Annotated in this window: 50 protein-coding genes (1 of these 50 running past the window's edge); 16 read left to right on the forward strand and 34 right to left on the reverse strand. The window is 60.4% G+C overall.

Annotation, left to right across the window (positions count from 1 at the left end; genetic code table 11):
* Positions 1-408 (reverse strand): HipA N-terminal domain-containing protein (locus ACSSVY_RS11250; RefSeq protein WP_454269651.1); only part of this gene is annotated, 408 nt, incomplete at its 3' end.
* Positions 401-703: a helix-turn-helix transcriptional regulator gene (locus tag ACSSVY_RS11255; RefSeq protein ID WP_454269652.1), complete on the reverse strand. Its 303-nt coding sequence runs from the start codon at positions 701-703 to the stop codon at positions 401-403. The genes ACSSVY_RS11255 and ACSSVY_RS11250, both read right to left, overlap by 8 nt.
* A 497-nt stretch (positions 704-1200) precedes the next feature.
* Here ACSSVY_RS11255 and ACSSVY_RS11260 point away from each other — a divergent pair, with 497 nt between their 5' ends.
* Positions 1201-2610, forward strand: coding sequence for a DUF6880 family protein (locus ACSSVY_RS11260; RefSeq protein ID WP_454269653.1), 1410 nt, complete (start codon positions 1201-1203; stop codon positions 2608-2610).
* A gap of 73 nt (positions 2611-2683) precedes the next feature.
* Here the strand turns inward: ACSSVY_RS11260 and ACSSVY_RS11265 are convergent, their stop codons facing one another.
* The 7 genes from ACSSVY_RS11265 to hemA all read right to left on the reverse strand — a co-directional run bounded on the left by ACSSVY_RS11265 (position 2684) and on the right by hemA (position 10988).
* Positions 2684-3985, reverse strand: a complete 1302-nt coding sequence (locus tag ACSSVY_RS11265; RefSeq protein ID WP_454269654.1) for a type II toxin-antitoxin system HipA family toxin — start codon at positions 3983-3985, stop codon at positions 2684-2686.
* A gap of 1 nt (position 3986) precedes the next feature.
* Positions 3987-4238 (reverse strand): helix-turn-helix transcriptional regulator, encoded by a 252-nt coding sequence (locus ACSSVY_RS11270; protein ID WP_454269655.1) that lies wholly within the window; start codon positions 4236-4238, stop codon positions 3987-3989.
* Positions 4239-4417: 179 nt separating this feature from the next.
* Positions 4418-5281 carry a hypothetical protein gene (locus tag ACSSVY_RS11275; protein ID WP_454269656.1) on the reverse strand — a complete coding sequence of 288 codons (864 nt, stop codon included), beginning with the start codon at positions 5279-5281 and terminating at the stop codon, positions 4418-4420.
* Between the two features lie 514 nt (positions 5282-5795).
* On the reverse strand, positions 5796-7070 hold the full coding sequence (gene eno, locus ACSSVY_RS11280) for a phosphopyruvate hydratase (RefSeq protein WP_454269657.1): 1275 nt from the start codon (positions 7068-7070) through the stop codon (positions 5796-5798).
* A 99-nt stretch (positions 7071-7169) separates the two neighbouring features.
* Positions 7170-8297 carry a flavodoxin-dependent (E)-4-hydroxy-3-methylbut-2-enyl-diphosphate synthase gene (ispG, locus tag ACSSVY_RS11285; RefSeq protein ID WP_454269658.1) on the reverse strand — a complete coding sequence of 376 codons (1128 nt, stop codon included), beginning with the start codon at positions 8295-8297 and terminating at the stop codon, positions 7170-7172.
* Positions 8298-8388: 91 nt separating this feature from the next.
* Positions 8389-9642 carry a helix-turn-helix domain-containing protein gene (locus ACSSVY_RS11290; protein ID WP_454269659.1) on the reverse strand — a complete coding sequence of 418 codons (1254 nt, stop codon included), beginning with the start codon at positions 9640-9642 and terminating at the stop codon, positions 8389-8391.
* A gap of 116 nt (positions 9643-9758) precedes the next feature.
* Positions 9759-10988 carry a 5-aminolevulinate synthase gene (hemA, locus tag ACSSVY_RS11295; protein WP_454269951.1) on the reverse strand — a complete coding sequence of 410 codons (1230 nt, stop codon included), beginning with the start codon at positions 10986-10988 and terminating at the stop codon, positions 9759-9761.
* A gap of 232 nt (positions 10989-11220) precedes the next feature.
* Here hemA and ACSSVY_RS11300 point away from each other — a divergent pair, with 232 nt between their 5' ends.
* Entirely contained in the window at positions 11221-12609 is a 1389-nt protein-coding gene (locus tag ACSSVY_RS11300; RefSeq protein ID WP_454269660.1) for a M20/M25/M40 family metallo-hydrolase, read from the forward strand.
* 98 nt (positions 12610-12707) lie between these two features.
* Here the strand turns inward: ACSSVY_RS11300 and ACSSVY_RS11305 are convergent, their stop codons facing one another.
* From ACSSVY_RS11305 to ACSSVY_RS11315, 3 genes are all read right to left on the reverse strand, one after another.
* Positions 12708-13907, reverse strand: coding sequence for a DegT/DnrJ/EryC1/StrS family aminotransferase (locus ACSSVY_RS11305; protein ID WP_454269661.1), 1200 nt, complete (start codon positions 13905-13907; stop codon positions 12708-12710).
* Between the two features lie 90 nt (positions 13908-13997).
* Positions 13998-14663 (reverse strand): HAD-IA family hydrolase, encoded by a 666-nt coding sequence (locus tag ACSSVY_RS11310; protein ID WP_454269662.1) that lies wholly within the window; start codon positions 14661-14663, stop codon positions 13998-14000.
* A 75-nt stretch (positions 14664-14738) separates the two neighbouring features.
* Positions 14739-15179: a hypothetical protein gene (locus ACSSVY_RS11315; protein ID WP_454269663.1), complete on the reverse strand. Its 441-nt coding sequence runs from the start codon at positions 15177-15179 to the stop codon at positions 14739-14741.
* A gap of 85 nt (positions 15180-15264) precedes the next feature.
* Between ACSSVY_RS11315 and moaA the strand changes: the two genes are divergently transcribed.
* Entirely contained in the window at positions 15265-16272 is a 1008-nt protein-coding gene (moaA, locus tag ACSSVY_RS11320) for a GTP 3',8-cyclase MoaA (RefSeq protein WP_454269664.1), read from the forward strand.
* Positions 16273-16336: 64 nt separating this feature from the next.
* Here the strand turns inward: moaA and ACSSVY_RS11325 are convergent, their stop codons facing one another.
* Complete coding sequence (locus ACSSVY_RS11325; RefSeq protein ID WP_454269665.1) at positions 16337-17056, reverse strand: DUF1223 domain-containing protein; 720 nt, start codon at positions 17054-17056, stop codon at positions 16337-16339.
* A 247-nt stretch (positions 17057-17303) separates the two neighbouring features.
* Here ACSSVY_RS11325 and acnA point away from each other — a divergent pair, with 247 nt between their 5' ends.
* A complete protein-coding gene (gene acnA / locus ACSSVY_RS11330) occupies positions 17304-20054 on the forward strand; it encodes an aconitate hydratase AcnA (RefSeq protein ID WP_454269666.1) in 2751 nt (916 codons plus the stop codon).
* A gap of 202 nt (positions 20055-20256) precedes the next feature.
* The gene (locus tag ACSSVY_RS11335; RefSeq protein WP_454269667.1) at positions 20257-20403 is read left to right on the forward strand and encodes a hypothetical protein; all 147 of its coding nucleotides are present in this window, start codon (positions 20257-20259) and stop codon (positions 20401-20403) included.
* A 55-nt stretch (positions 20404-20458) separates the two neighbouring features.
* Here the strand turns inward: ACSSVY_RS11335 and ACSSVY_RS11340 are convergent, their stop codons facing one another.
* Genes ACSSVY_RS11340 through yajC form a run of 9 tightly spaced genes read right to left on the reverse strand, consistent with a single transcriptional unit; the run spans position 20459 to position 27293 of the window.
* Positions 20459-20992, reverse strand: a complete 534-nt coding sequence (locus ACSSVY_RS11340) for a DsbE family thiol:disulfide interchange protein (RefSeq protein WP_454269668.1) — start codon at positions 20990-20992, stop codon at positions 20459-20461.
* Positions 20985-21143: a heme exporter protein CcmD gene (ccmD, locus tag ACSSVY_RS11345; RefSeq protein WP_454269669.1), complete on the reverse strand. Its 159-nt coding sequence runs from the start codon at positions 21141-21143 to the stop codon at positions 20985-20987. The genes ACSSVY_RS11340 and ccmD overlap by 8 nt, the downstream gene beginning before the upstream one ends.
* Positions 21140-21880 carry a heme ABC transporter permease gene (locus ACSSVY_RS11350; protein WP_454269670.1) on the reverse strand — a complete coding sequence of 247 codons (741 nt, stop codon included), beginning with the start codon at positions 21878-21880 and terminating at the stop codon, positions 21140-21142. Before ACSSVY_RS11350 ends, ccmD begins: the two co-directional genes overlap by 4 nt.
* 16 nt (positions 21881-21896) lie before the next feature.
* Positions 21897-22553, reverse strand: a complete 657-nt coding sequence (gene ccmB, locus ACSSVY_RS11355; RefSeq protein WP_454269671.1) for a heme exporter protein CcmB — start codon at positions 22551-22553, stop codon at positions 21897-21899.
* Positions 22550-23167: a heme ABC exporter ATP-binding protein CcmA gene (ccmA, locus tag ACSSVY_RS11360; protein ID WP_454269672.1), complete on the reverse strand. Its 618-nt coding sequence runs from the start codon at positions 23165-23167 to the stop codon at positions 22550-22552. The genes ccmB and ccmA overlap by 4 nt, the downstream gene beginning before the upstream one ends.
* 56 nt (positions 23168-23223) lie before the next feature.
* Positions 23224-23577 carry an Mth938-like domain-containing protein gene (locus ACSSVY_RS11365; RefSeq protein WP_454269673.1) on the reverse strand — a complete coding sequence of 118 codons (354 nt, stop codon included), beginning with the start codon at positions 23575-23577 and terminating at the stop codon, positions 23224-23226.
* A gap of 3 nt (positions 23578-23580) precedes the next feature.
* The gene (locus tag ACSSVY_RS11370; RefSeq protein WP_454269674.1) at positions 23581-24342 is read right to left on the reverse strand and encodes a TSUP family transporter; all 762 of its coding nucleotides are present in this window, start codon (positions 24340-24342) and stop codon (positions 23581-23583) included.
* Positions 24335-26971, reverse strand: coding sequence for a protein translocase subunit SecD (gene secD / locus ACSSVY_RS11375; RefSeq protein WP_454269675.1), 2637 nt, complete (start codon positions 26969-26971; stop codon positions 24335-24337). Before secD ends, ACSSVY_RS11370 begins: the two co-directional genes overlap by 8 nt.
* Before the next feature lie 40 nt (positions 26972-27011).
* The gene (gene yajC, locus ACSSVY_RS11380; RefSeq protein WP_009819170.1) at positions 27012-27293 is read right to left on the reverse strand and encodes a preprotein translocase subunit YajC; all 282 of its coding nucleotides are present in this window, start codon (positions 27291-27293) and stop codon (positions 27012-27014) included.
* Between the two features lie 160 nt (positions 27294-27453).
* Between yajC and serS the strand changes: the two genes are divergently transcribed.
* Positions 27454-28746, forward strand: a complete 1293-nt coding sequence (serS, locus tag ACSSVY_RS11385; protein WP_454269676.1) for a serine--tRNA ligase — start codon at positions 27454-27456, stop codon at positions 28744-28746.
* A 280-nt stretch (positions 28747-29026) separates the two neighbouring features.
* Here serS and ACSSVY_RS11390 read toward each other — a convergent pair whose 3' ends face one another.
* From ACSSVY_RS11390 to ACSSVY_RS11410, 5 genes are all read right to left on the reverse strand, one after another.
* Positions 29027-29362 (reverse strand): hypothetical protein, encoded by a 336-nt coding sequence (locus ACSSVY_RS11390; protein ID WP_439526779.1) that lies wholly within the window; start codon positions 29360-29362, stop codon positions 29027-29029.
* Positions 29363-29506: 144 nt separating this feature from the next.
* Positions 29507-30520, reverse strand: a complete 1014-nt coding sequence (locus ACSSVY_RS11395; RefSeq protein WP_454269677.1) for a fatty acid desaturase — start codon at positions 30518-30520, stop codon at positions 29507-29509.
* A 123-nt stretch (positions 30521-30643) separates the two neighbouring features.
* A complete protein-coding gene (der, locus tag ACSSVY_RS11400; protein WP_454269678.1) occupies positions 30644-32107 on the reverse strand; it encodes a ribosome biogenesis GTPase Der in 1464 nt (487 codons plus the stop codon).
* 48 nt (positions 32108-32155) lie between these two features.
* A complete protein-coding gene (locus tag ACSSVY_RS11405) occupies positions 32156-33499 on the reverse strand; it encodes an outer membrane protein assembly factor BamB family protein (protein WP_454269679.1) in 1344 nt (447 codons plus the stop codon).
* 48 nt (positions 33500-33547) lie between these two features.
* Entirely contained in the window at positions 33548-34237 is a 690-nt protein-coding gene (locus tag ACSSVY_RS11410; RefSeq protein ID WP_454269680.1) for a tetratricopeptide repeat protein, read from the reverse strand.
* 202 nt (positions 34238-34439) lie between these two features.
* Between ACSSVY_RS11410 and ACSSVY_RS11415 the strand changes: the two genes are divergently transcribed.
* The 3 genes from ACSSVY_RS11415 to ACSSVY_RS11425 all read left to right on the forward strand — a co-directional run bounded on the left by ACSSVY_RS11415 (position 34440) and on the right by ACSSVY_RS11425 (position 39831).
* Positions 34440-35666, forward strand: a complete 1227-nt coding sequence (locus tag ACSSVY_RS11415; RefSeq protein ID WP_454269681.1) for an efflux RND transporter periplasmic adaptor subunit — start codon at positions 34440-34442, stop codon at positions 35664-35666.
* Complete coding sequence (locus ACSSVY_RS11420; RefSeq protein ID WP_454269682.1) at positions 35663-39454, forward strand: efflux RND transporter permease subunit; 3792 nt, start codon at positions 35663-35665, stop codon at positions 39452-39454. The genes ACSSVY_RS11415 and ACSSVY_RS11420 overlap by 4 nt, the downstream gene beginning before the upstream one ends.
* 206 nt (positions 39455-39660) lie before the next feature.
* Positions 39661-39831, forward strand: coding sequence for a VPEID-CTERM sorting domain-containing protein (locus tag ACSSVY_RS11425; protein ID WP_454269683.1), 171 nt, complete (start codon positions 39661-39663; stop codon positions 39829-39831).
* Between the two features lie 10 nt (positions 39832-39841).
* On the opposite strand, the gene xrtE is transcribed toward ACSSVY_RS11425, so the two are convergent.
* The 6 genes from xrtE to fdhF all read right to left on the reverse strand — a co-directional run bounded on the left by xrtE (position 39842) and on the right by fdhF (position 47447).
* The gene (xrtE, locus tag ACSSVY_RS11430) at positions 39842-41446 is read right to left on the reverse strand and encodes an exosortase E/protease, VPEID-CTERM system (RefSeq protein ID WP_454269684.1); all 1605 of its coding nucleotides are present in this window, start codon (positions 41444-41446) and stop codon (positions 39842-39844) included.
* 66 nt (positions 41447-41512) lie between these two features.
* Positions 41513-42178 (reverse strand): alpha/beta hydrolase, encoded by a 666-nt coding sequence (locus ACSSVY_RS11435; protein WP_454269685.1) that lies wholly within the window; start codon positions 42176-42178, stop codon positions 41513-41515.
* Entirely contained in the window at positions 42175-42804 is a 630-nt protein-coding gene (locus ACSSVY_RS11440; RefSeq protein WP_454269686.1) for a DNA-3-methyladenine glycosylase family protein, read from the reverse strand. Before ACSSVY_RS11440 ends, ACSSVY_RS11435 begins: the two co-directional genes overlap by 4 nt.
* Positions 42801-43529, reverse strand: coding sequence for a cobalt-precorrin-6A reductase (locus tag ACSSVY_RS11445; protein WP_454269687.1), 729 nt, complete (start codon positions 43527-43529; stop codon positions 42801-42803). The genes ACSSVY_RS11440 and ACSSVY_RS11445 overlap by 4 nt, the downstream gene beginning before the upstream one ends.
* Complete coding sequence (locus ACSSVY_RS11450) at positions 43526-44575, reverse strand: cobalt-precorrin-5B (C(1))-methyltransferase (protein ID WP_454269688.1); 1050 nt, start codon at positions 44573-44575, stop codon at positions 43526-43528. Before ACSSVY_RS11450 ends, ACSSVY_RS11445 begins: the two co-directional genes overlap by 4 nt.
* Before the next feature lie 97 nt (positions 44576-44672).
* Positions 44673-47447, reverse strand: coding sequence for a formate dehydrogenase subunit alpha (gene fdhF / locus ACSSVY_RS11455; protein ID WP_454269689.1), 2775 nt, complete (start codon positions 47445-47447; stop codon positions 44673-44675).
* Between the two features lie 270 nt (positions 47448-47717).
* On the opposite strand from fdhF, the gene ACSSVY_RS11460 reads away from it, so the two are divergent.
* Genes ACSSVY_RS11460 through ACSSVY_RS11480 form a run of 5 tightly spaced genes read left to right on the forward strand, consistent with a single transcriptional unit; the run spans position 47718 to position 51472 of the window.
* Positions 47718-48368, forward strand: coding sequence for a histidine phosphatase family protein (locus tag ACSSVY_RS11460; RefSeq protein WP_454269690.1), 651 nt, complete (start codon positions 47718-47720; stop codon positions 48366-48368).
* 18 nt (positions 48369-48386) lie between these two features.
* Complete coding sequence (locus ACSSVY_RS11465) at positions 48387-49001, forward strand: glutathione S-transferase family protein (RefSeq protein WP_454269691.1); 615 nt, start codon at positions 48387-48389, stop codon at positions 48999-49001.
* Between the two features lie 9 nt (positions 49002-49010).
* Complete coding sequence (locus ACSSVY_RS11470; RefSeq protein WP_454269692.1) at positions 49011-50066, forward strand: saccharopine dehydrogenase; 1056 nt, start codon at positions 49011-49013, stop codon at positions 50064-50066.
* Entirely contained in the window at positions 50067-50315 is a 249-nt protein-coding gene (locus tag ACSSVY_RS11475) for a SemiSWEET family sugar transporter (RefSeq protein WP_296636715.1), read from the forward strand.
* A gap of 14 nt (positions 50316-50329) precedes the next feature.
* On the forward strand, positions 50330-51472 hold the full coding sequence (locus ACSSVY_RS11480; RefSeq protein WP_454269693.1) for a saccharopine dehydrogenase family protein: 1143 nt from the start codon (positions 50330-50332) through the stop codon (positions 51470-51472).
* Positions 51473-51567: 95 nt separating this feature from the next.
* On the opposite strand, the gene ACSSVY_RS11485 is transcribed toward ACSSVY_RS11480, so the two are convergent.
* Positions 51568-53907 (reverse strand): ATP-dependent helicase, encoded by a 2340-nt coding sequence (locus ACSSVY_RS11485; protein ID WP_454269694.1) that lies wholly within the window; start codon positions 53905-53907, stop codon positions 51568-51570.
* Between the two features lie 109 nt (positions 53908-54016).
* On the opposite strand from ACSSVY_RS11485, the gene ACSSVY_RS11490 reads away from it, so the two are divergent.
* Both ACSSVY_RS11490 and pyc read left to right on the forward strand, forming a co-directional pair.
* Positions 54017-55156, forward strand: a complete 1140-nt coding sequence (locus tag ACSSVY_RS11490) for an alpha-hydroxy acid oxidase (protein ID WP_454269695.1) — start codon at positions 54017-54019, stop codon at positions 55154-55156.
* Positions 55157-55308: 152 nt separating this feature from the next.
* A protein-coding gene (pyc, locus tag ACSSVY_RS11495; RefSeq protein WP_454269696.1) for a pyruvate carboxylase crosses the window boundary here: on the forward strand, positions 55309-57671 show its 5' portion. It continues 1078 nt past the right edge of the window; only the first 2363 of its 3441 coding nucleotides appear in the window; the start codon lies at positions 55309-55311; its stop codon lies off the right edge, out of view.

Consider the following 57671-nt stretch of genomic DNA (forward strand, 5'->3'; position numbering starts at 1 on the left):
CGGGACCGGCTGGTCCCACAAAACTCGTCCCGGTTCTTCATCCAGGAAGATGGCAAACATGCAAAAGACTGCGCGGCTCGGTACAACTTCGCGCAGGTAGTCGGTTTCTTGCAGCACTCTCGGACGTCGCCCTTCGGCCTCTGCCATGCGCCCCTCATAGCGCCGCATCACCGTTCGCCCCCAGGTATCGGGGGCAGAATCCCCAAGCGGCGCAAGCATGTCCTGTCCTGCCTCAGGCACGAATTGCCCCGCAACGAGAGGCATGTCCGGCGAAAGCCCAAAGGCATTTTCGTCGGCAAGCCAATCGTCATGATAGGTGAAGGACACCCGCTCTCGGCCGCGCCCCGCTGTGCGGTGAAGCGTGCCGACCCGTTTCAACCCCTGCCAGTCGATCCAGACCTCAACCATTTTTCAATCTCGCACGCTGCGGGAGGTCATCCAGGGCCATCTGCTCACCAACCGGATCGTTGAGGTCCCCCCAGCCTTTCAGAAGGCCGAGCGCCTGCAGTACTGCCACGTAGGTGCCAATCTTAACTGCGGGGTTCCCGCTTTCGATCTTGGCGATGGTCTGCCGCGTTGTGCCAGCGCGCTGCGCGACAATCTCAGCGGTCAGTTTGCGACGCAGTCGCGCAACACGAATGTTTTCCCCAAGTGTCACGAGCTCCTTACGGGCCGCCCTGGGTATTTTGATCGAAACCGCCATAATGATACCTCCAAGCGACACTAAGTGCTTAAATGTTACGCTGAGATATCATTAATGTCAATTTCCTCCGTTTAGCTCCGCAACCCAACGCCGCCACTCGAGTCACACCTTATGTTACCTCAATACGACATTGAGGGCATTAAGGTTACCAATAGGAAACACAGCCCGGGCACTCCATTGCACTGCAGGCTCACATAGCCACACAAATGCAATGCGTGCACTCGAGCTGAAAGGAAACGGCGTGAGATCACTCAGGTTCGCCAAGCATGAGATTTATCCGCTGCCGAGCCACAAACGTGACACCGATCTGGAAGCAAGGCTTGTCGAAAGAGATCGTTTTAACAGTCTTCAGACCCCATACGGCGTTCACCATGGAAAACCTGCTTACGAAATTCTCAATTAGAAGCTATCAATTGACGCGAATTATTCTGAGGATAACCGCACCCTACACGCGTCTGGAAAGGCCGGTTAGCTCGCAAAATGAAGTGACCTGATCCATGGCTCGAAAACCCTCTCTTTCCATCGAAATACTGTCCGAGTTGCCCGCTCAAAAACTTGCCCAACTGGTGCTGGATGAGGCCGAACGCAACGCGGGCTTTCGCCGTCAGGTCAAAGCGGCACTCGCCGCGAAATCCGGGCCGGAAGGCATTGCGAAGCTGATCGACCGACGGCTTTCGGGTCTGGAACGCGCAAAAAGCTTCATTGAATGGGACAAGGCCCGCGCCTTTCGCGATGATCTGCAAAGCCTGACCGACACAATCGAGGCCGAGCTTGCACCGGCCGCTCCGGATATGGCGATGGACCGTTTCATACGGTTCATTGCCACACATGAGCGCCTGTTCGAACGGGTCGATGACTCATCAGGCCATGTTCAGGATGTCTACTATCTGGCTATCATAAGCGCTGGAAAATTGACGGCACAGCTGAGCGCCCATGAGGCTGCATTGCTGCCTGATAGAATTATGGCACGCCTTGGCGAAACCACGCACGGCTATCTGGCTGATCTGACCAAGGCCATCGCGCCACATCTGCCGCAATCTACGCTGGCGCAATGGGATGCTGACCTCGACGCAGCGATTGCAAAGCGCAAACTTGAAGAGGCCAAGCTTTCGACGGATCGCTGGCATTATTCCATGACCTCTCAGTGGTCAGAAATGCGCCAAACAATTGCTGAGGCACGCGGTGATATTGACCTGATGATTACCCTAGAAAGCGCCAAAAAGCCACATATGCAGGATGTTCAGGGTATGGCTGTGCGTTTGCTGGCTGCTGGTCGCGCCGATGAAGCTCTGGAATGGGTGCGCAAACCTGGATCACACGTCAAAGGACAGGATGACGCGCTGTCCCCCCAAAGAGTCCAAATCGAAGCGTCTATTTTGGAAGCATTGGGTGACAAATCAGCAGCTCAAGCACTGCGCTGGCAGTGCTTTGAGAGCCGACTATCAGCCGACATCCTGCGCGATTATCTGAAAAACTTACCTGACTTTGATGACATTGAAGCCGAGACAAACGCTTTGCAGTATGGCCTGTCTCATCAGGTCCCGGAATTAGCTTTGCGGTTTTATCTCGATTGGCCACGCCTTGACCTCGCCGCGCAGGTCATCCTTCAGTATCACGCTCACTGGGATGGAGGCCTCTGGCACAGCTTGCCCAAAACTGCAGAAACGCTGGAACATGAGCATCAGGCGGCGGCAACGATCCTCTATCGCGCGCTTCTGGACGATATCCTCAAGGCGGCGCGATCCAAGGCATATGGGCATGGGGCGAAGTATTTGGCAAAACTTGCCCTGCTGGCCGAGGCTGCTGATCCCTTCCTTCCGGAAGGCGTCATGGAACATGAAGCTTATATGGCTGAGCTTCGAAAAAACCATGGTAGAAAATCTGGTTTTTGGGGGCGAATTGGGTAGACGGGGAGCCTCATCCAAGGCGGTTTGATCATGGTTAGCGTCGAATTTTTGGGCGCAGCCATGCCGTGTAGCATCAGCTCAATAGGTGCAACCTAGCCTTCAGCGCGCCGTCGATCGAAGCAAGCAACGCCCCCGGAAAACCATCCGGAAGCCGATTGAACGTGGCCTCAACGATCGCGTGCGTGGTCTCCTGCAGCTCTTCGAACAGGCTCTGCACGACTGTGCGGGATAAGCCGGATTGCACGCCGGTCTCCACGATGTGGCGGCCCAGGATGTTCGCCACTTTGTAGTGGTTCGAGTTGCCGAAATTCATAGCGAGCTTGAAGTATTTCCGCTCGATCTGCCGGGCGTCGACGGTCGGTTGCACCGTCAAAACGTCGTACAGTGGCGTCATGTGAAAACGCCCTCCGGGCAAAAGACTGACGCTGAAGTTCTTACCATGCCCGTCTGTCGCGCCCAGCAGCCAGAACAGGACATTCGCTTTGAAAAAATCGTACCGATCTTTGTTGGGATCATCACTCCCCAACAATAGATCCATGATATCTGAGATTCCTGGGCCGCCCTCGTTCTGGTACTTCTGGGTAGGCACAATGGATAGTGCTTGGCAGCAGTCCTCCTGCGGCAAACGGATCAAGCGGCCATCAGACGTCCAGCGCCGATCAAAACGCTCAACCACCAAGGCTTTCTTGTCGCCAAACTGAGCCATTTCGACATTCGCAGCCCTAAGCCCAAACGCTTCCATCAGCTTCAGGCACAAGTATTCGTTTTCAACGCTGTCGGACAGGTCCATGCCGTTGGGCAGTCTGCCAATTTGCGGCTTGATGATGTGCGTGGTTGGTGTCGTGCCGGTTGGCTCAATCCACTGGCCGTCTTTACGAAGCAGAGCCGTTTTTTCCTGCGCGCCAGCGACAGAAATGCGGAAGTCATTCTCGCGGCGTATACCCAGTGGCGCGAGGTCGAGGTCGCTCAATATGGCCCCGATCTGCACCTCGTCAACGGGTTCTCCAGTCAACTCGGACATTGGCTGGGGCTCTTGCCCATCAGGCAGAAACTGCAGCGCACCAATGCAATCGCGCCCGATTTGTGAAAGCAAGCTGAAGGCATCGACACCTTCGGCTCCGACACGTTCCGCGACTCTTCGACGGATGAGGTCACTGTCGGGCAACAGGTTGTCAAAGACGGCCATCACTGGTGCGCCGCTGTAGCGGTTTTCCCGCAATGGCAACGATAGCGACACCGGCATGCGGTGCTCCCATTCGAGCCAGTCTCGTGCATAGGCGAAACTGACGCCGCCCGAGGGCTCACGCACCAATTGACCCACGAGCCGCGCGTTCAGGAAAACGTTCAGCGGTATGTAGCTGCGCTTGCGGCCCATGTCAGAAAATGTCCTCTAGCCCGTCTGATGTGCCTTTGCTGCGCTCGGCCACCGTAATTTCGAGCTCCAAGGCCGCGATCAAATCAAATACCGTTTCCAGCTTGGTGCCACCACTGCCGTTCTCGATTTTGGAAATTGTCTCTTGCCAGACACCGCTCATCGAGGCGAGTTCCTTCTGGGTAAGGTTCTTTGCCTTTCGAGCTTCGCGAATTGCGTGGCCCAAGTTTTTTGATGTACGAACGAGGTGCTTCATTGCGGTTCTCCTGCCGCCACATATGACCCCTAAGTCATAAATTGTCAATATGATCTCTGCGCCATAAAGGGCAAGTATGATCTAAGCATCATATACGAAACCTCATCATCAGCCTTATCTCAAGAAACAATGCCGTTTCTGAGATAAGGAAAGGCATATCTCAAATTGCACAACGACACTCACGCCTGCAGCCCCGCAGCGCGCACCTGCTCAGGCGACACCAGCTTTACCGCGACCAGATCCTTAATCTGTCGATTGGTGATATGACGGCACATAGGATGGCGCTCATGGATCCAGCTGGCGAGCCGACAACGGCCCTTGGCTTCAGCCTCTCGCGCCTTCTCGCGGTCGGCTTGGATCTGGGCAAGCCCCTTCTCCCATCGGCGCATCTTGAACCAGTTGTCTGAGAAACAGACCTTGCTGCGCGTGTAGCCGTCGCTTTCCTTCGCATAGGCCTTGACCGCCTGCAGCAGATCATCGGGCTTTACCCCGGCTTTCACGGCGGCTGCGATCAAGCGCAGGCTGGTTCGCCGGTCTCGGATCCTGTCCTCGGGATAGGCCGCCAGGATCTTCTCAGATTCAAGATCTTCAACCTCCTCCGCCGCCTCGCGCCTGCGCGTAGGTGGTTTATGGATGGTTTTAGGATGGTTTGGGGTCCACCGTGAACCCCGTACCCCGTTCACCGTGGACCCCGTACCGGGTTCAGGCTGGACGGGGTTCACAGTGACCCCCGTCTCAATGTCGGGCTCTGCCGTGGGTTCCAGCGCGGCCACGCGCTCCAGAACGATGCGGTAAATGACCGTGTAGCCATTCTTGCACTGCCGCCGCCCGGTCTCGATCAGAATGCCTTCACGCAGAAAGTCGATGATGGTGCGCTTCACCGTGCTCTCGCTGAGCTCTGTGTGGCGCTGGATCGTCCCCTTGGAACACCAGATGCCCGAACCGTCATCGCTCGCCTTGTCGGCCAGAAACATGATGATCTGCTTGCGCGCGGCGCTGCCAAAGCGGCGCTCGGCGCATTCGTTTGCGATGCGCCAGCTCATGATCTCACCGCCAATTGGGTTGAGGTCAGACCGGAAATGCCGTAGGCATTGGGACGGAAATATTCTTCTATGCCGTTGAGGTGGGTGGCCGCCCCCTCAGCGGTTTTTCTTTGCCTTTTCGCCAGAGGAAAAGCCGGTGAAAAACCGTTTACTTGGGCCTCGTAACCTATTGAAAAGTGACCCTGAACGAAACAAGTCCGTTTACAATTTTTCCCTTTGAAATCAACAAAATTTTCCGGATTGCAAATCCGTGAACAGGAGTTCGATTCTCCTACTCGCCTCCATTGGCCCCCTCTTCATGAGTGCCCCATAGCGGTGCCGTCGGCAGGATCAGGCCCAGATAGTCCGGCACGGCTGGTTCGACGCCATGACCTCTGGCCGTTGAGGTAGAGACCCGGCACGCCTCCAAAAGACCGCTCCGAGACGCCCGCGCAGCCCTGTCTTGGCGTGCCGCGCGTTCAGGATCAAGCCACCAGAGGGGCGGGCACGGCATCCAAAGATGCCGCGCGACCGCTTACTTCAGGATGCTTCGTCCGGCGTAAATCGCGGTCTCGCCCAGCATTTCCTCAATGCGGATCAGCTGGTTGTATTTCGCCAGACGGTCCGACCGCGCCAGACTGCCGGTCTTGATCTGCCCGCAATTGGTGGCCACGGCCAGATCGGCAATGGTGGCATCCTCGGTTTCGCCCGAGCGGTGCGACATCACATTGGTCATGCGCGCGCGATGCGCCATATCGACCGCTTGCAGCGTCTCGGTGAGCGTTCCGATCTGGTTGACCTTCACCAGCATCGAATTGGCGCACCCGCGCTCGATCCCCATCGCCAGACGTTCCGGGTTGGTGACGAACAGATCATCGCCCACCAGTTGCACCTTGTCGCCCAGCGCCTCGGTCAGCGCGCGCCAGCCCTCCCAATCGTCCTCGGCCATGCCGTCCTCGATCGAGATGATCGGATAATCCGCCACCAGAGCTTGCAGATAGGCAACATTCTCGGCGCTTGTCAGGCTCAGACCCTCGCCGGAAATTTCATATTTTCCACCTTTGTAATATTCGGTCGCCGCACAATCGAGCCCAAGGTAAATCTCCTCACCGGGGCGATAGCCCGCCTTCTCGATCGACTTCAGAATGAAATCCAGCGCATCGCGCGTCGAGGACAGATTAGGGGCAAAGCCGCCCTCATCGCCCACGCCGGTTGCCAGACCCGCCGCCGACAGTTCCTTTTTCAGCGTGTGAAACACCTCCGACCCCATGCGCACGGCATCACGGATATTTTCCGCCGCCACCGGCAGGATCATGAATTCCTGAATGTCGATGGGGTTGTCGGCATGCTCGCCGCCGTTGATGATGTTCATCATCGGCACCGGCAGCACGCGGGCTGAGGTGCCACCGACATAGCGATAGAGCGGTTGGCCGGAAAAATCCGCCGCCGCCTTGGCACAGGCCAGGCTCACACCCAGAATGGCATTGGCCCCAAGCCGTGCCTTGTTGGGCGTGCCATCCAGCTCGATCATCGCCATGTCGAGCGAGACCTGCTCAGTCGCATCCATACCCGCCAGCGCCTCGGCAATCTCGCCATTGACGGCGGCCACCGCCTCCAGCACGCCCTTGCCCATGTAGCGCGTCTTGTCGCCATCGCGCCGCTCGACCGCCTCATGCGCGCCCGTGGACGCCCCCGACGGCACCGCCGCGCGGCCCATGGTGCCATCCTCCAGCGTCACATCGACCTCAACTGTGGGATTGCCCCGGCTGTCCAGAATTTCGCGGGCGTGAATGTCGATGATGCTGCTCATGGGCGGGACTCCTCTGCGTGAACGAACTCGCGCCTGCCTTAGCAAGTTTTCCGCGCTTTGCAAACGCGGCGCAGAACGTGCAGCCGCAGCAAGACCGCGCTACTCCGCCGCCTGCGCCGCTGTCTCCGCCTCGATCTCCGCCGCGCGCCGTTCGACCTGCTCGACGATGTGGTCGATCATCTGCGCATTGTCCATCCGGTGGCTCTGCTTGCCCGCGAGATAAACCATGCCATTGCCCGCCCCGCCTCCGGTAAAGCCGACATCGGTCATCAGCGCTTCGCCGGGGCCATTGACCACACAGCCGATGATGCTCAGGCTCATCGGCGTCTTGATATGCTCCAGCCGCTTTTCCAGCGCCTCGACCGTCTTGATCACATCAAACCCCTGCCGCGCACAGGACGGGCAGGAGATGATATTGATCCCCCGATGCCGCAGGCCCAGCGATTTCAGGATGTCATAGCCCACCTTGACCTCTTCCACCGGATCGGCGCTCAGGCTCACCCGGATCGTATCGCCAATCCCCATCCACAAGAGATTGCCCAGACCAATCGCGCTCTTGATCGTGCCCGACATGAGGCCGCCTGCCTCGGTGATGCCGAGGTGAATCGGCGCATCGGTGGCCTCGGCCAATTGCTGATAGGCGGCGGCGGCCATGAAGACATCCGACGCTTTCACGCTGATCTTGAATTCGTGGAAATCATTGTCTTGCAGAATGCGGATATGCTCCAAGCCGGACTCGACCATCGCATCGGGACAGGGCTCGCCGTATTTGTCGAGAAGATGCTTTTCCAGCGACCCGGCATTGACGCCGATCCGCATCGAACAGCCATGATCCCGCGCCGCCGCAATCACCTCGCGCACGCGGCGCGCGTCGCCGATATTGCCCGGATTGATCCGCAAACAGGCGGCCCCCGCCTCGGCGGCCTCGATCCCGCGCTTATAGTGGAAATGAATATCTGCCACGATCGGCACCGGGCTTTCGCGCACGATATCCTTGAGCGCCTTGGCACTCGCCTCATCGGGCACCGAGACCCGCACGATATCCGCCCCTGCCTCGGCCGCCGCCTGCACCTGTGCCACCGTGCCCGCCACATCGGTCGTGAGGGTGTTGGTCATGGTCTGAACCGTAATGGGCGCATCGCCGCCCACGGGCACGTTGCCCACCATGATCTGACGGGATTTACGGCGATAGATATTGCGCCACGGGCGGATATGGTTGAGCGACATCGCGTCTTGCCCCGTTTCATCTGAGGGTGACTGTTCCCCCTAGATAATACGACAAGGGGGGTCGGGGCAATCGTGCGACGCTGATTGCCGCTTATTGCAGCGGTGCAGCCTCTGGCGCGATCTGCGCTTCTGCGACGTAGCGCATCAGATCCTGATCCGCCTCGATATTGGCCAGCGCATAGCGCCCGGTCAATTCTTCCGCAGTCAAGGCCAGACCAGAGGTCACAGCGCCCCGCTCTCCTGCGGGGCCGTAATGCGCGCCGTTCACCGCGAAATAAACAGCTCCCGATTCGCCCACCCGCAAGGTCGGCGGCTCTTCTGTCGCAGGCACCGCATAGGTGTCGCCCGCGTTCAGAATACCCTCAAAGATCACACTGCCATCGGCGGCCCGCACCCGCACCCAAGCCGGGCGCACGGCGACCATTTGCACGGCCGCCATCGTATCGGCCACAACCTGTGGACGGTTCGGGCCGGGGAGCTCATCGCCAAGCGGTTCAAACCCTTGCGCCTCATTCAGCGCAAGCGCGATACCGCTGTCACGATCCGCATTCGGTGCAACCGGACTCAGCGTCCCCACGTCGCGCGGGTCAAGCGTGGAAATCGGCGCATCCCGCGCCACCATCACCGGCACATCCAGCGCCTTGGGGCGATAGAGGCGGCTCAACCGTTCATCGCGTGGCGGCTGAAACACACCCGATGCGGCATCCTCGCCGGGGATTACATCACCCGGGATCACAGTGGCGCCGCTCAGCGGGTCAAGATCGGCCAGGACCACCGGCGTATTTTCGACTGGGGCCAGTTGCACCTGTTGCACCTGACGCAACACGCTCCACCCGCCATAGCCAATAGCCCCGATCAACGCGACCAGCACCAGAGCAGATCCAATCGCCCCCGGCTCGATGCGTGACAAAAAGCTTTCTGAGGCCGGCAGAAACGGGGTATTGGGTGACATCAGCGGATCTTGCAGCGCCGCCTTGCGTTGCTTGGCCGGACCCGGCTTGCGGATCGAAGACGCCTCCGCAGACATGCCATGAGCAATGGAAAAGCCGGATTCAAGACAAAATGTCTTGAACGCCTGATCCGGGTCCATACCAAGATAGCGCGCGTAGGACCGAACGTAGCCGGGAATGAAACCGGGGGTATCAAAGGCCGAGGGATCGCAATTCTCGATCGCAGCCACGTAATTGGCCTTGATCCGCAACTCACGTTCCACATCCAACAGGGATTTTCCGAGCGTCGCGCGCTCACCGCGCATCAGATCGCCAAGGCGCAAATCAAAAGCGTCAAAGCCACGGGCCTCAACCTCTTCCACGTCGGCCTTTCGCGAAAATCGCCGCCCAATCATGCGGGTCCCTGCCTCTCGAGTCTTTTGCCCAACTGCCCGAATGTCCCGATTCGAACTCAGAACTTTTCTTCATCAGACGGTAACACAAGGCAAGGTATAATGCACGCGCAGAGAGACTAGCCGGCCAATTCGGCGCGATTCAGCGCACAATGACTCCACAACTCATCCATCGCACGCACCAACGCATCCATCTCCTTGGGCCCATGCACCGGAGAGGGCGTAAAGCGCAGCCGTTCGGTGCCACGCGGCACGGTCGGAAAGTTGATCGGCTGCACATAAATGCCGTAACCTTCCAGAAGCATATCGCTCAACTTCTTGGTGTGGACCGGGTCTCCCACGATCACAGGAACGATATGGCTACCATGGTCGATCATCGGGAGCCCCATGCCCTTGAGCCGCGTCTTGAGGATGGTCGCCTGCGTCTGATGCTGCACGCGCAGCTTTTGCCCCTCAGAGGTCTTGAGCAAGGCAACCGAAGCCGTTGCCCCCGCCGCCAGCGCCGGTGCCAGCGATGTCGAAAAGATGAATCCCGGCGCATAACTCCTTACGGCGTCGCACATTTTAGCCGAGGTCGCGATATAGCCACCCATCACGCCATAGGCCTTGGCGAGCGTGCCGTTGATGATGTCGAGACGGTGCATCAGACGGTCGCGTTCGCAAATCCCTGCCCCGCGCGCGCCATACATGCCCACCGCATGCACCTCGTCGATATAGGTCAGTGCGCCAAACTCATCCGCCAGATCACAAATCGCCTCGATCGGGCCAAAATCGCCATCCATCGAATAGACGCTCTCAAAGGCAATCAGCTTGGGTGCTGTTGGATCATCGGCGGCCAGCAATTCGCGCAGATGCTCGACATCATTGTGCCGGAAAATCCGCTTGGCCCCGCCATTGCGGCGCACACCTTCGATCATGCTGGCATGGTTCAACGCATCAGAATAGATGATCAGCCCCGGAAAGAGCTTGGGCAGCGTGCTCAGCGTTGCATCATTGGCGATATAGGCCGAGGTAAAGAGCAGCGCCGATTCCTTGCCATGCAGATCGGCGAGTTCCGCCTCCAGTCGCTTGTGATAGACGGTTGTGCCGCTGATATTTCGCGTGCCGCCAGAACCGGCACCCGTGGCGTCAAGCGCCTCATGCATCGCCGCAAGCACAGCCGGGTGCTGTCCCATGCCCAGATAGTCATTGCCACACCAGACCGTGATCGGCTGCTCCGCCCCGTCGGGCTTGCGCCAGATCGCATGCGGGAAATTACCGTTGCGGCGCTCAATATCAATAAAGGTCCGGTAGCGACCTTCCTGATGCAGACGGTCAATCGCTTGATCCAGCTTGGCTGTGTAATCCAATGGCTGTTCCTTCCTGATCGGCACCGGCGAGCGGTGCCAGCCGCCCATCGGGTCTTGGTGGCAAGTCAAACGCCACTTATTCAACATTTGGAATGGTATATAATCCACCCCCCTGAGACAACACGTTACAAATTGCCGCTCCTTGGTTCCTTGACTTGGGTCAAGTCACTGGACAGCGCCGCCCGGCCTGTTACCCTCGATTTAGACAATACTCAAACCCCAAAGGCCAGACATGTCGCTTTCCGCCGTTCTCTCCCGCATCGACGACCAATTGCCCAGCGCCCTCGACCGGCTCATGGGCCTGCTCCGCATCCCCTCGATTTCCACTGATCCGGCCTATGCCGGCGATTGTGACGCCGCCGCCGATTGGCTGGTCGCAGAGCTGCAAGCTCTTGGCGTCAAAGCGGAAAAGCGCGCGACGCCGGGCCGCGCAATGGTGGTGGGCCATGTCGACGGCCCCTCCGGTGGCACCGGACCGCACCTGCTCTTTTACGGCCATTACGATGTGCAGCCGGTCGATCCTCTGGCGCTCTGGCATACCGATCCCTTCGCCCCCGAAATTCAGGACACGCCGCACGGAAAAGTGATCCGCGCGCGCGGGTCCTCCGATGACAAGGGCCAACTCATGACCTTTGTCGAGGCCTGCCGCGCCTATCGGGACGTGACCGGCGCCCTGCCCTGCCGCATCACCTTCTTCTTCGAGGGCGAAGAAGAATCAGGCTCGCCCTCGCTCATCCCCTTCATGCGCGAGAATGCCGCCGAGCTTTCCGCCGACTTGGCGCTGATCTGCGACACCTCCATGGTGGCCCCCGGTGTGCCCTCCATCGCCTCGCAACTGCGCGGCATGCTCAAGGACGAATTTACCATTACCGGCCCGCGCATTGACCTGCACTCCGGCCATTACGGCGGCCCCGCCCTCAACCCTTTGCGCGAACTCTCGCGCCTCATCGCCTCCTTCCACGACGAGACGGGCCGCGTCGCGGTCGAGGGCTTTTATGAGGGCGTCCACGAGGTGCCCGCCGACCTCCTGCGCCAATGGGAAAGCTGCGGCTTTGACGAACATGAATACCTCTCCTCCGTCGGCATGACCCGTGCGCATGGCGAAGAGGGCTATTCCACCCTCGTCCAGCAATGGGCGCGGCCCACGCTCGAAATCAACGGGCTTTGGGGTGGCTATCAGGGCGCGGGCACCAAAACGGTGATCCCGTCAGAGGCCCATTGCAAACTGACCTGCCGCCTTGTCGGCGACATGGACCCCGACAAACTCCGCCAGAAGGTCCGCAAACATGTCGAGGATCGCCTCTCGCCCGATGCCAAGATCACCTGGAATCAGGATCTCGACGGATCGCCCGCGGCGGTGATGAACATCAACCGCCCCGAATTCGAGGCCGCCCGTCAGGCGCTCTCGGACGAATGGGCGCGCGAAGCGGTCTTTACCGGCATGGGCGGCTCGATCCCCATTGCCGGGTTTTTCAAAGAGGTGCTCGGCCTTGACGCCATGCTCATCGGCTTTGCCCAAGAGGATGACGCTATCCACTCCCCCAACGAAAAATACAACGTCCAGAGCTTTCACAAAGGCATCCGAAGCTGGGCGCGCGTGCTGGATGCGCTGGCGAAGTGACAAGAGTGGCCTTTGACGTTGGCGCCAGGCCCCCGCGCGCGCCACAAGGCGGAGCGCCGCGCGCGGGGGCACCCTGACTGTCCGCTCTAGGATGCCCCTTATACGCCCTGCGCCTGATACACCGCGCCCACTTCGGCCCGGATGATCCGTGCGATCTGTGCGCAATCCTCAAGGCTAAAGGTCAGCGGCAGGCGCATATCGACAATCCCGCGCAAGATCCGGTCGCTCGCAGCCATCGGCAGCGACGGCGCATAGCGCCAACTGTCATAACGGCTGGTGAACCCAACCGGCTCCGCCCCGCCGAACCATTTCAACTCGACCCCGCGCGCCAGACACCGCTTCAACACCTCGGCAATCCGCCCGCCCTCCCAGTCCAGCAACAGGAACTGAATGGACGATCCCACATACCGCTCCGCCTCGGCCCGCTCCACCACCGTCAACCCCGGCGTGCCGCGCAAGCCATCCTCAACCACGCGGTAACGCGCATTCCACTTTTCGCACTGCGCGCCCAGAGCCCGCAATTGCGGCCGCAAGATCGCCGCGCGTAGATGATCCATCCGCCCTGAAACATTGGGCGTGTCGTATTTCACCCGCTCGAACACCTCATCAGGCGGCACCGTGCCATGCTTGCCATAGAGCATATAGGACCCCGACAGGATCACAGCGCGCGCCATCACCGCGTCGTCATCGGTGATCAGAAACCCGCCCTCGCCGGAATTCATGTGCTTGTAGGTCTGTGTGGAATAACACCCGATCTTGCCCCAGCGTCCCGAGGGGATACCGCGCCACGCCGCCCCCATCGTATGCGCGCAATCCTCGATCACCGTCACACCGGCCGCATCGCAAATGGCCATGAGCGCATCCATATCCACCAGATGCCCGCGCATGTGGCTCAGCATCAGCACCTGCGCCTGATCCACCTTGGCCGCCAGATCCTCCAGATCAATCGTCAGCGCCTCGGTCACGCCCACAAACACCGGCACCGCCCCCACGCTGGCGATGGACCCCGGTACAGGGGCGAGCGTAAAGGCATTGGTCAGCACCCTGTCCCCCGGCCCCACCCCCAAGGCGCGCAGCGCCGTGGCCATCGCATACCCGCCCGATGTGACCGCCAGCGCATAGCGCGCGCCGGTGTAGGCCGCAAACTCGCGCTCGAGGGCGGCCACCTCGCCCGCCTCCTCGCCCACCAGATTATACCGATGCAACCGGCCCGACCGCAGCACCTCGAGCGCCGCCGCAATCCCCTCGTCGGGGATCGGCTCCTGCTGCGTGAAATTGCCTGTGAATCTCTCTGTCATACCCATGTTTTGGGGCGCTCCCCGGCCCTCGTCAATGGTTTTGCGGCGCGCCCTCGTCTTCCTTCAGAAAACCCGAAACCGCCCTGCGGCTCAGCCGATAAGACGCCGCACAACGCCGGGCAACTCGTCGTAATGCCCAATCACCGCCTCGGGCTTCAGCGCGGCCACCGCCGCCCCACCGGGACCAAAGCCCACAAGGACCGACGGCACTCCCGCCGCCCGCGCGGTATCGTGATCCGTGACCGTATCGCCGACCATCAGCGCGCGGGCCGGGTCGCCCCCCGCCCGCCGCACGGTTTCGCGCAGATGCTCCGGGTCCGGCTTGCGCACCGCCAGCGTATCGGCACCCGTGAGCGCCTGAAACGCCCCCAACACCCCCAACCGCTCCAGCAGGATACGCGCCAGACCCTCGGGTTTGTTGGTGCAGACCGCCACCCGGTAGCCATCCCCGCTCAACTGCGCCACCGCCGCCATCGCGCCGGGATAGAGCACGGTATGCACATCAATCGCCTCGGCATAGGCGTCGAGCAGCACCGGGTAATAGCGGTCGATCGTGGCCTCGTCCCCGGCCCGCCCCAGCCGCTCCATCCCCAGCCGCAGCATTGCACGCCCCCCGCGCAGCGCGACGCCAGTATCAGTCTCCAGCGTCAAGAGATCGCCCACCCCCATATCCCGAAAACAGGCATTGGCCGCCGCCAGTAAATCGCCGCTCGTATCCGCCAGCGTCCCATCCAGATCGAAAACCACCGTGCGCATGCTCTGCCCCCTTGCCGCCTCTCGCCAGCGGATAGAGCGACCCTGCCCGAAATACAAAGGAAAAGACGCGCAGGCTTAGTCTGCCAGCCGGTAAACCCGCAGTTCCGGCAGCGCCGTCAGCGCCGCCCCCACGGCCCGGAACCCCGCCAGCGACAATTGGCTGCCTGCGCCGCGCTCCGCCGCAAGCGGAAGGAGATCGACCGCCACCGACTGCCCGGTCGGCGCATAATCCACCCGACCGCGCCCCGGTGCATCGACAAGCGGCGTCTTGAGCCAGAGCCCCGGCTCGGCCGGCGACCCAAGCGAGGCCACGGTTGTTCCCAACGCCCCCGCCGGCGCAGTCGCGGCCTCGACGCGCGCCGCCTTGCGCTCGGCGGGCGTTGTTGCATCCAGCGTTTCGGGCGTCATCGGCACCACCACTTCGGGCGCAGGGGCCGCGCGCGGCGGGAACACCCGTTCCACCTGCGCACAGCCTGCCACGCCCAAAACACCCAAGATCATGGCCAAATGTCTCATATGTCCACCCTACCCGCCTGAACTAACCCCTTCAACGGCCAACTTGTCCCTTGCCCCGCCTCGCCCCCCCGCCTAGATTTACGCCATGACAGCCCCACTGATTGACCCGTTCCAGCGCGCCATCTCCTACTTGCGTGTCTCCGTGACAGACCGCTGCGATTTCCGCTGCGTCTATTGCATGTCCGAAAACATGACCTTCCTGCCCAAGCGTGAATTGCTCACGCTCGAGGAACTGGACCGCATGTGCTCGACCTTCATCCGCATGGGCGTCGAGAAACTGCGCATCACTGGCGGCGAACCGCTGGTCCGCAAGGGCATCATGACCTTTTTTGACGCCATGACCCGCCATTTGGAGACGGGGGCGCTCAAGGAACTGACCCTCACCACCAACGGCAGCCAGATGGAACGCTTCGCAGGCGATCTCTATGCCGCTGGCGTGCGCCGGGTGAATATCTCGCTCGACACGCTCGATGATCAGAAATTCGCCGATATCACGCGCTGGGGCCGCCTGCCGCAGGTGCTCAAGGGGATTGACGCGGCCCAGAACGCCGGGCTGCGCGTCAAGATCAATACCGTGGCGCTCAAAGGCTTCAACGAGGACGAGCTTTTCACCCTCACCGAGTGGTGCGCCTCCCGCGACATGGACCTCACCTTCATCGAGGTGATGCCGATGGGCGACATTGGCAACGAAGACCGCTTGGGCCAATACTGGAAACTCTCCGACCTGCGCGCCCGCCTCGGCGAACGCTTCACCCTCACCGAATTGACCGAGCGCAGCGGCGGCCCCGCCCGCTATGTGCGCCTTGAGGAAACCGGCCAGAAAATCGGTTTCATCACGCCGCTCACGCATAATTTCTGCGAAAGCTGCAACCGCGTGCGCCTCACCTGCACCGGCGAGCTTTACATGTGCCTCGGCCAAGAGGATATGGCCGACCTGCGCGCACCCCTACGCAACAACCCCGGCAGCGATGTCCTGCTCGAAGAGGCGATTCGCGCCGCCATCACGCGCAAACCCAAAGGTCATGATTTCGACTATTCCCGTCAGACCGTCGATGGCCGCGTCTCGCGCCACATGAGCCACACGGGCGGCTGATGCCCGCCCGTCCGTCTCATCGTTCCAGAAATACTCAACTTGGACGGTGCGATCCGCCGCGCGCTCACCGGAGATGCGCCACGGCCTCTATCGTCCCATGATCCATATATTGCAGTAGAACCACCGCATTGTCCTCGCGCGCCAGTTCCACATCCAGTTCCAGCGGTTCGCGGCTGTCCCAGACGGTCAGAGGCGTCATCTCGGTCACGATATTGGCATAGGTGATTGTTTGGCCAGCATTCTCACCCCGCTCGATTGCAACAGTTTCCTTCGGAATGTAGCGCACCAATTGCACCATCAGCGGCATGGCGCGCGCCGGGTCGGCGGTGGCGCGGATCTGCACCCGGTTCTCATTGCGCGTGACGTCGACGTCTATGCCATTCGTCGCCTGCGCCCGGTGCTTTTCGATCAGATCAGACACATCCTTGAGCCGCGTGCCCACCACATGATCCTCGCCATTGATGATCATCTGCGGCGTATAGACCATCTTGCGCTCCGCAGTCTTGGCATACCCGCGCTGCCGCGCGCTGTTGTCTGGACTGCCAAAACTGTCCGTCCAGCCGATGTAATCCCAGTAATCCACATGCAGCGACAGTGCGACCACATCCTCCCGCGCCACCAGCTCAAGAAAAAACGCATCTGCCGGCGGACAAGAGGCGCATCCCTGCGACGTGAAAAGCTCGACCACCACAGGTCTGTCCCGTTCGGGTCGCTCCTGCGCCCCGCCCTGCGCCGCCCAAAGGCACAAAAGCCCCGCGACCACGCTCGCTGCCATCTGTCGCATAACGTCCGCTTCCCGTTGGATCTGCACTGTCACACCGCGACTGTATCATATCGCTCACCACCCGTATCTAGGTCGCGTGCCCTGCAATAACCAATCAACGTTTCGAGAGTCGGACGTGATTTCTTGAAATATCCATCAATTGTGTGCAATAGTATACAAATCTATCCTCACCCCTCTTGATCGAGCGTTTCAAATCGGTCAGAAGCAGGGGCAAGTGATCCAGCCTCGACCATGAAAGGACGGCCCCATGCCCATCAGTGTCGGACAAGACAGCGCCAAGACCCGCAAGACCCTCACCGTCGGTGACCAGTCGGTCGCCTATTACTCGATTGCCGCCGCCGAAGAGGCCGGACTTGGCGATTTCTCGCGCCTGCCCGCCGCCCTCAAGGTCGTGCTGGAAAACATGCTGCGGTTCGAGGATGGCAAGACCGTCTCGCTCGACGACATCCGCGCCTTCTCGGAATGGGCTGAAAACGGTGGCCGCGCCAACCGCGAACTGGCCTATCGCCCGGCCCGCGTGCTGATGCAGGATTTCACCGGAGTTCCGGCCGTCGTCGACCTCGCCGCCATGCGCGACGGGATCAAGGCCCTTGGTGGGGACGCCCAGCAGATCAACCCGCTCAATCCCGTCGATCTCGTTATCGACCACTCGGTGATGATCGACGAGTTCGGCAATCCCCGCGCCTTCCAGATGAACGTCGACCGCGAATACGAACGGAACATGGAGCGCTACCAGTTCCTGAAATGGGGCCAGGGTGCGTTCAACAATTTCCGCGTCGTGCCGCCGGGCACCGGCATCTGCCATCAGGTCAATCTCGAATATCTCGCCCAAACCGTCTGGACCGACACCGACCAGAATGGCGAGGTCGTGGCCTACCCGGATACGCTCGTCGGCACCGACAGCCACACCACCATGGTCAACGGCATGGCCGTGCTTGGCTGGGGCGTAGGCGGGATCGAGGCCGAGGCCGCGATGCTGGGGCAGCCGATTTCGATGCTCATCCCCGAGGTTGTCGGCTTTGAGCTGACCGGCCGCATGATGGAGGGCACGACCGGCACAGACCTTGTGCTCAAGGTCGTGGAACTCCTGCGCAAAAAGGGCGTTGTGGGCAAATTCGTCGAATTCTACGGGGCCGGCCTCGATCACCTGCCGCTGGCGGACCGCGCCACGATCGCCAACATGGCCCCCGAATACGGTGCCACCTGCGGTTTCTTCCCGATCGACGACGAGACCCTGCGCTACCTGCGCAACACCGGCCGCGATGAGGCCCGCGTGCAACTGGTCGAGGCCTATGCCAAGATCAACGGTTTCTGGCGCGGTGCCGATTACGCGCCGGTCTATACCGATACCCTCAGCCTCGATATGGGCGCCATCGTGCCCGCCATCTCCGGTCCGAAACGCCCGCAGGATTACGTCACCCTCGACAAATCCGCGGCGGCCTTTCTCGATGTTGTCTCCGAATACCGGGGCAAGGACACCAGCCCCGCCGCCACAGACATGGCTGCCGAGGGACCGGCCACCGCCGTGGTCGCCGACCCACGCAAATCGGTCAAGGTCAAGGGCGAGGACTACACGATCCGCGACGGCTCTGTCGTGATCGCCTCGATCACCTCCTGCACCAACACCTCGAACCCCTATGTGATGATCGGTGCCGGTCTCGTCGCCCGCAAGGCGCGCGCCCTCGGCCTCAACCGTAAGCCTTGGGTCAAGACCTCGCTCGCCCCCGGTTCTCAGGTCGTCTCGCATTACCTCGAGGCGGCTGGCCTGCAAGAAGATCTTGATGCCATCGGCTTCAACCTCGTGGGCTATGGCTGCACCACCTGCATCGGCAACTCCGGCCCGCTGCAAAAGGAAATCTCCGAGGCGATTGCCGAAGGCGACCTGATGGCCACCTCCGTGCTCTCGGGCAACCGCAATTTCGAGGGTCGCATTTCCCCCGACGTGCGCGCCAACTACCTCGCCTCGCCGCCCTTGGTTGTGGCCTATGCCATCGCGGGCGACATGAACATCGACCTCTCGACCGAGCCGCTGGGCACCGACCGTGACGGCAACCCGGTCTATCTCAAGGACATCTGGCCCAGCCAGAAAGAGATCGCGGATCTGGTGGAACGCACCGTGACGCGCGAGGCGTTCCAGTCGAAATATGCCGATGTCTTCAAGGGTGATGACATGTGGCAAGCCGTCGAGACCTCCGAAGGCGAGACCTACGACTGGCCCGCGCAATCGACCTATGTGCAAAATCCACCCTATTTCAAAGGCATGGCCAAAGAGCCGGGCACGATCTCCAACATCTCGGGCGCACGCGTTCTGGCGCTGTTGGGGGATATGGTCACCACAGACCACATCTCGCCCGCGGGCTCTTTCAAGGACAGCACCCCCGCCGGCAAATACCTGACCGAGCGTCAGGTGCCCGTGCGCGAGTTCAACTCCTACGGATCGCGGCGCGGCAACCACGAGGTGATGATGCGCGGCACCTTCGCCAATATCCGCATCCGCAACGAGATGCTGGATGGGGTCGAGGGCGGCTATACCAAGGGGCCGGACGGCGCGCAGACGTCGATCTTTGATGCGTCCATGGCCTATCAAGAGGCGGGCACGCCGCTGGTGATCTTTGGCGGCGAGCAGTATGGCGCAGGCTCTTCGCGCGATTGGGCGGCCAAGGGCACGGCGCTTCTGGGCGTCAAGGCCGTGATCGCCGAGAGCTTTGAGCGGATTCACCGCTCCAACCTCGTGGGCATGGGCGTGATCCCGTTCGAGTTCACCGACAGCGACACGCGCAAGACGCTGGGCCTTACCGGCGATGAAACCGTGGCCATCTCCGGCCTCGACACGATCAAACCGTTGCAAGAGGTGCCTTGCGCCATCACCTATGCCGATGGCTCGACCAAGACGATAACGCTCAAATGCCGGATCGATACCGCGATCGAGATCGAATATATCGAACATGGCGGTGTCCTGCATTACGTGCTGCGCAACCTCGCCAAATCCGTGGCCTGATCTAGTCCACGGCATCATCGACAGGGCGGCCCCGCATACGGGCCGCCTTTTTCATTTCCTGCGCAAGGTTTCGCCACCTCTGCCCAAATTCCGGCCACTCGCCGCCGATCGCGCTGATCTGATGTCATTGTGACGTGAGTCCCCTTTCAAACACGGTGTCGCCCCCCAATCTTGAAGGCAAGACATTGAAGAAAGGTAAACCATGCGTAGCACCGCACTCATTCTCGCTCAGGCCGGGCTGATCAGCCTGCTTGCCGTCTACGGCGCTTTCGGCGAAAGCACGGCACGGCACGCCTGTCCTCTGCCCGAAATGACCACCGGATCAGCCACCTGTCACGTTCCTGACTAACGGATGCTGTCCCTTGTGTATAAAACCCGCGTACACAAGGCACATCCTGTACACCTCAGCGCGCCGCCTCGATCGCTGGCAGGATCGTGCTCTGCATGACCCGTTCGGTGATTGGTCCAGCAAAGCGCAAAACGATGTTGCCTTTGCCGTCAACGATATAGGTCTCAGGCACGCCATAGACACCCCAGTCGAGCGCCATCCGTCCCGTTTCATCCGCCCCCAGAGCGGCATAGGGATTTCCAAGTTCCTTAAGGAAATTCAACGCGTTATCTGGCTTATCTTTGTAATTCACCCCATAGATCGTGAGACCATCCTTGGCGAGTTTCTCGAGATTGGGATGCTCCACCCGACACGGCGCACACCAGCTTGCCCAATAATTCACAAGCTTGACAGTTCCGTCTCGTAAATCATTGTCATTGAACGTTTTTCCATCACCCAGCGGAGTCACCACCACCGCTGGTGCCGCTTTGCCCGCCAATGCCGAAGGCAACTCGTTGGGGTTGTCCCGCTGCAACCCGACAAAGGCCAGACCGGCAAATCCCGCGAAAATCACCAGCGGCAGCACCATCATCGGCGAGATCTTAGACATTTGATTTCACCTTTTTTTCAACCTGTTGCAGCTCTTTCTTCACGCGGTTTGAGCGCATCACACTCACCGTGATGAGGCCCACGATCAGCACAATCGACACCGCATAAGAGGACAGAACGGCCTCGGCGTATTTTCCAAGTTCCGGCATCATACCCCCATCCTCTCACGCGCCAAGAGCGCCCGCATCCGCCGCGCCCGGATTTCCGTGCGCGTCCGCATAAGCACCAAGGCTATGAAAAGAAAAACAAATCCTGCCATGCAGACCAACAGCGGATACCAAAACACATCCGCCACATTCTCCTCTTTGTCGAGGCTGAGCGACGCCCCTTGATGCAATCCCTGATTCCAGAAATTCACCGCATAGCGGCTCAAGAGGGCAAAGACCGATCCGACGAGGCACAGAATGCTGGTCAGATCCGCCGCTGTATCATCGTTCTCGATTGCCTCCCACAGGGCTATGTATCCGAGATAAAAGAGAAAAAGGATGAGAAAGCTGGTGAGTCGCGGATCCCACGCCCACCATGTCCCCCACATCGGTTGACCCCAGATTGCCCCGGTCAAGAGCGCAATCACGGTCATCACCATCCCCACCGGCGCCGCGGCCCGTGCCGCCAATGCGCTCACATGATGCCGCCGCACGATCCAGACCAGCGAGGTGACCAGCATCATCAGCCAGGCATTGATCGCCATCAGGGCGCTAGGCACATGTAAATAAATGATTTTAACGGTCGACCCTTGGCGGTAATCGGCCGGTGTAAAGAAGAATCCCCAGATCAGCCCCCCCACCAACGTCACCGCTGCCAGCCCGGCAAACCAAGGCAGAACCCGGTCCGTGGTCTGGATGAATTTCTTGGGATTGGCATATTCCCAGAGTGTGTTCAGGTTCATCGCTTTCCCCGTGTCATCAGCGCAGGTTCACTCTCAATACCGCAGCCGAGGCAAAAGGCAAAAGCGCGATGGTGCCGCAGGTGATCCCCGCCAGCATCAAGAGCGGCGTCGTGGTGTCAAACCCGTCTGCCCCTCGCCGCGCGACCTCGGCCCCGAAAATCAGTGTAGGCACATAAAGCGGTAGCACAAGCAGGCTCAGCAACAGGCCTCCACGCTTGAGGCCCACGGTCAGCGCGGCCCCGAAGGTGCCGATCACACTCAGTGCAGGCGTTCCCACAAAAAGAGATATAATCAACCACTTATAACCCGCTTCTGGCAGGCTGAGCAGCAAACCAAGGACCGGTGTCACCGCCACCAGAGGCAAGCCAGTCGTCACCCAATGTGCGAGGGCTTTCACGCTGACGAGCCCCTCCATCGGCAACGGAGACGTCGCCAGAAGGTCGAGACTGCCATCCTCCCAATCGAGCGCCAGAATGCGATCGAGCGACAACAGGCAGGCCAGAAGCGCGCCCAGCCAAAGCATCCCCGGCGCAATCTTCGCCAGAAGCACGCTCTGTGGCCCGACGCCAAAGGGAACGAGCACGACGACGATGAGAAAGAACGACACCCCAAGTCCAAAGCCACCGCCCGCCCGCATCGCCAAACGAATATCGCGAAGCAACAGGGCGATCACAGGAAGGCCCCATCAAAATCGTTCTCCGCCAGCGGCTTGGCACGATAACCCCCGACATCGAGCACCTGCGCTTCACTTAGCCCAAGGTCGATATGCGTCGCGATCAGCGCCAAGCCCCCTGCCGCCAAATGTCCGCGCACAGCGGTTGCGAACAGCGCAACGGCCTCTGCATCCAAGGACACTGTCGGCTCGTCGAGAACCCAAATTGTCCGTCCCGTCACCAAGAGCCGCGCCAATCCGAGACGGCGTTTTTGCCCCGCTGACAGTGCGCCGGCCGGTCGCTCGGCAAGCGGAGCCAGCTTGAAAGCGTCAACGGCATGAGAATATTCTTTATTTCCAAAGATCTCCGCCCAAAACTTGAGGTTCTCGACAACGCTCAGCGTCGGTTTGATCCCATCCGCATGCCCCGCATAAACGAGGCTGTCAGGTGGCACGTCGATGCGCCCCAACACGGCCGGTTGCAGCCCCGCCACTGTGCGCAAGAGCGTGGTCTTGCCGCTCCCATTCGGCCCTCGCAAAACAAGCGCCTGACCAGGGTCCAGCGCAAAGCTCAACCCTTCCAGCACCGGAATTCCGCCGCGCGCAATCGTCAGGTCTGAGACTTGCAGCTTCATGCGCTTTGCTTAACCCAATGCAGCATAATCGAAAAGCGCGATCGTTGCGCGGATCGTCACACTGGCAACACCGCTGCCGCCACCCTGCGCCCTTCGGACAAGAGCACGTTATAGGTCCGGCATGCGGCGGGAGAATTCATTGTCTCAGCGCCAATTCCAGCCGCATCAAGAGCGGAGCGTAACGCACTGGGAATATGCGTAACTTCTGGACCGGTACCAATGAAAACCACGTCGATATCATCCACCAGCGCGAGCAATGCATCGACATCGCCATAGCCGCCCCAGCTTCGGGCTCCGGTTGGCGTGACCAATATCGCCCCCTCCATAACCTGTCCGGCCACCCGAAAGTACCCCGTCCCGTAGCCATCAATCGGAGTCGCGCCAGAAAAACTGATTTCAGTCATACGCATGGCTCATACCCCCTTGTTCCAGATTGGCAGGCCGCTCAAAACCGCAAGGCCGATGACCCCATAGGCCACCCAACGATAAAGCCGCTCGTGACGCGGGTCAAACAACGATTGACCAATAAGCGAGGTGATAAAATACGGCACGGCCAGCACCAGCGCCAGCAGAAAGATCTGACCGTTGACCGCTCCGCGCAGCAGCAGGTTCACGACAATCACCACATCAAGAGCCGCCAGAAACAAGATCGTGTTGGCCCGCACCGACTGCGCCACCGACTGGCCTGCGAGGTAAAAGAGGATCACCACCGGGCCGGTCAAGCCGGTCAGGCCACCAATCACCCCGGCCACGCCGCCGATTGCCACGAGCATGGGTCGACTCACATGCCCCGAGAACCGCCAACCGGTGATCAGGGCACCAAGGGTAACGGAGCCCACAACAGCAACCACCCAACGGATGCTGACCGGATCAAGCTGCGCCATGAGCCACAGTCCGACCGGAACGGTCACAAGGGCTGCACATGCCAGCACCGCCACCTCTCTCCGGTCCGCGTGCTTCCATGCGCGCGGCAAGAGTGCAGAGGTGCTGGCAATACCTGTCAGCGTGATCACCCCAACGATAATCTGCGGCGGCAGAAACATTCCCGCCACCGGAACAAAAATCAACGCGGTCCCAAACCCGGTGAATCCCCGGACAATGCCCGCAAACCCGATAGCCAGCATGAGCCAGATTAGGCCTGGTGTTGCTCCGACTGCGCTCAGCGCCTCAGGCATCTATATTGGCGAACTGAGTGCCTGCATTGGCATCCGGTTTTGACCAATCACGCTTGATTCCAAGCCACATGAGAACCGTGCTTGCGACGAAAATCGAAGAATACGTCCCCACGATCACGCCCCATATCATTGCAAACACAAAGCCCCGGATCACATCACCCCCCAAGAAGTAGAGCGCGACCAAGGCCAGCAATGTCGTGACCGAGGTCATCATGGTCCGGCTCAGGGTTTCGTTGATCGAGAGGTTGAGCACGTCACGCAGTGGCTTTTGCTTGTATTTGCGCAGGTTCTCGCGGACCCGGTCAAATACCACCACCGTATCGTTGAGCGAGTAGCCGACGATGGTCAAGAGGGCCGCAATGATCGCCAGATCGAACTGAATCTGAAGCTCCGAAAAGACACCAATCGTCAAGGCAACATCGTGCACCAAGGCAATCACGGCCCCGACGGCGAATTGCCACTCAAACCGCATCCAGATATAGACAAGCACCGCTCCGATGGCGAGCGCCACCGCCAGCATGGCCGCTTGAATGAGCTCGCCTGACACCTTTGGCCCGACGCTTTCAACCGAGGTGAACTGAATATCCGGCACGGCCTGCTGCAAGGCGGCCTCCACCTCTGCAATCACCTCTGGTGTGACACTTTCGGCCTCATCCTGCGCCTGAATCCGAAGCATCGCGACGTTTTCATCTGGGCCGAAGGTTGGATCGAACACCTCTGTGATGCTGATATCGCCCAATCCCAGCCCGCCAATCGCCTCGCGATAGGTGCCGATATCCACCTCCTGCGCGCTTTGCGTGCGGATTGTGGTGCCGCCCTTGAAATCAATCCCAAAGTTCAGCCCCTGCACTGCAAAAGAGCCAAGCGCCACGAGGATCATGACCCCGGAAATTCCCAACCATAGCTTCCAACGACCAAAGAAATCCAGTGACGTCACCTCTGGCACGATTCGAAGGTATCGTCCGGTCAGGACCGTCTTGGGACGCCGCCGTTCGAACCAGATGACCGCAATAAGACGCGTGACAAAAAGCGCCGTAAAGACGGAGGTAATGATCCCAAGCCCAAGCGTGATGGCAAACCCCCGCACCGGACCCGAGCCCATCACATAGAGAATGAGGGCCGTCATAAAGGTGGTGATATTGGCATCGACGATGGCGCTCATCGCCTTCTCATAGCCCAGATCAATGGCCCGCGCGGCACCTTTGGCTGATTTCATCTCTTCGCGGATGCGCTCAAATACCAACACATTGGCATCCACCGCCATCCCGATGGTCAGCACGATCCCGGCGATACCCGGCAGGGTAAGCGTAGACCCGATCAGGCTGAGAAGACCAAAGATCAAGCCAACATTGATGATCAAGGCGATATTGGCAAAGATGCCGAAGACGCCATAGCTCAGCACCATGTAAACCAGCACCAGGGCAAAGGCCACGAGACAGGCCAGCTTGCCCGCCTCGATACTGTCCGCCCCGAGTTCTGGCCCGACGGTCCGCTCTTCGAGAAACTCGAGCCCCGCCGGCAACGCTCCCGCCCGCAAAAGAACGGCAAGATTGGTGCTGTCTTCCACATTGAAATTACCGGTGATGATGCCAGAGCCACCGGCAATATGGCTCTGGATCACCGGTGCGCTGATCACCTCGCCGTCGAGCACGATAGCAAATGGATTGCCAATGTTCTCAGCCGTGTAATCGCCGAATTTGCGCGCGCCCGTCGGGTTGAACCGGAACGACACCGCTGGTCGCCCGTTCTGGTCGAAATCGGGCTGCGCGTCGACCAGTTCCTCACCTGTCACCACCGGGGCCCGCTCTAGGATGTAGAACACGCCTTCCTCATCCAGCGACGGCAAAACCTCGTTGCCCGCACCGGCCTGCGCGTCCGCAGACGACGCGCGGCTTATTACCGGTTGAAAGGTCAGTTGCGCCGTCGTGCCGATCAGCGCCTTCAACTCCGCAGCGCTGCCAATTCCCGGAACTTGGATCAGGATGCGGTCCGCACCCTGCCGTTGAATCGTCGGCTCCCGCGTGCCCACCTCGTCGATCCGGCGTCGGATAATCTCCAGCGCCTGCCGTACAGTGCGATCATCGGTGGCGCGTCGCTCGGCCTCGCTCAGCCGCACGATGATGTCAGCGCCATCACTTGTCACATCGATGTCGCTGCCCCCGACACCGGTCAGAGTATCGGTCACAGGCCGGGCAATACCACGCACCAGAGCGGCAGCCTCAGCCGCCATCTCTGGCCTCTCCACAAGACGAATCCGCAACTCCGGCGCCTCGGTCGGTTGCAAGCGGATCGGTCCGACCCGATCACGCTCCTCGCGCAAGAGATCGCGCACCTCTGGCCACATGCCTTCGACGCGCGCCTGATAGACATCCTCAACCTTGACCTCAGCAAGAAGATGCGCGCCGCCCCGCAGGTCAAGACCCAGATTGACAAGGTTGGACGGCATCCACTCCGGCCAAAGCGCGAGGTCCTCGGCCACCGAGTCCGGATCAACGCCCGCCTCGACAGAGGTGACGGCATCATTATGCCGCTCGACGCGTGAATAAAATCCGTTGGGCAGGGCCAGCATCAGACCAAGAGCAACGAGCCCCCAGATACAGAGGCGTTTCCACAGGTCGATTTGCAGCATTTTCCTGCCCTTTCAGTGCTTTGGCGCGGGTAGGATGGGCTTAGCCCTCGGCGGGCTCGGTTTTCGAGAGCACCTGCGCGATGGTGGCGCGCACGACGCGAACCTTCACGCCGTCGGCCAATTCAACCTCTATCTCACTGTCATCCTTGACCTTCGACACCTTGCCGATCAGACCGCCTTGCGTCACCACCTGATCGCCTCGACGCAGCGCCTCGACCATCGCCTTGTGCTCTTTGAGCTTCTTTTGTTGCGGACGGATCAGCAGGAAATACATGATCGCAAAGATCAGAATGAGCGGGATGAACTGGCCAAAGGCTTCCATGGGGTATCCTCTATCTGTGGCGCGGACACCTGCCCGCGAATTGCCCGGGAACCTAGGCGCGGCGGGGGGTATTTGCAAGGCGCGAAAGCATGGCGCAGGCCCGGTTTCTGGTGCATAACGCCGCCCAAGCGATTCACCGATAGCTCCGAGGACCAAGGCCATGCACGATATCCGCGCCATCCGCGAGACCCCAGACGCCTTTGACGCCGCCCTCGCGCGCCGTGGTCTGGCCCCGGTCACGCCAGAGATCCTCGCGCTTGATGAGGCCCGTCGCATCCGCATCCACGCGGCTGAAACCGCGCAAGCCGAGCAGAACCGCGCCAGCAAAGAAGCGGGCGCCGCCAAAGGGCGCGGCGATGAAGCGGAATTTGAGCGGCTTCGCGCATTGGTGGGCGATAAAAAGGCTGAAATGGCCGCAATGCAGGCCGAGGCCAAGGCGCTCGACACACAACTGACCGATCACTTGATGGCCCTGCCGAACCTGCCCTTCGACGATGTGCCGGACGGCGCAGACGAGAGCGGCAATGTCGAGCTGCGCCGCTGGGGCACGCCCGCCACGTTCGATTTCCAGCCCAAAGAGCATTTCGAAATCGCAGGCGTTCTTCCGGGGATGGATTTCGAGACCGCCGCCAAGCTTTCCGGCGCGCGCTTTGTCGTCCTCTCGGGCAGCATCGCCCGCCTGCACCGCGCGCTCGCGCAATTCATGCTCGACACCCACATCGAGGAAAACGGGTTGCAAGAGACATGGACCCCCGTTCTCGTGCGCCCTGAGATGATGCTGGGCACCGGGCAATTGCCGAAATTCGGCGAGGACAGCTATGAAACCACCAATGGCTGGTGGCTGGTGCCCACCGCCGAGGTGACGCTCACCAATATCGTGCATGGCGAGACGGTCGAAGCCGCCACCCTGCCGCGCCGCTACGTGGCCCACACCCAATGCTTCCGCTCCGAGGCCGGCAGCGCGGGGCGCGACACCGCCGGCATGCTGCGCCAGCACCAGTTCGAAAAGGTCGAGATGGTCTCGATCACCCGGCCCGAGGACAGCCGCGCCGAGTTGGACCGCATGACCGCCTGCGCCGAAGGCATCCTCGAGCGGCTTGGCCTGCCCTATCGCACCATCGTGCTTTGCACGGGCGACATGGGCTTTGGCGCGCGCCGCACCCATGACATCGAGGTCTGGCTACCGGGGCAGAACACCTACCGCGAAATCTCTTCCGTGTCGGTCTGCGGTGACTTTCAAGCGCGCCGCATGAACGCCCGCTTCAAACCACAAGGCGGCGGCAAGCCCGAATTCCTGCACACGCTCAACGGCTCCGGCCTCGCCGTCGGTCGCTGCCTGATCGCAGTGCTGGAAAACGGCCAACAGGCCGACGGCTCCGTCCGCATTCCCGACGCCCTCCACCCCTATCTGCGCGGCAAAACGATCCTCAATGCGGATGGAAGTCTGGGGTAAAGCACGTTGCACCTCATCGGGTTCGCACCGCCCCGGGCCTGACCCGGGGCCTCCACCCCGCCTCGGCGAGGTCCCGGGTCAAGCCCGGGACGGGTATGTTTTCGATCAAGCGCAACACGCCCTATGCAGGGCTTTAATCTCGCCTTACACACCTCGCGAGGGCAACCGTCGAACAGTCTGGCATTCTTGAGCAAAAGGCCGAGCACGTCCATCCAAGACCCGACCTTCGAGACAGAGCGCGCGAAAGTCTACAGAGCGGACAAAGCTGCCATTGCGCAGATCAGAGTCCGTTTAGAGCTACAAAGACAAACCATGTCCACGCCGCAGACACCAAAACCACGAACCGCAGCCAGCCAAAAACTGGCTGGCCCCGCCGCTTCTGGCGGATATAGATCGGCCATGCGATGGCGCAACAAATGGTCGGCATCAACATCAGCCCCAGAAAGGTTGTCGCCTTAGCCAGACCGGCGAAATAACCAAGATGAAATCCGTCGGTATAGAACGGCGGAGTAAATAAGTCAGCAAAGAGGATTATCAGCAAGACGAAACTAGCCACCAGCGCCACCGTTGCTGCGACGTCCAAAATTGCACCAATTCGTGATGCTGCATTCGGCATATTTTTCCCCTTCGTCATCAGCTTAGCTTGAAGCCCTTTTTTTGGTAGCTATGGCCTCTTTCAAAACCTACCCCACACACAGCAAGAATGTCCGATTAAGGTCTTGCCTAAACGTTATGCCTTGGAAGTCAAATAACCTCCCCCCTACTCCGCCACCACGATCCCCACCGCGTCTACCTTCGGAAACGGCACCAACCGCCCCGCGTCCTCATCCCAGAGTTTCAGCCGAAAACTCCGGATCGCCTCGGGCCAGCGGATCACGTCATGCGCGCGCAAGGTCTCGGGCAAGTCCCTCTGACAGCGCCGCAGGTGATAGGACGGGATGCCGGGGTTGTAGTGATGCAGATCGTGATAGGCGATATTGCCCGTCCCCAGATCCCAGAGCCATCCCAGATCAAGCGAGCTTGACCCCACAAGCGTCGCCCGACGGAAATCCAGCGTCGGTTTGCGGTCCCAATAGGTCTCTTCGAAATTATGCTGGAGAAAGACCAAAAAGACCCCGATCACCCCAGCAATCACCGCACTCAGACACCAAACCAGGACTCCCGTCACGCCAAACATGGTCCAGACAAGCCCAATAAAGCCCACCAACATCACATTATGCGCGATGACCCCCCACACGCCCACCAGCCGCGTGTTGCGCGGCCAGCGATAGGCGAGGAAATAAGCATAAATCCCGCCCAAGGACAGCATCACCAGCGGATTGCGATAGAGGCGATACCACAGCCGCCGCGCCCACGGTGCTGCCTGCCACTCGGCCAGCGTCATCGTAAAGACCTCGGTCGTCTCCCGGTGATCGAGATTGCCGAGATAGGCGTGATGCTGATTGTGATTGTATTGCATGACCCGGTAAGGGGTGAGGGAAAAGATCGACAGCAGATGGCCCGCCGCGTCATTCATCCGGCGATTGGCAAACAGCGACTGATGCCCACAATCATGTTGCAGTACATAAAGTCGAACCGAAGCAAAGGCCATCACCACGATCAGCCCCCCTGCCCCGACCCACTGCTGGTGCATCGCGAGCCATGCTCCAAAGATGAAAGAGCTTGCATAGGTCGCGAATGTCCCTGTCAACGACAACGCGCCGCGCCAGTCGCTCTTGGCCGTGTAGGGTTTTAGAAACGCGCGTAGTGCGGCCTGATCGGGGGTCTCGGTCACGTCAGCCTCCTTGCCACAGAGAGGTAACAGTCTTTACGTGCCAAGGATTTGAACTTGTCGGCAGCGAATGCAAGAGGGCAAATTCGATTTTCATCTCGATGCCCCCCGTGAAAGGAACATCGGCTAGTCGCTCGAGCGGCCCGACAAATGCTTGCGTAGGCTCGACGGGCCCGCCTTCTTTTTGGCCTTGTAGGGGTTCTTGTCCGCCTGACTGCGGAAATAGAGGCGGATCGGCGTGCCGGGCATGTCGAAATCCGTGCGCAACCCGTTGACCAGATAGCGCGAATAGCTCTCGGGCAATTTTTCCGGGTGGCTGCACATGACGACAAATCCCGGTGGGCGCGTCTTGGCCTGCGTCATGTACCGCAACTTCACGCGCCTACCGCCCGGTGCGGGGGGCGGGTGCTGTTCCAGCATCCCCACCAGCCACCGATTGAGCTGCGCCGTGGTCACACGCCGATTCCAGACTTCATGCGCCTTGGAGACGGCATCGCGCAGCCGGTCGAGCCCCTTGCCGGTCTTGGCGGACACTGTCACCAGCGGCGCACCGCGCAACTGCGGCAAGAGCCGCTCAAAGGCCTCGCGCAATTCGCGGATCTTGTCGCTCTTGTCGGGTTCCATATCCCATTTGTTGATGGCTACCACCACCGCGCGCCCCTCGCGCTCGGCCAGATCAGCAATCCGCAAATCCTGTTGTTCAAACGGAATCGCAGCATCCAACAGAACCACAACCACTTCGGCGAATTTCACCGCCCGTAACCCATCCGACACGGACAGCTTTTCCAGCTTGTCTTGAATCCGCGCCTTCTTGCGCATGCCCGCCGTGTCGAAAATCCGCACCGGCAACCCATCCCAGTCGATCTGGAGCGAGATGGCATCGCGCGTGATCCCGGCCTCAGGGCCAGTCAAGAGCCGCTCCTCGCCAAGGATCTTGTTGATCAGCGTCGATTTTCCTGCATTGGGTCTCCCCACGACCGCGACCTGCATCGGGCGCGCCTTGGTGGGCTTGCGGTAAGTCAGATCCTCGTCGTCCTCGTCTTCCTCAAGGGCAACGTCAACTTCGGGCGCTTCTGCCTCGGCACGTTTTTCAAAGGCGTCCGATAGCGGCATCAATTGGGAATAGAGGTCGTTCAGACCCTCGCCATGCTCAGCCGACAGGCGAATAGGCTCGCCCAGCCCAAGCCCCCAGGCCTCTATCACGCCCGCATCCGCTGCCGACCCCTCGGCCTTATTGGCCGCAAGGATGACATGGGCCGAGCGTTTGCGCAGGATTTCAGCCAGAATCTCATCGGTAGGGGTCACGCCCGCGCGCGCATCAATCAAAAAGAGGCAGACATCTGCCATGTCGACTGCGCGCTCTGTCAGCTTGCGCATGCGACCCTGAAGGCTCTCGTCCGTGGCCTCTTCTAGACCGGCTGTATCAATGACGGTGAACCGCAAATCACCCAACCGTGCCGCACCTTCGCGCAGATCACGTGTGACGCCGGGCTGGTTATCAACCAGAGCAAGGCGTTTGCCCACCAGGCGGTTGAACAGCGTCGATTTGCCAACATTGGGACGGCCCACGATGGCGAGAGAAAAGGTCATGTTGCGGCTCCGGTGCGGATCAAGTGGCCCTGATACAGGATCGCGCGCTCAACGGAAAGCCAGCAATTGACCCTTTTTCGACACGACATAAAGCGTGTTGCCAGCCACCACTGGATTGGACGTGGCCCCACCCGGAAGATTGCGCGCGCCCGTCAACTGACCAGAGGCCGGATCGAAGAATCGCAGCTGCCCATCACCAGAAGCCAGAATCAACTGTCCACCGGCCAGAATGGGTCCGAAATGGCCGACAATCTCGGCTTGGCGCTTGGGTTTGCGATCCGCAAAGAGCGGCAGTTCGTGGCCCCAGATGCGTGTGCCATCCTCTGTCGAGAGACGCACCAATTCATTGCGGTCCGTAACCATAAAGACCGAGTCACCCGCAGGCCAAACCGGATTGAGCGGACCTTCTTCAGCCGTCCAGAGTCGATTGCCGCTGCCAAGGCTCAGGGCCACCGTGCGTCCAGAGTGACTACCAGTATAAATCCGGTCGCCCACAACCACCGGATCGCCGGTGATGTCATCCACTCGCGCACTCGCCACGCCCAACCGCTCGCCGGCGATTTGTGCATCCCATAGACGCAGGCCACCTTTGCGGAACGCGCCCTGCAATTCCCCTGCCCCGAAGGCAAAGACCGCGTATTTGTCGGTGATCGCCGGGGCCGGGCCGCCCAGAACGTTGTGAATATCCGGCGTGCCGCTCAACTGCCATGCAATACGCCCGGTATCTGCGTCCAGCGCCCAAGCGACATCGTCGCCCGCAACCACATAGACCAGCCCGTCCAACACGGCAGGATTTCCGGTTCCGGTCGATCCAAGCTCTTGTTGCCAGACCACAGCCCCCGTTGCGGGATCAAGCGCAGTTAAACGACCAAAACCTGATGAAACAAAGAGCTTGCCGTCGCCATAGGCCAAACCGCCGCCGCTTGCGTTGCTCGAGTTGTCATTCGCCGGGGTGAGATCGGTTGTCCAGAGCAGTTGTCCAGCGGTCGAGACCGCCGCCACCTGTGCCTCGGCGTCAAGGGTGAACACGCGTCCCCCTGCCACGACCGGATCTGCCGTGATCCGAACACGCCGCCCGTCGCCTGCGCCGATGTTGACTGTCCACGCCAACTGCGGCGCACGCCCTAGCGCCGGATGCGCCGTGCGTGTTGCAGGCGAGCCGATCCGTTGCCGCCATTCTGCATTCACCGTCGCTGCTGGCAAGGCAACTGGACGAACCTGATTTTCCGGGGTCACGTCGGTCTGCGCGCGTGCCGCCTCGCTCTGGAGCACCTCGCGAATACCTTCCCGCTCGCCACTTAGAATCTGTGCTTTCTTACTACAGGCCGTAAGGGCAAGGACTGCAACCAGCCCAAGGATCAATCCGTTCGGTTTCACTGCTCTTGCCCTCATGCTTAGTCTGCTGGCGCCCCGTCAGCCCTTGGCCCGAAGCGGCATCTGTTATTCACCCACGGTCGTCGCACCCTGCACCGGTTCCGGCAAGTCGGGTAAGTCTTCACCAAGCGCCACAATCACTTGTGTAACCCGTCTACGCAAGCCTGTCGTGGCCTCGGCATCGGCGGCGATCGCGGTCAGTCGCGCGACAGCCTCGGTGCGATTGCCGGTTTCAAGATCAATCAGCGCAAGTTGTTCCTCGGCCAAAAGCCGCAAAACACCACCGCTGAGGGCCAGACCGTTCAAGCGCGTGCGCCGTGCCTCGGCATCAAGCCCAGACCCCGGCAGCATCACAGCCTTGAGTGTGGCGATGTTGCGATATACCGCATCCACATCCGAGCGATCGGCAAGCGTCAGCAGGCGTTCCGCCGCTGTCTCGGGAGTCTCCGCCGCCGCCTCTGCGGCAGCCAAAAGCGCAATCACCGCCTCGGTCTGCGGATTCTGCACCTCGATGGCGTTCAGGGCATCAGCGCGCGCAGAGCGGTCTTCCGTCGCCAAAGCCGCAAGCAACGCATCGCCAAGCGCCTGCGCAGCGGCCCGGTCCTGCGCCTTGCGCCATTCATTCCACGCGGCCCCACCCACCAGCATGAGGATCGCCAGAACCGCAATCCAGCCATATCGACGCATCAGCGCGAAAAGCCGATCTCGGCGGACCTCTTCTGTGACCTCGTCGATGAAACTGTCGGTATTGCTCACGCCGCGCCCCCTTTGGAGTTTTGCCCCTCTTAACCCGAAGCCTGCGCCCTGCCAAGGGGCGCTGCGCCTCAGACGCAGAGACATGCTTGCAGCATGCAACGGAAAAGAATAATCTGAACCGGTCAGTTTAGCGTATCTCGTTCATGTCTGTTGCCCCTGTACCAGACACCCCGTTACGCCACCACGGCCCAAAGGTATATACATGCGTTTGCTTCCTGTTTTCATAGCCTTGGTGGTGACCGCCCTGATCTATACTCTTGTGTTCGAGCATGAGCGCTTCACAGACACTCAGCCAACCTCTGCCGCCGAGAGCGTCACGCCATCAGCCTCCGACGACGGCGCTTCGACCGAGCCTGACATCATGCGCGTTGTCGCCGTCCGATCTGTGGGCCGCGACGTGGACAGCGCCGTCGTCGTGCGCGGCCGGACCGAAGCGGACCGAACGGTCGAGTTGCGCGCCGAAACCTCTGGCCTCGTGATCAACGATCCGCGGCGCAAAGGCACGATGGTCGAACAGGGTGACCTCCTCTGTCGCCTTGACCCCGCCGCCCGCGAGGCAACTTTGGCCGAGGCTCGCGCCCACCTCCTCGAGGCGCAAAGCCGTGTTCCCGAATCCGAAGCGCGCGCCAACGAGGCCCGCGCGCAACTGGAAGAGGCGCAGATCAATGCCAACGCCGCCGAAAACCTCGTACAAGACGGCTTTGCCTCACAGACTCGCGTTGCCGCAACCCGTGCAGCTGTCAGCTCTGCACAGGCGGCGGTGCAATCGGCGACCTCTGGCCTTGAGGCGGCGCGCGCCGGGATCGAATCCGCCCGCGCCGCTGTCGCCGCCGCTGAACAGGAGATTGAGCGCCTGACAATCTCCGCGCCCTTCGCAGGTGTGCTTGACACCGACACCGCCGAAATCGGCAGCCTGCTGCAACCCGGCGCGCTTTGCGCCACCGTGCTGCAACTCGACCCGATCACCTTGGTGGGCTTCGTTTCCGAGATGCAGGTGGCCCGAGTGGAAATGGACGCGCCCGCGACTGCCCGCATGGCCTCCGGTCGCGAGGTCGAAGGGCTCGTGACCTTTGTCTCCCGGTCCGCCGATGACACGACCCGGACCTTTCGTATCGAAGTAAAGGTGCCAAACCCGGACATCAGCCTGCGCGATGGCGAAACCGCCGAGATCATGATCGGCGCCGAAGGTCGGATTGCCCATTTGCTCCCGCAATCGGCCTTGACCCTCAATGACGAGGGGACCTTGGGTCTTCGGATCGTGGACACAGAAAACCGCGCGCAATTCAAAGCCGTCAGTCTCTTGAGGGATAGCCCCTCTGGCGTCTGGGTGACCGGCTTGCCGGATGAGGCGGATGTCATCATAATCGGACAGGAATATGTGACCGACGGTGTTCTCGTCGAACCTGTCTATCAGGAACTGGGCCAATGACCGGCCTCGTCGACTGGGCCGCTGCCCGCGCGCGGATGGTGCTGGCCTTTATCGCGCTTTCGATCCTTGCGGGGACCATGGCCTATATCGGTCTGCCCAAAGAGGGCGAGCCAGACATCGAGGTGCCTGCTCTCTTCATTTCGGTTCCCTTTCCCGGCATTTCCGCCGAGGACAGCGAGAAACTGCTCGTCAAGGTGATGGAAACCGAGTTGAGCGACCTTGACGGGCTCAAAAAAATGACCGGCACCGCCGCCGAAAATTACGGCGCTGTGGCACTCGAATTCGAGTTTGGCTGGGACAAGACCAAGACCCTCGCCGATGTGCGCGACGCGATGGATACAGCCGAAGCTGACTTTCCTGACGGGGCGGAAAAATACTCGCTGAACGAAGTGAATTTCAGCGAATTTCCGATCATCATCGTCAATCTGTCCGGCCCGGTGCCAGAACGCACCATGTCGCGACTCGCCAATGATCTGCAAGACACGCTCGAGGGGTTGGAGCCGGTTCTGGAGGCTGGAATCGCGGGCAATCGTGAAGAGATGCTCGAGGTCATCATCGACCCGCTGCGCCTTGAAGCCTATAACGTCACGGCCCTTGATCTCATCAATGTCGTGCGCAACAACAACCAGCTTATTGCGGCAGGCGAGGTGGATACCGTCCAAGGCGCATTCGCTGTCAAGATCCCGTCGTCCTTTGAGGATACCAGCGATTTCTACAACCTGCCGGTCAAAACCAATGGCGACAGCGTCGTGCGGCTTGGCGACTTGGCCACGATCAACCTGACCTTCGAGGATCGCCTCGGCACGGCGCGCTTTAACGGAGAGACCACGGTCGCGCTTCAAGTTGTAAAACGCAAGGGCTTCAACATCATCGAGACTGCAGATCTGGTGCGCAAAGTGGTGGCTGAGGCCGAAAAGACATGGCCAGAAGAGTTGCAGGTTGCAGTCAATGTCGGCACATCGAATGATCAGTCGCGCACCGTGGCCTCCATGGTCAGCCAACTCGAAGGCTCTGTTCTAACAGCAATCGCACTCGTGATGATTGTCACGCTGGCTGCCTTGGGGATTCGGCCAGCGTTGCTCGTTGGCTTCTCGATTCCCACCTCATTCCTCTTGTGTTTCGCTCTCCTGGCCGTGATGGGCGTCGCGATTTCCAATATCGTCATGTTCGGATTGATTCTCGCCGTGGGCATGCTGGTGGACGGCGCAATCGTGGTGGTGGAATACGCCGACAAACGCATCTCCGAAGGCGAAGGCCCGATGCACGCCTATGTGGGGGCGGCCAAGCGCATGTTTTGGCCTGTGGTCAGTTCAACCGCGACGACGCTTTGCGCCTTCCTTCCGATGCTCTTTTGGCCCGGGATTCCCGGTCAGTTCATGGGCATGCTGCCGGTCACGCTGATCTTCGTGCTGTCAGCCTCCCTCTTGGTGGCACTGGTCTATTTACCTGTCATGGGCGGTGTCACGGGTCGATTGGAGCGGTGGCTCAATGATCGCACCGAACAGATTGCTGTCGGCTACTGGCTCTGGCACGTGCTGCTCTTGCCGGGTGCAGTCGCAGTGGTGCTTTTGGCCGGTCAGACTTTACCTGCGCTCTTGAAAGAGGTCAGCGCACAATTCGCAGGCATGGACGGCGGACAGATCATCGGTTCGGTCGTGCCAGTGCTGATCGCGGTGTTTGGCTTGCTCTTGGGGGTGTCACTTCTGGCCGCTTGTGGACTTGCCGGGGTCATCGCCACACTCCTCTCATTGCTGGCATTTCCACGCCGGATAGGCAATCTCCTGCGGGCAAAACGTATGCAACTCTTTCCACCCCGAAAACCGCGGGTGAAGAGTGGCTATCAACGGTCGGCCTTTGGCTGGGTGATCCATATGATCACCGGCAATCCCATCGCGCCGCTTCTGGCTTTTGCGGCGATCTTCGTGCTCGTGGGTTCTGTTTTGATGTTCTACATCAACAACAACAACGGCACCGAATTCTTTGTGGATAGCGAACCTGAACGGGGCGTTGTCTATGTCCGCGGTCGCGGCAACCTGTCGATTGAACAAAAAGACCAATTGGTCAATCAGGTCGAAGACATCATCCGCGCGCATCCCGGTATTCAAACGGCCTTTGCCTTTGCAGGGGATGGTGGGCTCAACACCAATACCGGCGGCGCTCAGCCTCCGCGCGACACCATCGGACAGGTGCAGTTTGAAACGATCCCATGGGAGGATCGCCCACAGACCCGCGAGACATGGTTTACCATCCCCCTGCTTAATCTGGCAGTGTCGCGAGACGTTGTTGCCGCCGATTTTGACGGTGACGCTGTGATCTCAGAGCTGACAGCCGAGATGCAACAGATCCCCGGCATCAAGATCGAAATCCTCGCCCAGTCGCGTGGTCCCGCTTCTGCCAAACCGCTGCACCTGCGCATCAAGAGCGACAAGTGGGACGACCTCATTGCCTTCACCGAAGTGGCGCGGCAGAAGTTCGAAGCGACGCAAGGCCTGCATCAGATCGAGGATACCTTGCCCCTGCCCGGCATCGACTGGCAGATCGACGTTGATGTCGAGAAGGCCGGTCGATTTGGCGCAGATGTCGCGACCGTGGGCGCTATGGTCCAACTTGTCACGCGCGGCATCCTGCTCGACACGATGCGCGTGGACAGCAGCGACGAGGAAATCGAAATTCGCGTGCGCCTGCCCGACGAGGACCGCGTGCTCTCGACCCTCGACAGTCTTAAGGTGCGCACAGACGACGGGCTTGTGCCACTCTCGAATTTCATCACCCGCAAACCGGTCAAGCAATTGGCCCAGATCGACCGCATCGACCAGACGCGTTTCTTTGACATAAAGGCCGCCGTTGAGGATGGATTATTTCGTAACATATCCGGCTCAGATGTTACAGAACGTAAGGTCCCGATCACCGCAAATGAGCGGACAGAGCATCTGACCGAATGGCTGGACTCGGGCGTTCTGCCGCCCGGGATCAGCTATGAATGGACCGGCGACGCTGAGGATCAAGAGGAATCCGGCGCCTTCCTGCAACAGGCCTTTGCGGGCGCGCTTGGCCTGATGTTCATCATTCTACTGGCGCAATTCAACAGTGTTTACAATGCTGTACTGGTTCTTTTGGCCGTCGTTCTGTCGACCACCGGCGTCCTCATTGGCATGCTGGTGATGGACCAGCCTTTCTCGATCATCATGACCGGCACCGGCATCGTGGCCCTTGCAGGGATTGTCGTGAACAACAACATTGTCTTGATCGACACCTACCAAGATTACGCCCGCTACATGCCAAAAATAGAAGCCATAACCCGAACTGCTCAGGATCGCATCCGCCCAGTCCTGCTGACGACGATCACCACCATGGCAGGCCTTGCGCCAATGATGTTTGGGCTTAGCCTTGACTTTGTGAATGGTGGCTATGCCTTTGATAGTCCTACAGCTTTATGGTGGAAGCAGCTTGCGACAGCGGTGGTTTTTGGTCTCGGCATTGCCACGGTTCTGACGTTGATTTTCACACCCGCGATGCTGGCACTCAGGATCTGGGCAGGTACCTATCTGCTCTGGGGGGCGCAATTGCTGGCCAAACTCTCAATGGGTCGTACCAGCCGTGCGGCGCGGGACTGGGCGCTCGCAGCGTCAGCCCGGCAAATGCAGCAGGCCGATATCGTGTGGCCGGACGAAACGATGACGCCCTCTTCTTTCGGCAAACACACAGAAACCGAGACTCCGCGACTGAAAGACATTGAACGCATTCACGACAAGCTTGACGATGGGTCGCCCCTGCGCGCCGCAGAGTGATTCCGTGAAAGTTGGGACCTAACCGAAGACATTCGCGTCAATCTGCCCTAATTTCCGGCAAGCATCTACTGCTACAGGAAACAAAGCGACCATTTGCGCCAGTTCGTTTCCAATATAGAGTTTCACTTAGCGCGATGCTTGAAATATGTCGAAAATCTGGCATAACTCAGGCTCGAATTAGACGCATACCCTTGGGGAGACTTTAAATGTTTGACTGGTTTTGGAACGGATGGATCGGCACAACACCTACAGGCGGTTCGTCCTCTGCTTCTTCTGTTCCTGAAATGGACGCGGCGAGCGGCACACTCGCGCTTGCAGTCGTGCTTGCGGCCCTTGTGCTAGCTTGGGAAATCAAACGCCGTCGCGCGCGGAACTGAACCGTTAAGGTCAGATCAGCGCCCAATCTCTCCTCCAAAGGGCGACGGTGGCGATAACAGCATTGGCAACAGAATGGGCGGCAATGGCATCAGCCAGCCGCCCTTTTTGCATGTAAAGGAGAGAAAAGAGAACACCGGCCAAAGCCGCCTCGATCCAGCGTCCATGAACAAGGGCGAAGAGGCCAGCTGAGACGGTAACGGCGACAACTCGGCTCGCTACCGTTCCACGATCCAGACGCGCCTGAACATAACCCCGAAATAGCAATTCCTCGATCACGGGAACCAGAGCGACTGTTCCGAGAATGCGCAAAGTGGCCCATACGGCGAATGCCATTCCGCTCAGATCAAGAAGCGCCTCAACGGGAGGCGCAGACGGAGGGGCCGTAGCGATCCAGGCCACCCCGACACCGAGACCCGCGAACACTGACAAAACTGAAGGCCACGCAACGTAGCGCGCGAGCGTCCGTCGAACCCACCACAAAACAGTGAGCATCATTCCCACTTGTAGCGGATAGGCAAGGGTCGGTTCTGTCCAGAAGGCCTGTGCAATCAGGCCAGAGATCGCGAAGACGATAAAAGGCAGAATACGCCCTGCCGCATCATCTTCTGCCAGCGGAGAGCTCGGTCGCAAGTGTGGTGTCGATATCGCCTGAAGCGCATAACCGCTGCGTCCAACCACAACGAGGATCCCAATCGACAGAGCCGTGAACATGAGCCAACCCGCAAAGCTGTGAAAGCCATTGACCGCCAGCTCGGGCGACACATGCACGCCGAGTAGGATCAAAACCGTGATCCGGACAGCGTTGAACAACCAACTAACCAAGAGTGCCAACGGCCAGATCACGAGACCGAACCGACGTAGCCGTAACTCATCGCGAAAAAGCACTCCGTAGAGAGCCAGAAAGGCGGTGATCAGCACCAGACCTTCTATGCCCGAACAGCTGTCTGCTACCATAACCTGAAACTCTGGCGTACCTATTACATAGGTCGCGGGATCAACAACGACGTCGTCCGAAAACAAACGCAGCACCAAGAACACGGTGATGAACGTGACATCGGTCACAGCCTGCACGGTCCAAAGGGGCCCCGCCAGAACCACCGCTCCCGGAAGCGCTGCGGCAAAGATCGCAATTGCAAGCAACGACCTGCGACGCCCATGCAACCACTCAGACCATGCCTCAATTCGCATGAGCCAGAAGACTCCCCCCAAGGCTGCCATCATCGCGCCTAGACTCGCCAACGGAAATATTCCCTTGAACTGCGCGCTTAGGTCTTCAGGCGAAATCAGGAGCAATGGGGATAACATGCAAAAAACGCCAACGCCGTGCAAAACCGCCCATCGACGCCCACCTGGCGCCTGTGCGGCGGCCCGTGCAAAGTCAACCTGCGCCGCAGGCCGCGCCCAGAGATAAATCCCCATAAGTGAACTGGAACAGACCAACCAAAGCGCCAGCAACCGAAGTCCTCGGCAAGCGTGCTCGATTCCAGTAGCCCGGCATTCCAGATCGCTGAAAACCTGATACCCCAGAACAAGTAGCGCCATCTCGGCGATATAGAGCGCACCAAGGTTTATCGCCCGTCTGGGCAAGGTCAGGGTTTCAGAGTTCTGAGTCATCCTCACGCTATTAGATCATCCACGCTGTGATAATATGGCAAGGCTAGGGCGATTTGCGGGACGCCTTCATAGTCCTAGTTTGTCGCGCATGAACGCCAGAGCCACCGACAACCCATCAGGTGCGATACCATGCCCCGTGCCCTTCATGATATGCGCGTAGACATCCTGCCAACCGGCGCCCTCTAATGCCTCGGCCGCCTGTGGCAGAGACTGCACCGGCACCACCTCATCGGCATCGCCATGCACCAATAGAACCGGCGGGCGGCTCTGCACGTCGTCTGCAAGAGATTCCGGCGACAAAAGCCGTCCGGAAAAGGCGACAACACCGGCCAAGGCGTCTTCGCGCCGAGGGGCCACATGCAGCGCCATCATTGTGCCTTGGGAGAAGCCAAAAAGAACCACTTGCTCGGGCAGTAGATCTTCGTCCACCATCAGAGCATCAAGGAATGCGTTGAGATCCGCTACTGCAGACACCAGCCCACGGTGGGATTCTTCCTCGCTGGACCCGTCAATCCAGGGGATCGGGAACCATTGCAGCCCAAAAGGCATGCCTGGAATGCTCTCCGGCGCGTCAGGGGCTACAAAGAGCGTGTCGGGCAAATGGTCTGCCAGTGGGTCCGCCAACCCCAACAAGTCGGCTCCGTTCGCACCGTACCCATGCAAGAAAACCACAGCCGAGCGCGTCTCGCCCGAAAGCGGCTCCTTGCGATCTGCCTTCAAAACCCGTGTCATCTGATCCCTTCCCTATCCTTGGCGATCCGGTAATAGGCCCAAAGCAACCGCGCCGCAACGGACCGCCATGGCGACCATGCCTCTGCCATTTGACGCAATGCACGTTCCTTCGGTCGCTCGGGAAGGTCGTAGAGCAGCCGCGCAGCCTCTTGCAAGGCCAGATCGCCCGGTGCAAAGATGTCGGCACGGCCAAGGCTGAACATCGCATATATTTCTGCCGTCCAGACGCCAATTCCAGGCACTTGCGTGAGCGTAGCGATCACGTCTTGGGTCGGTTCCGTGCGCAGAGCAGGATAGTCGATTCTTGCCTCTGCGAGCGCACGTGCGTAACGCGCCTTTTGTCGGCTAAGGCCCACCGCGCGCAAATCGTCATCACTGACCGCGACAATTCGTTCGGGTTCAGTAAACCCGGCCGCCTCAAGCCGTGACCAGATCGCATTGGCCGAGGCGACGCTGACCTGTTGGCTGACGATCGCACTGAGAAGTTGTGCAAACCCATCCGGGTTCCGCCGCAGAGGCAACGGCCCGGTCAACCCTTGCGCGTGACGCATGCGCGGACAGATCGCAGCGAGATGTGCCGCCCCGGCGGCCACGTCCAGATCGGTCTTGATGATCCGCCCCGTCATACCCCCCGCATCCAATCCAGTGCCGCCGGGACGGTTTCGACCCGCATCGCATCGGGTTGAGGCGGGCGAGCGATCATGGCAACCGGCAGGCCGAGCGTGCGCGCGGCTGCGAGCTTACTTTCAGAATCCCGACCACCGGCGTTTTTGACAACAAGCCAGTCCACGCCAAGACGCTCGAATAGACGACGTTCTGCCTCCGGGGTGAAGGGTGGGCGACCCACGAGATACTCTCCATTCTCAAATGGAAAAGCCTCATCTGGCAGATCCACCACGCGGCAGATCAGATGTCGTCCGGTCAGATTCGCAAAGCACGTGACACCTTGCCGACCCGTAGCCAGAAACACGGTCATCCCCTTTGGAATATGCGACGCCGCGTCCTCCTCTGCCGCTAGTATAGTCCAATGATCCCCCGCGACGGGCACCCATTCCGGGCGCAAAAGCTGGCAATATGGCAAGTTCATGGTCGCGCAGATCCGTGCCGTCCTCTCTGAAATGCGCGACGCAAATGGATGGGTGGCGTCGAGGACCGCTGTGATCCCTGCTTCCACAAGATATCGGACAAAACCGGCCTCTCCGCCAAAGCCTCCGATCCGCGTCGGCAATCCTAACGGGCGCGGCCGCCGTGTGGCACCGGCAAGCGAGGCAACAGCGGCGCGCCTCTCAGATGCCAAAACCTGAGCCAAATATCGTGCCTCCGCCGTGCCCGCCAGAAGCAAGAGCGTCATTGGCTGCCAGCCCTCGCCAGGATTGTACCGGCGCGGTCAATCACCACCGTATCGACCTCGACACCCTCTGGCAGCATCGCAAGCACCTTGTCACGGCTCTCACGCGCAACCCAATTTGCCATTTTTTCTCCTGCGAATTCAGATGCTTGCAGCGCTGTATTCATGTACTTTAGGTCCGGCAAATCCAACGCATCAGCAAGGCTTTGAAAATCTACCTGACTGCGCCCCGAATGGAGATCACGGGCTCCCTGCGCCAGTTTGATCATCTTACCGATACCTCCTCCGATGGTCAGGCGCGGCAACGGATGTTTGGCAAGGTACTTCAGCAAACCACCGGCAAAATCCCCCATGTCCAACATGGCGTGGTCAGGCAAATCATAGAGCCCTTGGACCACGCGTTCGCTGGTAGCCCCGGTGCAACCCGCCACATGGGTCAAGCCGGACCCGCGCGCAACATCGATTCCCCGATGGATAGAAGCGATCCATGCCGCACAGGAAAACGGTCGCACAATCCCTGTGGTGCCAAGGATCGACAATCCCCCCTTGATTCCCAACCTCGAATTCCAAGTCTTTTGCGCAAGGGACGCGCCACCGGGAACCGATACTGTGATCTCTATATCGGGACGCTCGCATAGACGCTCGGCCATGTCGCTTACCGTGGCCTCCATCATCTGGCGTGGCACGGGATTTATCGCGGGCTCACCCGGCGGGATGGGCAGGCCTAGCATGGTGACACGCCCCACGCCCTCACCCGCGCGAAATACTACGCCGCCCTCTGAGCGCGCCACGCGTGCGATAATCATCGCACCATGCGTTACATCCGGGTCGTCGCCTGCATCTTTGATGACCCCTGCCTCGGCCCAGCCTTCACCACTTGCATGATGGGCGATGTCAAACTCTGGCGTCTCGCCACGTGGCAGGGTGATGCGGACGCGGCGTACCTTACCTTCACCCCACAAAAGACTAAGCGCCGCCCGCGTCGCCGCAGTGGCGCAGGCACCCGTGGTCCAGCCACGGCGTAAAGGGGTTTCGGGTTTGCGGTCCATGTCAGATCAAGACTATAGGGAGACCAGAGCCCGAGGCCAAATGCCAAATCCCATATCGCTGCCTGCGCCTCGCGGCTTGCACGAGGCGCAGATGCCTTTATTCGGCAGCAATATTGGCCGCTTCAACCTTGACGGCCGAGAATTTGAACTCAGGGATCTTGCCATAGGGGTCGACCGCTGGATTTGTCAGGATATTCGCCGCCGCTTCAACAAATGCGAAGGGCAAGAACACCATATCCGGCGCCACCGCGCGGTCAGCCCGCGCCATGATACGGATCGAACCGCGCTTGGTGGTCAACTGCACCAGCCCTCCCGGCTCTACGCCCAGCTTGCGAAGTGTCGCGGGGTGAATCGAGCAGTTCGCCTCTGGCTCGACCGCATCGAGCACGCTGGCACGGCGGGTCATGGACCCGGTGTGCCAATGCTCGAGTTGCCGCCCTGTCGTCAGAATCATCGGATAGTCAGCGTCTGGCACATCGTCAGGCGGGATGATCGCCGCCGGAGTGAATTTCGCCCGTCCCTCGGGGCGCGGGAAACCATCACCGAACACAACCGCCTCACCCGGTTGATCGGGGCCTTTGCAGGGATAGGTCACAGCCCCTTCACGCTCCAACCGCTCCCATGTTATATTATCAAGTGAACGCATGTTCACTTTCATCTCGGCAAAGACATCGGCCGGGCTGTCGTAAGACCAATCAAGCCCGATGCGGTTCGCCAACTCAACCGTGATGGCCCAGTCCTCGCGCGCCTCGCCCGGAGGGGGCACCGCGGAACGGCCCATTTGTACCTGACGGTTGGTATTGGTCACAGTGCCGGATTTCTCGTAGAACGCGCTCGCGGGCAGGATCACATCGGCATAGTTCGCCGTTTCGGTGATGAAAATATCCTGCACCACCAGATGCTCGAGCTTGGCCAGAGCATCGCGGGCGTGCTCCACATCAGGATCGGACATCGCCGGGTTTTCACCCAAGATATACATGCCCTTGATCTTGTCCTCATGGACCGCATCCATGATCTCGGTCACGGTCAGGCCCTTTTGGTTCGAGAAGTCGCCCGATTGCCAGACTTCGGTAAAGGCGCGGCGCACGCCATCATCGGTCACGGTCTGATAGTCGGGCAGGAACATCGGCACGAGGCCCGCATCAGACGCACCTTGCACGTTGTTCTGGCCGCGCAGCGGGTGCAACCCTGTACCGGGACGGCCCACATGGCCGCACATCAGCGCCAGAGAGATCAGGCAGCGCGAATTGTCGGTGCCGTGGATATGCTGGCTAACGCCCATCCCCCAAAAGATCATGCCTGCCTTGGCCCCGGCAAAATCGCGGGCTACGGCGCGCAACGTCTCGGCGGGAACGCCGCAGATGCCTTCCATCTTCTCGGGCGGGAATTGCGCCAGATGCTTCTTCTCCGCCTCCCAGTTCTCAGTAAACGCAGCGATGTATTGCTGGTCGTAAAGCCCTTCCTCAACGATCACATGGCAGATCGCGTTCAACATTGCCACATCCGCACCCGGGCGGAATTGCAGCATATGGGTGGCAAAGCGCTTCATGCCTTGGCCGCGTGGGTCCATGACGATGAGCTTTCCACCGCGCTTGGTGAATTGCTTGAAATAGGTCGCGGCGACAGGGTGGTTCTCCAGCGGATTCGCCCCGATAATGATCGCTACATCGGCATTTTCGATCTGGTTGAACGTCGCCGTCACGGCACCCGAGCCGACATTTTCGATCAGAGCCGCCACGGAGGAGGCATGGCAGAGCCGCGTGCAGTGATCCACGTTGTTGTGACCAAAGCCCTGACGGATGAATTTTTGAAAGAGATAGGCTTCTTCATTGGTGCATTTTGCGCTACCGAAACCTGCCACGCTGGTGCCGCCATGGGTGTCTTTGAGACCCTTGAGCGCCCCGCCGACCAGATCGAGCGCCTCGTCCCATGACGCCTCGCGGAACACTTCCTGCCAGTTTCCAGGATCGACGTTCAAGCCCTTGGCGGGCGCATCATCGCGACGGATCAGCGGTTTGGTCAGGCGGTGCGGATGGTGGATATAATCAAACCCAAAACGCCCCTTGACGCACAGACGTCCTTCATTGGCCGGACCATTTATTCCTTCGACAAACTTCACTTTACCGTTCTTGACCTTGAGAGACACCTGACATCCCACGCCGCAGAACGGACAGATGCTTTTGACCTCGTCGTCAAAATCCGCACTGTCACCCTGTTGGGCGTCATCCAGCACGGTGGCAGGCATCAGGGCGCCGGTCGGGCAGGCCTGCACGCATTCACCGCAGGCCACGCAAGTACTCGCGCCCATCGGATCGGCCAAGTCAAACACCGGGTAGGCATCATGCCCGCGCCCTGCCATGCCAATCACGTCATTGACCTGAACTTCTCGGCAGGCGCGCACGCAGAGACCACAGGAAATGCAAGCATCCAGATTCACCCGCATCGCGATGTGACTGTCGTCTAGCAGGGGAATGCGGTTGCGCTCGACTTTGGGAAAGCGGCTTTCGGATACGCCATTGGCCGCAGCCATGTCCCACAGATGACTGGAGCGATCATGTGACACCTCGCGTTCCGGCTGGTCTGCGAGCAGCATCTCGACCACCATTTTGCGCGCGGTTTCCGCACGGGAGGAATTTGTCGTGACCACCATGCCTGCTTTGGCCTCGCGGATACAGGAGGCGACCAGCGTCCGTTCACCCTCGACCTCGACCATACACGCGCGACAATTGCCATCGGGCCGATAGCCTGGTGCCGGCTTGTGACAGAGATGAGGGATGACCAGCCCGCGTCCGTTCGCGACTTCCCATATCGTCTGCCCCGCCTCTGCTTCGACTTCGTGGCCGTCCAGTACGAATGTGATCTTGTCGGTCATCAGCGCGCCTCCCTAGCTTTGGGCCTTTTTAAAGCATGCTGTGGCATCCAAGTGGCTGTCAATCCCGACACCTCACCCCATTTTTGCGCCACATTCGTCGAAGGGCTCCGGAATTGGCGATTCATTCTGGTCTAAATTCATTCTGGTCCAGACGTCACCTTACTTTGCAGACGGCTCGCAAATGGACGCTGTTCCAGAATATTTTACGCCCCACCTTTAACCCTCCGGCAACCGGCGCTAACGTCGCGCGGAAATCGGGAGGCGTTTAACTTGGCAGAGCTAATTCTGGTGCGGCATGGGCAGGCGAACAGCCATGCCACGGATGAGGCGGGCTATGATCGGCTTTCTCCACTCGGCGTGCAGCAGGCCGAATGGTTGGGAGCGCATATGGCTAGGACAAATCCGCATTTCGACCATGTGATCACCGGGACTCTCAATCGTCAGGTCGGCACCGCCCGCGCCATGGGCTATCATATTACCGAGCAAGACCCGAGGTTGGATGAACTGAGCTATTTTGCTCTGGCTCGCGCCATTGAGGCACAGCATGGAATTCCTGCGCCAAACGATGCAACGGAGTTTGCGCGCTACCTGCCGCAAGTGATTGAGCACTGGGCGCGGGGGGATCTTGTGGATGTTCCTGAAACATTTGAGAATTTCACCTCGCGGATAACCACTCTGATCGACGACATATGTCATCACAACGGGCGCATCCTGATCGTCACCTCGGGCGGCGTGATCGGTATGGTTATGCGGCACGCGCTCGGGCTAGATATTCCCGGCATGTCCAAGGTCATGCTTCAGGTCATGAACAGTTCGCTGCACCGGCTTGAACATGTGCATGACATGCTGATGCTAGGCACCTTTAACGCCACACCACATCTCGACACACCTGACCGGGCGCATGCCCGCACCTTTATCTGACAGCAGGAGGAATGCGCCATGAAACTCTATTATGCCAAAGGCACCATCTCGATTGCGGCGGCGATCGCGCTGCACGAGGCGGGGCTCGACTTCGATCCGGTGCGCCTCGATTTTCGCGCGGGAGAGCAATCCGGGGTCGCCTATCTCGCTATCAATCCGAAAGGGCGGGTGCCGACGCTTGTTACTGATCAGGGCATCCTGACCGAAACCGGCGCATTGCTTGATTACATTGCCGACATCGCCCCTCAGGCCGGATTGCGCCCCACCGATCCCTATCAAGCCGCCAAGATGCGTGAGGCCATGTATTATATCGCCTCCACCATGCATGTGAACCACGCCCACAAGATGCGCGGCCACCGTTGGGCCGACCAACAGAGCTCTTTTGACGATATGAAGACCAAATCGGTCCAGACCATGACCGACAGCGCGACTTATGTGGAACATAACCTCATCACAGGCCCCTTCGTTATAGGCGACACCCTAACGCTCGCTGACCCATATCTCTATGTTGCCTGCAACTGGCTCGAGGGCGATGGGGTAAAGGTGGCCGAGTTCCCAAAGATTGCCGCGTTCATGCAGGCAATGCGCGCCCGGCCCACGGTGGCAAGGGTGATTGCCGATGATATGATCTGAGGACTTGTCATGACACATCTCTGGGTGCGAGCCGAACAAAGACCGAATGAAGAACGCGTGGGACTGACGCCCGAAGGGGCGGCGCAACTGATCACCAAGGGCATTCGTGTCACTGTAGAAGAGAGCCACAACCGCGCCATTCCAATTGACGGCTATCGCGCGGTGGGCTGCGAAATTGCGACTGAGAACTCTTGGCCATCTGCGCCCACTGATGCAATCATCTTTGGGCTCAAGGAACTGCCCGAGGATGGCACGCCGCTGCCGCATCGCCACATAATGTTTGGCCACGCCTTCAAGGGACAGCATGCCGGGCGGCGCCTCTTGCAGCGGTTCAAGGCCGGGGGCGGCACGCTCTATGATCTGGAATATCTCGTCGATGAAACGGGCCGCCGCGTCGCCGCCTTTGGCTATTGGGCGGGCTATGCGGGCGCGGCCGTGTCGCTCATGGCATGGACGGCACAACAGGGCGGCGCGATCTGCCCGCCCGTCGATACCTATCCGGGGCGCGACGCGCTGCTGGCCGATCTTGGCGCGCGGCTGGATGCCACGGGTGCGTCCCGCCCGCGCGCCATCGTCATTGGTGCCTTGGGGCGCGTGGGCACCGGTGCTGCGGATCTCTGCGAAGCGATGGGTGTCATCGTCACCCGCTGGGACATGGCCGAGACCGCATCGGGTGGGCCTTTCCCGGAAATCCTCGCGCATGACATCTTCCTCAACTGCATCTTCGCGCGCCCCGGCACGCCCGTTTTCGTGCCGAAATCCGCGCTTGATCAGCCCAGCCAACTGAGCGTGATCGGCGATGTGGCCTGTGACCCCGACAGCGATTACAACCCGGTGCCGGTCTATGACGCGGCAACCTCCTGGGCGGCCCCCGTGCTGCGTGTGCGCGGCACCCCGCCCCTCGACGTGATGGCCATCGACAACCTGCCCTCGCTCTTGCCGGTCGAATCCTCGCAGGATTACGCCGGGCAATTGCTGGCCTCGTTGCTGACGCTCGACGCCTTGGATCAAGGGGTCTGGGCCCGCGCGGCAGAGACCTTTCACACCCATATGAAAGAGATCTGAATGGCGCCCTATGTCGGATATCTGGCCGCCTTTCTGGGCACGATCTGCTGGATTCCGCAGGCGGTCAAGGCCTGGGCCACGCGCGACACCTCGGGGCTCTCGCTCCCGTCGAACCTGCTCTTTCTGACCACCGTGTCCCTGTGGCTGGTCTATGGGCTGATGATCGGCGACTGGCCTCTCATTCTGGCCAATATCTGCGCCGTTCTGGCGATGCTGAGCATCGTCGCGGCGAAACTCCGTTACAAGTAAAAGGAGAGACGGACATGACAATCCACTGGGGCGGCACCGGCCTATCGGCCATTCCCGGTCTGCGGCGACTGATCGAAGCCGGGCATGAGGTGACGGTCTGGAACCGCTCGACCGACAAGGCGTGGGCGGCGGTGGGCGATCTCACGGACAAGATCCACGCCTTTGACAAGGACGCCTTGGCCAAAGCCCTCAAACCCGGTGACGTGGTGGTCTCGATGCTGCCCGGTGATTGGCACGTGCCGCTGGCAGAGCTTTGCCTCGAGACGGGCGCGCATTTCGTGTCCTCCTCCTATATCGCCCCCGAGATGCGCACCCTTGATCAGGCGGCGCGCGAAAAAGGGCTGCGCTTTGTCAACGAAATCGGGCTTGATCCCGGTATCGACCACCTGATGGCGCATCATCTGGTGGCCGAATATCGCGCCTCCCAAGCCTTTGACGCCGGAAACGACCTGTCGTTCACCTCTTATTGCGGCGGCGTGCCGAAAATACCCAACCCCTTCCGCTACAAGTTCAGCTGGTCGCCCTTGGGCGTGCTCAAGGCGCTGCGCTCGCCCTCGCGCTCGATCCGGGATTTCTCGGAGCTCAAGGTCGCGCGGCCATGGGACGCGATTTCCAGCTATGGTGCCCCTTTGCCCAACCTCGAGACCTTCGAGGTTTACCCCAACCGCGATTCCCTGCCCTTCATCGCCGATTACCGGTTCGATCCCGACTGGCGGATCAAGGATTTCGTACGCGGCACGCTGCGCCTGAATGGCTGGTCAGAGGCATGGAAGGACGTTTTTGCCGAGATCGAGACGCTCAGCGGTGCCGCGGGCGATGCCCGGCTCAAGGAGATGTCCGATCAGTTCTGGCAAGAGAACGCCTATGATGAGGGCGAGCCGGACCGCGTGGTGCTCTGCGTTGATCTCAAGGCAGAAAAGGCCGGTAAACCAGTCTGGCATAAAACCTATGTGATGGACGCTTGGGGCGATGCGCGTGGCACGGCGATGGCGCGGCTGGTCTCGATTCCAGTCTCACTTGCCGTTGATTCGGTGCTGGCGCGGGAAATACCCGCGGGCGTAAGCGCGGCACCGCATGATCCCAAGCTGGTTACGCGCTACCTGGACGAGGTCAACCGGCTGGCACAGCATCTGGCGGTCGTGGATCACGTCAGCTGAGCGTTTCGGCGCAAGGGAAGACTTGAGTATTTGCGCCAAGAAAAAGCAAAGTCGTTTTTCATGGCAAAAATAATCAAATCCGCCGCTGCATCCGCTCAGAACGGTGCGTCATCAGCGCCGTTGATGAAGCGCGCAACGACCTTCTTGGTGCCCGCCTTGTCAAAGGCGATTTCGAGCTTGTCACCCTCTACGGCGATGACCGCCCCGTAGCCGAATTTCTGATGAAAGACGCGCTCGCCCACCGTATGCGAGCTGAGCGCCTCGGCGTCGATGATGCTGTGACGCGTCTCGCGGGGCTGGGTCATGGGGCGTTCGCCGCCGCGCGCCTGAAGCCGCCGCCAACCGGGGCTGTTGTAGACATTGGCCTCGGCGGCACGGCTCTCGATGCCTGAACTGGCCGCAGCCCCGTAGCCTCCGCCATAGAGACCCGGAGGGGTGAGCACATCGACATGCGCCTCGGGCAATTCATCAATGAAGCGCGAGGGCATTTGCGATTGCCATTGGCCATAGACGCGGCGATTGCCCGCGAACGAAATGGTGCAGACCTCTTCGGCGCGGGTGATGCCGACATAGGCCAGCCGCCGCTCTTCCTCGAGCCCGCGGACGCCGCTTTCGTCCATCGAGCGTTGCGATGGGAAAAGACCATCCTCCCATCCCGGCAGGAACACGGCCGGAAACTCCAGCCCCTTGGCGGCGTGCAGCGTCATCAGCGTGACCTTTTCGCCCTCTTCGCCCGCCTCATTGTCCATGATGAGGCTCACATGTTCCAGAAACCCTTGCAGGTTCTCGAACCCTTCCAACGCCTTGACCAGCTCCTTGAGGTTTTCCAGCCGCCCCGGTGCTTCGGGTGTCTTGTCGTTCTGCCACATCCCGGTATAGCCGCTCTCGTCAAGGATCATCTCGGCCAGTTCGACATGGCTGATATCTGCATCCCCGACCATCCGGCCCCAGCGGGCAAGGCCGTCGATCAGATCGCGCAACTCGCTCGCCGCTTTGCCGGTGATCCCCTTGTCGTCGAGCAATAGGCGCGCGCCCTCGACCAGCGGCACGCCATTCTGCCGCGCCGTGATCTGGATTTTCTGCTGCGCCTTGTCGCCAAGGCCGCGCTTGGGGGTGTTGACGATCCGCTCAAAGGCCAGATCGTCCGCAGGCGAGACCACGAGGCGGAAATAGGCCATGGCATCGCGAATCTCTAGCCGCTCGTAAAACCGCGGCCCGCCGATCACACGATACGGCAGTCCGATGGTCAGGAACCGATCCTCAAACGCGCGCATCTGGTGGCTGGCGCGCACAAGGATTGCCATCGCGTCGAGCGAATAGGGCCGCATGCCGCGCGTGCCGCGTTGCATCGCGTCGATTTCCTCGCCGATCCAGCGTGCCTCTTCCTCGCCGTCCCAATGGCCGATGAGGCGGACCTTTTCACCCTCCTCGACGGCGGTCCAAAGCTCCTTGCCCAGCCGGTCGCGATTGCCCGCGATCACGCCCGAAGCTGCCGCAAGGATATGCGGGGTAGAGCGGTAATTCTGCTCGAGCCGGATCACCGTCGCACCGGGAAAATCCTTTTCGAACCGCAGGATATTGCCCACTTCGGCGCCGCGCCAGCCATAGATCGACTGATCGTCATCGCCCACGCAGCAGATGTTCTTGTGCCCCCCCGCCAAGAGGCGCAGCCAGAGGTATTGCGCCACGTTGGTATCCTGATACTCGTCCACGAGGATATAGCGGAACCAGCGTTGGTATTGCCTGAGCACATCGTCGTGCTTTTGAAAGATCGTGACCACATGCAGCAACAAATCGCCAAAATCGACCGCGTTCAACTCGCGCAGGCGGGTCTGATACTGCCGGTAGAGCGCCGGACCCTTGCCATCATAGGCGCTCCCTTCTGAGGCGGGCAGATTGTCGGGCGTCCAGGCGCGGTTCTTCCATTGGTCGATGATCCCAGCCAGCATGCGCGCGGGCCAGCGTTTGTCGTCAATGCCCGACACCTGCACCAGTTGCTTGAGCAGCCGCAGTTGGTCATCCATGTCGAGAATGGTGAAGTTCGATTTCAGATCCACCAGTTCAGCGTGACGGCGCAGGAGCTTGACGCAGATCGAATGAAAGGTGCCCAACCAGGGCATCCCCTCGGCGGGCTGGCCCAAGAGGCGGCCCACACGCTCTTTCATCTCGCGCGCGGCCTTGTTGGTAAAGGTCACGGCAAGGATATCGCCCGGCCCCGCGCGCCCGGTGTTCATCAGATGCACGATGCGCGTGGTCAACGCCTTGGTCTTGCCCGTCCCCGCCCCTGCGAGCATGAGCACCGGACCATCCAGCGTTTCCGCCGCGCGACGCTGTTCGGGGTTGAGGTCATCAAGATAGGGTGCCGGACGCGCCGCCATGGCGCGCGCCGAGAGGCTGGCACCCTCAAAGGCATCGGATTCGTCAAATCTGTTCATGCCCGTGACAATAGCGCGGGGACGCCCGGAGATAAAGAGATGTTCGGGGATTGTTCCGCCCCTATCTGACCTCTGGACAAGCCCCTGAAAACCCGCGCAAATGCGCGCCATGAACCTGCATGCATCCTATCCCGCCCTCTCTGATCTGCGCGCCCGTGCGGCGCGTCGCATCCCGCATTTTGTCTGGGAATACCTCGACAGTGCCACCGGAACAGAGGCCACCAAGGGGCGCAACCGCCTGATGCTCGATCAGGTGCGGCTCAGCCCGTCGATCCTGCATGGCGAATTCACGCCCGACATCACCGCCCCCCTCTTGGGGCAGACCCATGCCCTGCCGGTGGGCATCGCGCCTGTGGGCATGTCCGGCCTCATCTGGCCGGATGCCGAGCGTCTTTTGGCGCGGGCCGCAACGCAGGCGGGGATACCTTATGGCCTCTCGACCGTGGCGAGCCAGACGCCCGAAGTCGTAGGCCCGCATCTGAACGGCAATGGCTGGTTCCAGATGTATCCGCCGCGCGACACGAGCATTCGGACTAACATGCTGAAACGCGCGCGCAATGCCGGGTTCTCGGTGCTGGTGCTGACAGTTGATGTGCCGGTGGGCAGCCGCCGCGAACGGCAGGTGCGCTCGGGGCTTACACAGCCGCCCAAGTTGACCCCGCGCCTGATGGCGCAGGTCGCGCGCTGTCCGGCCTGGGCGCTTGGAACTGCACGGCTTGGCATGCCGCGCATGCGGATGATTGACGATTACGCAGGCCAGACCAAAGGTTTGCCTTCGAACAAACACGCTGGATACCTGCTGCGCACCTCGCCCGATTGGGAGTATCTGCGCTGGCTGCGCGATGCCTGGGATGGGCCCTTGGTGGTCAAGGGTGTGCTGCGCGCCGACGATGCCGCCGCACTCGAGAAAGAGGGCGTGGACGCAATCTGGATCTCGAACCACGCAGGCCGCCAGTTCGACGCCGCCCCCGCCACCATCGAGGCGCTGCCGCAAGTGCGCGCCGCGACCACCTTGCCGGTGATCATGGATGGCGGCATTGAGGGCGGGCTTGATGTGCTGCGCGCCATCGCCCTTGGGGCGGATTTCGTCATGATGGGGCGCGGCTGGCACTATGCGCTTGGGGCCTTGGGCGAGAGTGGCCCCGCGCATCTGGCGGATATTCTGGCCGAGGATTTGCGCGCCAACATGGGCCAGTTGGGCACACGCACGCTCTGGGACGTGCGGTCGCGCCTGATCCCCAACGGGTAGGGCCGACCACCCGTCGGGACAGGAAATTTCCCTTGCCGGTGAATACCCAGTTTGCCGGATTGCACAAACCTTTCACAAATCTTACAAGGATGCAGCGCTGCAATGCGGCATAGACTGCCGCGCCGCCAGAACTGATAAACCGGGGGACAGGCATGGCCGACTTCAAGAAAATTCTCATTGCCAACCGGGGCGAAATCGCCATCCGCATCATGCGGGCCGCCAATGAAATGGGCAAGAAAACCGTCGCTGTCTTTGCCGAAGAGGACAAGCTCGGGCTGCACCGGTTCAAGGCGGACGAGGCGTATCGCATCGGTGAGGGCATGGGACCGGTTCAGGCCTATCTGTCCATCGAGGAAGTCATCCGCGTGGCCAAGCTCTCGGGTGCGGATGCGATCCATCCCGGCTATGGCCTCTTGTCCGAAAACCCGGCTTTTGTCGATGCCTGCGACGCGGCGGGCATCACCTTTATCGGCCCGCGTGCCGAAACCATGCGGGCCCTTGGCGACAAGGCAAGCGCGCGGCGTGTGGCGATCGAGGCGGGCGTGCCCGTGATCCCGGCCACCGAAGTGTTGGGCGATGACATCAAGGTCATCCGCAAACAGGCCAAGGAAGTTGGCTATCCCTTGATGCTCAAGGCATCCTGGGGCGGTGGCGGACGCGGCATGCGCCCCATCGAGAACGAAAGCGAGCTTGAGGACAAGGTCCGCGAAGGCCGCCGCGAGGCCGAAGCGGCCTTTGGCAATGGCGAGGGGTATCTCGAAAAGATGATCCTGCGCGCGCGCCACGTCGAGGTGCAGATCCTCGGCGACAAACATGGCAATATGTATCACCTCTTCGAGCGCGATTGCTCGGTGCAGCGCCGCAATCAAAAGGTCGTCGAGCGCGCGCCCGCCCCCTATCTCTCAGAGACGCAGCGCGAGGAAATCTGTCAGCTTGGCTATAAAATCTGCAAGCATGTGAATTACGAATGTGCCGGCACGGTCGAATTCCTGATGGATATGGACACCGGCAAGTTCTATTTCATTGAGGTCAATCCGCGCGTGCAGGTCGAGCATACCGTGACCGAGGCCGTGACCGGTATCGACATCGTGCAGGCCCAGATCAAGATCGCCGAAGGCAAGAGCCTGATGGAGGCCACCGGCAAGGCCAGCCAGTATGACATCACTCTGCATGGCCATGCACTCCAGACCCGGATCACGACCGAAGACCCGCTCAACAACTTCATCCCCGATTATGGCCGGATCACCGCCTATCGCTCGGCCACCGGCATGGGCATCCGTCTTGATGGCGGCACCGCCTATGCGGGGGGCGTCATCACGCGCTATTACGACAGCCTCTTGACCAAGGTCACGGCCTGGGCACCCACGCCGGAGCAGGCGATTGCCCGGATGGACCGGGCCCTGCGCGAGTTCCGTATTCGCGGCGTGAGCACCAACATCGCCTTTGTCGAGAACCTGCTCAAGCATCCGACCTTCCTCAACAATACCTACACGACCAAATTCATCGACACGACGCCAGAACTGTTCAAATTCGCCAAGCGGCGGGATCGCGGCACGCGCGTTCTGAGCTATATCGCCGATATCACGGTCAACGGGCATCCCGAGGTCGAGGGGCGCACCCGCCCAGCCGCCGATCTCAAGCTGCCGCGCGCCCCGCGCCCCGCCAACCCTGAGATCAAGGATGGGCCAAAGCAGATCCTTGACCGCGAGGGCGCACAGGCCGTGGCCGACTGGATGGCGGCGCAAAAGCACCTCTTGATCACCGACACCACCATGCGCGACAGCCATCAGTCGCTCTTGGCCACGCGCATGCGCTCAATCGACATGATCAGCATCGCGCCCAATTACGCCCATGATCTACCGGGCCTCTTCTCGGTCGAATGCTGGGGTGGAGCGACCTTTGACGTAGCCTACCGGTTCCTTGACGAATGTCCGTGGCAGCGGTTGCGCGACATTCGCGCAAGGATGCCCAACCTGCTCACGCAGATGCTGCTGCGCGGCTCGAACGGGGTGGGCTATACCAACTATCCCGACAATGTGGTCGCGGCCTTTGTCAAACAGGCCGCCGAGAGCGGCGTCGATATCTTCCGCGTGTTCGATCCGCTGAACTGGGCCGAAAACATGCGTGTGTCCATGGATGCCGTGCTGGACTCGGGCAAGGTGCTGGAGGCCGCGATCTGCTACACCGGAGACATGCTGGACCCGGCGCGGTCCAAATATGACCTCAAATATTACCTCTCGATGGCCAAAGAGCTGAAGGCCGCTGGCACGCATATCCTCTGTATCAAAGATATGGGTGGCTTGATGAAACCGGCCACGGCGAGCGTGCTCTTCAAGGCGCTCAAGGAAGAGGTGGGGCTACCGCTGCACTTCCATACCCATGACACGGCGGGCCTTGCCGGGGCCACGATCCTTGCGGCGTCCGAGGCCGGTGTGGATGCAGTGGATTGCGCGATGGACTCGCTCTCGGGCAATACCTCTCAGGCGACGATTGGCACGATCATTGAGGCGCTGCG

The sequence above is a fragment of the Roseovarius sp. MBR-51 genome (genome assembly GCF_053628575.1).

Coding starts and splice junctions, on each gene's coding strand:
- ACSSVY_RS11450 (WP_454269688.1), bottom strand. CDS start 44,575: ATGGACCGCAAACCCGAAACCCCTTTACGCCGTGGCTGGACCACGGGT.
- ACSSVY_RS11440 (WP_454269686.1), bottom strand. CDS start 42,804: ATGACGGGGCGGATCATCAAGACCGATCTGGACGTGGCCGCCGGGGCG.
- xrtE (WP_454269684.1), bottom strand. CDS start 41,446: ATGACTCAGAACTCTGAAACCCTGACCTTGCCCAGACGGGCGATAAAC.
- ACSSVY_RS11490 (WP_454269695.1), top strand. CDS start 54,017: ATGAACCTGCATGCATCCTATCCCGCCCTCTCTGATCTGCGCGCCCGT.
- ACSSVY_RS11485 (WP_454269694.1), bottom strand. CDS start 53,907: ATGAACAGATTTGACGAATCCGATGCCTTTGAGGGTGCCAGCCTCTCG.
- ACSSVY_RS11390 (WP_439526779.1), bottom strand. CDS start 29,362: ATGCCGAATGCAGCATCACGAATTGGTGCAATTTTGGACGTCGCAGCA.
- ACSSVY_RS11465 (WP_454269691.1), top strand. CDS start 48,387: ATGAAACTCTATTATGCCAAAGGCACCATCTCGATTGCGGCGGCGATC.
- ACSSVY_RS11260 (WP_454269653.1), top strand. CDS start 1,201: ATGGCTCGAAAACCCTCTCTTTCCATCGAAATACTGTCCGAGTTGCCC.
- ACSSVY_RS11335 (WP_454269667.1), top strand. CDS start 20,257: ATGCGTAGCACCGCACTCATTCTCGCTCAGGCCGGGCTGATCAGCCTG.
- ACSSVY_RS11315 (WP_454269663.1), bottom strand. CDS start 15,179: ATGAGACATTTGGCCATGATCTTGGGTGTTTTGGGCGTGGCAGGCTGT.
- moaA (WP_454269664.1), top strand. CDS start 15,265: ATGACAGCCCCACTGATTGACCCGTTCCAGCGCGCCATCTCCTACTTG.
- fdhF (WP_454269689.1), bottom strand. CDS start 47,447: ATGACCGACAAGATCACATTCGTACTGGACGGCCACGAAGTCGAAGCA.
- ACSSVY_RS11370 (WP_454269674.1), bottom strand. CDS start 24,342: ATGCCTGAGGCGCTGAGCGCAGTCGGAGCAACACCAGGCCTAATCTGG.
- ACSSVY_RS11255 (WP_454269652.1), bottom strand. CDS start 703: ATGGCGGTTTCGATCAAAATACCCAGGGCGGCCCGTAAGGAGCTCGTG.
- ACSSVY_RS11270 (WP_454269655.1), bottom strand. CDS start 4,238: ATGAAGCACCTCGTTCGTACATCAAAAAACTTGGGCCACGCAATTCGC.
- ACSSVY_RS11290 (WP_454269659.1), bottom strand. CDS start 9,642: ATGATTGGGCGGCGATTTTCGCGAAAGGCCGACGTGGAAGAGGTTGAG.
- ACSSVY_RS11305 (WP_454269661.1), bottom strand. CDS start 13,907: ATGACAGAGAGATTCACAGGCAATTTCACGCAGCAGGAGCCGATCCCC.
- eno (WP_454269657.1), bottom strand. CDS start 7,070: ATGAGCAGCATCATCGACATTCACGCCCGCGAAATTCTGGACAGCCGG.
- ACSSVY_RS11300 (WP_454269660.1), top strand. CDS start 11,221: ATGTCGCTTTCCGCCGTTCTCTCCCGCATCGACGACCAATTGCCCAGC.
- ACSSVY_RS11275 (WP_454269656.1), bottom strand. CDS start 5,281: ATGAGCTGGCGCATCGCAAACGAATGCGCCGAGCGCCGCTTTGGCAGC.
- der (WP_454269678.1), bottom strand. CDS start 32,107: ATGACCTTTTCTCTCGCCATCGTGGGCCGTCCCAATGTTGGCAAATCG.
- ACSSVY_RS11340 (WP_454269668.1), bottom strand. CDS start 20,992: ATGTCTAAGATCTCGCCGATGATGGTGCTGCCGCTGGTGATTTTCGCG.
- ccmA (WP_454269672.1), bottom strand. CDS start 23,167: ATGAAGCTGCAAGTCTCAGACCTGACGATTGCGCGCGGCGGAATTCCG.
- serS (WP_454269676.1), top strand. CDS start 27,454: ATGCACGATATCCGCGCCATCCGCGAGACCCCAGACGCCTTTGACGCC.
- ACSSVY_RS11310 (WP_454269662.1), bottom strand. CDS start 14,663: ATGCGCACGGTGGTTTTCGATCTGGATGGGACGCTGGCGGATACGAGC.
- acnA (WP_454269666.1), top strand. CDS start 17,304: ATGCCCATCAGTGTCGGACAAGACAGCGCCAAGACCCGCAAGACCCTC.
- ACSSVY_RS11350 (WP_454269670.1), bottom strand. CDS start 21,880: ATGAACCTGAACACACTCTGGGAATATGCCAATCCCAAGAAATTCATC.
- ACSSVY_RS11265 (WP_454269654.1), bottom strand. CDS start 3,985: ATGGGCCGCAAGCGCAGCTACATACCGCTGAACGTTTTCCTGAACGCG.
- secD (WP_454269675.1), bottom strand. CDS start 26,971: ATGCTGCAAATCGACCTGTGGAAACGCCTCTGTATCTGGGGGCTCGTT.
- ACSSVY_RS11415 (WP_454269681.1), top strand. CDS start 34,440: ATGCGTTTGCTTCCTGTTTTCATAGCCTTGGTGGTGACCGCCCTGATC.
- ACSSVY_RS11365 (WP_454269673.1), bottom strand. CDS start 23,577: ATGCGTATGACTGAAATCAGTTTTTCTGGCGCGACTCCGATTGATGGC.
- ACSSVY_RS11325 (WP_454269665.1), bottom strand. CDS start 17,056: ATGCGACAGATGGCAGCGAGCGTGGTCGCGGGGCTTTTGTGCCTTTGG.
- ACSSVY_RS11445 (WP_454269687.1), bottom strand. CDS start 43,529: ATGACGCTCTTGCTTCTGGCGGGCACGGCGGAGGCACGATATTTGGCT.
- yajC (WP_009819170.1), bottom strand. CDS start 27,293: ATGGAAGCCTTTGGCCAGTTCATCCCGCTCATTCTGATCTTTGCGATC.
- ACSSVY_RS11480 (WP_454269693.1), top strand. CDS start 50,330: ATGACAATCCACTGGGGCGGCACCGGCCTATCGGCCATTCCCGGTCTG.
- ACSSVY_RS11425 (WP_454269683.1), top strand. CDS start 39,661: ATGTTTGACTGGTTTTGGAACGGATGGATCGGCACAACACCTACAGGC.
- ACSSVY_RS11405 (WP_454269679.1), bottom strand. CDS start 33,499: ATGAGGGCAAGAGCAGTGAAACCGAACGGATTGATCCTTGGGCTGGTT.
- ccmD (WP_454269669.1), bottom strand. CDS start 21,143: ATGATGCCGGAACTTGGAAAATACGCCGAGGCCGTTCTGTCCTCTTAT.
- ACSSVY_RS11420 (WP_454269682.1), top strand. CDS start 35,663: ATGACCGGCCTCGTCGACTGGGCCGCTGCCCGCGCGCGGATGGTGCTG.
- ispG (WP_454269658.1), bottom strand. CDS start 8,297: ATGTCGCTCAACCATATCCGCCCGTGGCGCAATATCTATCGCCGTAAA.
- ACSSVY_RS11470 (WP_454269692.1), top strand. CDS start 49,011: ATGACACATCTCTGGGTGCGAGCCGAACAAAGACCGAATGAAGAACGC.
- ACSSVY_RS11435 (WP_454269685.1), bottom strand. CDS start 42,178: ATGACACGGGTTTTGAAGGCAGATCGCAAGGAGCCGCTTTCGGGCGAG.
- ACSSVY_RS11475 (WP_296636715.1), top strand. CDS start 50,067: ATGGCGCCCTATGTCGGATATCTGGCCGCCTTTCTGGGCACGATCTGC.